Origin of the sequence: Roseococcus suduntuyensis, assembly GCF_014196305.1 — a bacterium.
In the GTDB taxonomy this organism is placed as follows: domain Bacteria; phylum Pseudomonadota; class Alphaproteobacteria; order Acetobacterales; family Acetobacteraceae; genus Roseococcus; species Roseococcus suduntuyensis.
On sequence record NZ_JACIDJ010000001.1, the window covers coordinates 225470 to 275586 of the forward strand.

A 50117-nucleotide genomic window follows, 5' to 3' on the forward strand; every position below is an offset into this window, starting at 1 on the left:
GCCCGCGGGTTCGGGCAGGCGGTGGTCGAAGAAGAGCATGGCGGCGGCCATGACCACCGCGCCCCAGACATCGTTCTGCACCTGCAGGGCGGCGGCATTGCCCACGCGCACCGGCGCATGGCCCATGAAGCCCTTCAGCGCCGTGGCTTCCCATTCGTCAATCGAATCATTGGGCACCAGCGGATAGACGGGGCGCAGCATGCCCGTCTGCTCCAGCACCGCATTGGTGATGTAGCCGATGTAGTGCTCCATGGTGCGGGTCGCACCCAGGCGGTTCAGCGCCATCACCGTGAAATAGGCGTCGCGCAGCCAGCAGAAGCGGTAGTCCCAGTTGCGCTGGGTGTGCTCGGCCTCGGGGATGGAGGTGGTGAGCGCCGCCAGGATGCCCCCCGTGTCGTCATGGGCGCAGAGCTTCAGCGTGATGGCCGCGCGGATCACCTCGTCCTGCCACTCGAAGGGCAGGGAGAGGCCGCGCACCCAATCCTCCCAATAGGCGGTGGTCTCCTCCTCGAACTCCTGGGCGACGCGGGCGACCATGCCGTTCACCGTCTCGTCCGGGCCGAACATCATGGCGATGGGGCGGTCCAGGGCGAATTCCGTCTCGCTCAGGATGAAGCCCAGCGGCGCGTCGGTGGACAGGCGCATGGCCTCGCCACTGCCCAGATAGCTGATGTGGTTGGACCCCGCCCGGCCGCGCGGGCTTTCATGCCCCCAGCCGAAGCAGGGCCGCACCCTGAGCCGGATGCGCGGGCGGCCGCGCAGCAGCTCGATGCGCCGCACCAGCATGGGCGGGCGGAACATGCGGCCGAAGCGGCGCAGGCGCGGCATGTGGTCGGTGATGAGCAGCGCGTTGCCATGGCTGTCCGTCAGCTCCGTCTCCAGCACGGCGGAGTTTCGGAGGTAACGCTGCCGGCTGTGGGCGAAGCCCGTGACCAGGATGTCGGTGAAGCCGCGCTCCGACTGGTCGCCATCCACCAGGGCGCTGAAGACCGGGTCCCCATCCAGGCGCGGCCAGCACATCCAGTTCACCGCGCCGGCGGGCGAGATCAGCGCCGCCACCGTGCCATTGCCCACGGCGGCCAGGTCCAGCGGTTGGGGGGGCCGGTCGGGCGGCCCCACCACCTCAGGGTGCCGGGGCATGCGCGTGTTCGGCCAGGGTGGCGATCCAGGCGCGCACGCCGGCCGGGGTGCCGAAGCTGTCGGGCACCAGGAAGCCCTCGCCGCCCAGCGCCACGGCGGCGGCGATGCCGTCCTCGTCGGTCACGTCGTCGCCGATGAAGATGGGCCAGCGGCCGGCGAAGGGCGCCTCGGCCATCAGCGCGCGCACGCCCACGCCCTTGTGGACGCCGCCGGGGCGCAACTCCCAGGCATGGTCGGCGCGGAGCAGGTCGAAGCCCTGGCCGGACTCCGCGAAGCCGCGCATCAGCGCATGGGCCTCCGCGCCCCGGTCGGGCGCCAGGCGGTAGTGCAGCACGAAGCCGGCCGACTTCGGCTCCAGCAGCGTGCCGGGGTTGGCGGCGACGAAGGCCTCGGCGGCCGCGCGCCATGCGGCCGGCGCCGGCTTCAGCGGCCCCTGGCGCGGCGGCGCGTCGGGGATGGGGCGCAGGATGGCCCCGTGTTCGGCCGCCGCGGGCAGGCGCAGCGGGTGCAGGATGCGGTCCACGTCGTCGAGCCGCCGCCCCGTCACCACCGCCACCGCGCCGCCCAGCGCGGCGTGCAGCCGCGTCAGGTGGTCGAGCAGCCCTGGCGCCACCACCACCTCATCCGGGCGGGGGGCGAGGTCGAGCAGCGTGCCATCCATGTCCAGGAGGAGAGCCGCGCGCGAGAGAACATCCGTCGGCCCGGGAATGGCCGAAGGGGGGCGCGATGTGGTCGTCATCCGCCACAAAGTAACCAAAATTGGGACGGAGGCAACGCATAACTATCCGGGTTGTAACCCCGGGGCGCCTCCGAACCCCCGGTTCACTTCGTTACGAAGGCCTTTTCCACCACATAGGTGCCGGGTTCGGAGTTGTTGCCCTCGACGAAACCGCGGGCTTCCAGCAGCGTCTTGCAGTCGGCGTTCATGGCCTCGCTGCCGCAGATCATCACGCGGTCATGCGCGGGGTCGAGCCTGGCCACGCCCGCGTCGCGCTCGGCGGTGCCGGCCTCCAGGCGGGTGGTGATGCGGCCCTGGATGGGGAAGGCCTCGCGCGTCACGGCGGGGAGGTAGATCATCTTCTCGCGCACCATCTCGCCCAGGAGTTCGTGCTGGGCCAGTTCGGTGGTCAGGTAGTCGCGGTAGGCCAGCTCGGCCACCTCGCGCACCGTGTGGGCGATGATGACGCGCTCGTAGCGGTCATACACCTCCGGGTCGCGCAGCAGGGACATGAAGGGGGCGAGGCCGGTGCCGGTGGCCAGCATCCAGAGGTTCCGGCCGGGCAGCAGGTTGTCGGTGATCAGCGTGCCCACCGGCTTCTGCCCGATCAGCACATGTTCCCCCACCTTGATATGTTGCAGCCGCGAGGTCAGCGGCCCGTTCGCCACCTTGATGGAGAGGAATTCCAGATGCTCCTCCCAGGCGGGGCTGACCATGGAATAGGCCCGCACCAGCGGCTTGCCCTCCACCACCAGGCCGATCATGGCGAATTGCCCGGAGGTGAAGCGCAGCGCCGGGCTGCGCGTGCAGCGGAAGGAAAAGAGGCTGTCGGTCCAGTGATGGACCCAGGTCACTTCTTCCAGGTTGTAGCCCTTGGGGGCGACCAGCGTGGCGGCGGGGGCGGCGTCATTCATCAGGCGGGCACTCTGTGCGGAGGGATGCGCCTGTATTGGCGGCGCGGGAGGCGTGGCGCAAGTTGCAACCGGGCGATGCATGGCACCCTTGCGCGCCCGTGAACCGGGCGCGACGCCCCCTTGCGCGCCCGTGAACCGGGCGCGACGCCCCCTTGCGCGCCCGTGAACCGGGCGCGACGCCGCCTTGCGCGACCGTGAACCGGGCGCGACGCGGCATTGCGCCCACGCAAGGCCAGGACAACACTGCCACCCATGCCCGATTTCCAACCGCCCGGGTTCATCCCGCCGGCCGACCCCGAATCCACCCCGCCCGTCGGGCCGCGCGTGGACGCCACCCCCCGCACCCTGCCCGCGCGCATCCCGCACAAGGGGCGCAGCGTGGACCTGGAGCCGCTGCATGTCCGCCACGCCGCGGACCTCTGGCGCGCGGCGCAAAGCGACCAGGAGGGCGCCTCCTGGGCCTATATGGGCTATGGCCCCTTCGCCGACGAAGCCGCCATGCGCGCCTTCGTGGGGAACTTCGCCACCACCCATGACCCCATGGCCTTCGCGGTGCGCCCCCACCGCAGCGGCACGGTGGATGGCTGGCTGACCCTGATGGAGATCCATCCGGCCCACGCGCATATCGAGATCGGCCATATCTGGTTCAGCCCTCGCATGCAGCGGACACGCGCCGCCACCGAGGCGGTGTTCCTGCTGATGCGCCACGCGATGGACGACCTCGGCTACCGGCGCCTCACCTGGAAGTGCAACGCGCTGAACGCGCCCTCCCGCGCCGCCGCCGCGCGCTATGGCTTCACCTATGAGGGCACGCTGCGCGCCGTGATGGTGACCAAGGGGCGGCGGCGCGACACCGCCTGGTTCTCCATCCTGGACGAGGAATGGCCCGCCCAGCGCGCCGCCATCGAGGCCTGGCTGGACGATTCCAACTGGGACGCGCAGGGACGGCCGAAGCGGAGCCTGCGGGGGGCATAACCCCCTCCACCGACGCGATAATTCCACGCAAGCGTCACGCAGCCGCAAAGCGGCGCTGCTACCCCCCGCGCCTCACGCCCGAGGGGAATCGCCATGCGCCGCCTGTTGCTCGCCACCGTTTTCAGCCTTGCCGCCGCCCTGCCGGCTAGCGCCGACACCCGCTTCGAGGCGGTGCTGGCCGGCCACGCCGTCCTGCCCGCCGCCACCTTCGTGGCGCCGCCGGAAGACGCGCCGGAGTATTTCCGCATCTCCGGCCGCTTCACCGGCCCGGGCAATGTCCGCAACGAACGCCCGGGCAGCGTGCCCTCCGTCAGCCTGCCCGGCTACGGCGCCCGCCGCACCGGCCTCGCCTTGCCCTTCGAGGGGCAGCCGCTGCAGGGCTGGTCCGGCATCGTGACCCTGGGCGATGGCAGCTACCTCATCACCGGCGACAATGGCTTCGGCAACCGCCGCAACTCGCCCGACGCCATGCTGATGGTCTTCCGCGTCCGCCCCGACTGGACGAGCGGCGCGGTGGCGGTGGAGCGGACCATCTTCCTCTCCGACCCCAACCGCGTGGCGCCCTTCCCCATCCAGGCCGAGACCACCACCACGCGCTACCTGACCGGCGCCGATTTCGACATCGAGAGCATCCAGCCCCTGCCCGACGGCACGATGATGATCGGTGACGAGTTCGGCCCCTATCTGCTGCATGTGGATGCCGAGGGCCGCCTGCTTCGCGTGATCGAGACGGTGCTGGACGGCGAGACCCTGCGCGCGCCCGACAACCAGGCGCTGTCCATCCCCGCCAACCCCACGGCCGGCGTGCCGCACCGCGTCCGCCGCTCTGGCGGGTTCGAGGGCATGGCGCGCACGCCTGATGGCCGCACCCTCTGGGCGCTGCTGGAGCAGCCCCTCTTCGCCGCCGGCACCAACCAGCCCGAGGGCCAGTTCCTCCGCGTGCTGCAATTCGACGTGACGCGCATGGAATGGACCGGCCGCAACCTGCGCTACCGGCTGGAGCCGGGTGCCACCGCCATCGGCGACTTCAACATGATTGACGACCGCCGCGCCCTGGTGATCGAGCGCGACAACGGCGAGGGCGACCCCGGCCGCGCCTGCGCCCAGGGCGTCGAGAGCACGCATGAAGCGCCCTGCTTCGCCCGCCCGGCGCAGTTCAAGCGCATCTATGTGGTGGATCTGGGCGCCGTGGACGCGGAAGGCTTCGTCCGCAAGATCGGCCATGTGGACCTGATGGCCATCCGCGACCCCCAGAACCGCGCCCGCCAGCGCGGTGACCGGGCCGAGGGCGCGCCGGGCGACGTCTTCACCTTCCCCTTCTTCACCATCGAGAACGTGGCGGTGGTGGATGAGGATCACATCATCGTGGGCAACGACAACAACCTGCCCTTCAGCGCCGGTCGCCACCTCTCGCGCGCCGACGACAATGAACTGATCCTGCTGCGCGTGCCGGAACTGCTCCGGGCGCGCTGACGAGGAGGGCATGCTGCCTCCCCGCCGGGCATCCCGGCGCGGGAGGCACGGCCTGGCGAGCGAAGGGCCCCGGTTTCCAGCCCTGGCGGTAGGCTTTACAGTCGGGAAAGCCTGCGAAAGCCAAACGCCATGACCGCGCCAGACCCCGTCCACGCCTTCATCCCAGGCGAGCCCGCCACGGCCGCCCCCACCGGGTCAGGCGTCCTGGATGGGCTGAGCTTCGCCATCAAGGACCTCTTCGACCTGAAGGGGCACCCCACCACCTATGGCAACCCGGACTGGGCGCGCACCCAGCCCGTCGCCGCCGCGACCGCCCCCGTGGTGCTGGCCCTGCTGGAAGCCGGGGCCGCGCTGCTGGGCAAGACCAAGACCGTCGAACTCGCCTATGGGCTGACGGGCGAGAATGTCTGGCACGGCACCCCCCTCAACCCCAACGCGCCGGACCGTTTCCCGGGCGGTTCCTCCTGCGGCTCGGCGGCCGCGGTGGCGGCGGGGCTGGTGGATTTCGCGCTGGGCACCGACACGGGCGGCAGCGTGCGCATCCCGGCCAGCTATTGCGGCGTCTTCGGCCTGCGCCCCTCCTGGGGGGCGGTGGCGCTGACGGGGGCGGCGGGGCTTGGCCCCTCCTTCGACACCTGCGGCTGGTTCGCGCGCGACGCCGCCATCATGGAGAAGGTGGGCGATGTGCTGCTGCCGGCCGACAGCGCGGGCGGCGCGCTCGGCCCCGTGCTGAAGGTGGAGGAGGCCTGGATCAACGCCGACCCCGCCACCGCCGCCGCCATGGCCCCCGCCATGTCCGCGCTGGAGCGCGTGGCCGGAACCGCCCTGAACATCCGCCTTGCCCCCGAAGGGCTGCCGGTGGTGGCCGAGCATTTCCGCTGCATGCAGGCGCAGGAGGCCTGGGCGACGCTCGGCGCCTGGATCGCCGCCAACAGCCCGAAATTCGGCCCCGGCGTGGGCGAGCGCTTCGCCGCCGCCCGCGACATGGACCCGGCCAAGGCGGCCGCCGCCCGCGCCTTCCGCCGCGGCTTCAAGCGCCGCATGGGCGCCCTGCTGGGGGGCGGCGCCGTGCTGGCCTACCCCACCAGCCCCCTGCCCGCGCCAAAGCTGACCGCCGGCCAGCCCGAGCAGAACATGGTGCGCGAAATCACGATGCGCGTCACCGCGATCGCCGGCCTCGCCTCGCTGTGCGAGGTGTCGCTGCCCGCGGGCCAGGTGGAGGGAGCGCCGGTCGGCCTCTCGCTCGTCGCGGCTCCCGGGCGGGACCGTGCGCTGCTGGCGCTGGCCGCCCGCGTTTCCGCCATGATGGGAGAGGCCGCATGAACCTGCGCGACGCAACACCGGCCGACCTGCCCGGCATCACCGCCATCTACGCCCACCATGTCCGCACCGGCACCGGCACCTTCGAGGAGACCCCCCCCAGCGAGGCCGAGATGGCCCAGCGCCTGGAGAAGGTGCAGAAGGGCGGCTGCGCTTGGCTGGTGGCCGAGCAGGATGGCAGCGTGGTGGGCTATGGCTATTTCGCCCCTTTCCGCGACCGCAGCGCCTATCGCTTCACCGCCGAGGACAGCATCTATGTCCGCGACGACCAGCGCGGCATGGGCGTGGGCAAGGCGCTGGTCCAGGCCCTGCTGGCCCGCGCCGAGGCGCTGGGCTTCCGCCAGATGATCGCGGTCATCGGCGACAGCGAGAATGTGGGCTCCATCGGCCTGCACGCGGCCCTGGGCTTCCGCCAGGTGGGGCTGATGCGCGCGGTGGGGCTGAAGTTCGGCCAATGGGTGGACGTGGTCACCATGCAGCGCGCCCTGGGCGAGGGCGACCGCAGCCTTCCCGACTGACCGCGCCGGTTCCGCGTGGAGGCGGGGCGGCCCCGCGCCATTCAGGGTTCCGCCCCCCGCGCCGGAAAGGCTAGACCTTCCCCGCCCGCCAATGTGAGGAAGAGCTTGCAACGCGCCGAGACCCTGGCCGCCACCAGCGTGGCCGTCGCCATCACCGTGCTCGGCCTCAAGACCGTGGCCTGGTGGATGACGGACAGCGTCGCCCTCTTCGCCGATGCGCTGGAGAGCGTGGTGAACGTGGCCGCCGCCTGCGCGGCGCTGGTCGCCATCCGCTACGCGTCCATGCCGGCCGATGCCAACCACCCCTATGGCCACCACAAGGCCGAGTATTTCTCGGCGGTGCTGGAGGGGGCGCTGATCCTGGTCGCGGCCTTCATCATCCTGAACGAGGCGTGGTTGAGCTGGAACAACCCCCGCACACCCGAACTTCCGCTGGCCGCGGTGGCGGTGGCGGTGCTGGCCACCGCCCTCAACGCGGGCTGGAGCTGGGTGCTGTTCCGCCGCGGCCGCGCCCTGCAATCCCCGGCGCTGGTGGCCGATGCGCGGCACCTGCTGGCGGATGTGGTGACCTCGACCGGCGCCATTGCCGGGCTGACGCTGGCCATGGCGACGGGAATGCTCTGGCTCGACCCGCTGCTGGCCGCCGTGACGGCGGTGAACATCCTCTTCAGCGGCGTGCGGCTGATGCGCGAGAGCGTGGGCGGCCTGATGGACGAGGCCATGCCCCCCGAGACCATGACGCGCATCCGCGAGGTGCTGGCCCGCGCCGCCGAGGGCGCCATCGAGGCGCATGACATCCGCGCCCGCCGCGCCGGGCGCATCGCCTTCGTGGAATTCCACCTGGTCGTCCCCGGCGCCATGCCGGTGGAGGACGCGCATGTGATCTGCGACCGCATCGAGGCCGCGCTGCGCGCCGAGCTGGGCGAGGCCACCATCACCATCCATGTCGAGCCCGAGGGCAAGGCCAAGCATCGGGGCGTGGTGGTGCTGTGACCTGGCGGCGGCCCCCCGCCCCGGCGCCGACCGGCTGGGGCCTGCCCGCCAGCCTGGCCGCGCATGGGCTGGCGCTGGCGGTGCTGGGCTGGATGCTGGTGCCCACGCCCCGGCCCGAGCCTGCAGCGCCTTCGGGCATGGAGGTGGTCTGGGCCGAGGCCGCGCCGGGCGAGGCGGGGGATGGCGGGCCGGAGCCGCCCATGCCGGCGCCGCCGGCCATCGTGGCGCCGCCGCCGATGCCCGGCCCGCTGGCACAGCTGCCGCCTTTGCCCTCGGCCGTGCCGCCGCCACCTGCGCCCATGGCCATGGCGGCGCTGCCGGCCCCGCCGCCGCCTGTGGCCGAAACCCCGGTCACGGCCGCCCCGCCGCCGCCCGCCGATTCCCCGGCCGAGATCGCGGCGCCAGCCCCACCGCCTCCCCCGCCGGCCGCCCTGGCCGAGGCGCCGCCCCCCCAGACCGAGCCCGAGCCCGAACCCGCGCCAACCCCTGTCGCCCAGGCACCGGCCCCGCGCCCTGCCCCGCGGCCAGTGCCGCGCCGCGCCGCCGCGCCGAGTGCCGCGCCCCCCACGCCCACGCAGGTCAGCGGCCCCGCCACCGGCGCGCCCGCCGCCACCTCGCTGGGCGCGCCCGCCGGGCCCAGCGCCCCGCCCCGCCCCGATGCCGGCTTCCGCAATGCCGGCCCCGCCTATCCGGAGATGGCCCGCCAGCGCGGCCAGCAGGGCGCCGTGGTGCTGGACCTGCGGGTGGATGCCGAGGGCCGCGTGGTGGGGGCCGAGGTGGCGCAAAGCTCCGGCCATCCCATGTTGGACGCGGCGGCGCGGCGCGCGGTGCTGAACTGGCGCTTCCGCCCGGCCCTCGACGGCGGGCGGCCGGTGGAGGCCCATCTCCGCAGCACGGTGCGGTTCCGACTGGATTAGAGCGGGATGCGTTGAGGTGGCATCACCGAAAGCGTTGAATCCCGCTCTCAACGAAGGCTGGAGCATGCTGCGTGAACGCAGCATGCTCTAGGGGTGGTTCGAATGGTGCGGCTGGACGTGATCACGACCCGGGGCGGCGATGGGGGCGAGACCTCGCTCGGCGATGGCAGCCGGGTGCGGAAGGACGCGCTGCGCGTCGAGACCTATGGCACGGTGGATGAGGTGAACGCGGTGCTGGGCCTGCTGCGCCTGCATCTGGACCCCGAGGCCGATGCGATGGTGGCGCGCATCCAGAACGACCTGTTCGACCTGGGCGCCGATCTCTGCGTGCCGGGCGCCGCGGGTGGGCGGCTGCGCGTGACCGCCGCGCAATGCCTGCGCCTCGAACAGGAGGTGGCGGCAATGAACGCCCATATTCCGCCGCTGCGAAGCTTCGTGCTGCCCGGCGGCAGCGCGGCCGCCGCCCATGCCCACCTGGCCCGCACCGTGGCCCGCCGGGCGGAGCGGCTGGTGGTGGCGCTGGCCGCCGTGGAGGAAGTGAACGCCGAGGCGGTGCGCTACCTCAATCGCCTCTCGGACCACCTTTTCGTGCTGGCGCGGCGCTGCAACGACAATGGCGCGCGCGACGTGACCTGGGTGCCGGGGCGGGGATAACAGGTTTTACAGCAACCCCTCGCGGCGGAAGCTCAGCACCTCGCCATTGCCGATGATCAGGTGGTCATGCACCGCGATGGAGAGAATCTCGCCCGCGGCCTTCACCTCCCGCGTCATCTCGATGTCGGCGCGGGAGGGGGTGGGGTCGCCGCTCGGGTGGTTGTGGACCAGGATCAGGGCGGTGGCGTGCAGTTCCAGCGCACGCTTCACCACCTCGCGCGGATAGACGGGCGTGTGGTTCACCGTGCCGCGCGCCTGGGCCTCGTCCGCGATCAGGCGGTTCTTGCTGTCGAGGAACAGGATGCGGAACTGCTCCGTCTTCTCCCGCGCCATGACCAGCTTCAGGTAATCCATCAGCAGGTCCCATTTGTTCAGCACAGGCGCGTCCATCACCTCGGCCCGCGCCATCCGCAGGGCCGAGGCCTGCACCAGCTTCAGCGCCGCCACGCTGTGCGGGCCCAGGCCGCGCGCGTCCATCAGCGCCTGCTGCGGGGCGGCCAGCACCTGGGCGAAGCTGCCGAAACGGTTGATCAGCGCCTTGGCGAGCGGCTTGGTGTCGCCCTTGGGCATGGCGAGGAAGAGCAGCATCTCCAGCAACTCGTAATCGGCCAGGGCGTCGGGGCCGCGCGTCAGCAGCTTGTCCCGCATGCGGGCGCGGTGGCCGTGCGGGCCGGTGCTGGCGAAGGGGAGCACGGCCGCGTCGGACGGGGTGCCCTCGGGCTGGCGGGGCGCCTCGCGCGAGAGCGCGCCGCTCTCCCGCAGGGCCGGCCCATGGCGGCCGCCCGTGTCACGAAAGCCCCCCGCCTCGGCGCGGCCGCCGCGATAGACCGCATCCGGATAGCGCGGGCCGGCCGAGGCCCGTTCAGGTGCGCCGCGTGCCGCGGGCAGAACGCGCCGCACCAAGGCTTGCCACCACATCATCATCGCCCTTCTGGCCGCAGGGGGCGTGACATACCATCCCAGGTTTCCCTTGAAAGTAATTTTTCATTCACATTTTACTTATTGGTAAAATTTCGGCGGCGGGCAGATCCGCGCCCGCCGCCTCTCCGCCTCAGAAGCCGAAGCGCGTGCCCACCAACAGGCTGCGCCCGGGCGTCTGGAAGCCGTTCACCGGCTCCCATCGGGAATTGCCCAGGTTGCGGCCCTCCACGAAGGCGGTGATGCCCTCGCGCACCACATAGCTGGCGGTGATGTTGAACAGCGTGCCGGTCTTGTTCCGCCGCTCGGTGGTGAAGGAGGTGCCGTCGTCGCGGTAGCTCGCGAAAGGCCCCTCGGGCGAGCGGCCGGTGAATTGCAGCTGCGGCGCGATGACCAGCCCCGGCAGTGGCGTCAGGCGCGCGGTGGCGCTGATCACATGCTCCGGCCGGCGGGGCAGCGGGCGGCGGGTGCGGGCATCGGTGGCGTCCGTGATGGTCCAGCCCAGCTCGGCCGAGAGCCAGGGCGCGGGCCGCACCGCCAGCGTCAGCTCCACGCCCTGAAGGTTCGCCCGGTCCACATTGGCGACGCTCGTTCCCTGGAAGATGATGAGGTCCCGCACACGCGACTGGAACCAGGTGGCGCCCAGCGTGGCGAAATCGGGCCGGCCGAAGAGCGGCAGGTCCAGCTCGCCGCCCAGCTCATAGCCCAGGCTGCGCTCGGGCCGCAGGTTCGGGTTGCCGCGGAAGGCGGTGCCGATGGTGCCGAAGCGCTGGAACAGCGAGGGCGCGTTGAAGCCGCTGCCGCCCGAGGCGCGCAGCCGCGCCCCCAGCTCCGGCACGTGATAGACCACGCCGGCGCGCCAGGTGGTGGCGCCGGTGAAGCTGCCCACCGCGTCGTGGCGCAGCCCGGCCGTCACGTCCATCCGGTTCCACAGCCGGTATTGCAGGGCGATGTGGCCGGCCGTGCTGTCCTGCGCGGCGTTCACGCGCGTCTGGAAGGGGGTGTTGCCGGCCAGGCTGAACACCTCCTCGCGCGCATGGGTCACGCCGAAATTCAGCGCGCCATCGGTGGCGAAGCCCAGCCCCGGCAGGCGCAGCGTGTTGCCCCAGTCGAAGCCCAGCCGCTCGCCCCGGTAATGGTCGCGGGTGGAGGCGGTGCTGCGCGCGTCGGGCAGGTTCACATAGGCGCGGCGGTCCTGGGTGAAGGCCACGCGGAAGCCCGTGGTCCAGAGCCCGTCCAGCAGCCGCGTCTCGGCGCGGAGCTGGCCCATGAGGCGCCGGTCATCGCCCGTGGAGTTCGGGTCGTCGCGCGGCACGCTGTCCAGGTCGAAGCGGTTCTGGCGGTAGCGCAGCGTGCCCTCGACGCGGGTGCCCTCCATGGGCGTCCAGCCCAGGCGCAGCGCCAGCGCGCCCGCCTGCAGCCCGTCGCGCTCGTTCAGCGTGTTGCGGAAGCGGCGGGCGGTGGCGTTGAAGCCATCGGTGCGGAGGCCATTGGCGCTGGCCAGGTAGTCGAAGGCGCCGATCGTGCCGGTGGCGCCCAGCCCCCCGCGCACCGTGCCCTGGGTGCCGCCCGCCAGCTCGCCATAGGGCGCGAAGGGACGGCTGGCGGCGCGGCGGGTGACGAGGTTCACCACGCCGCCCACCGCCGCGCTGCCGTAGAGCGAGGAGGCCGGGCCGCGCAGCACCTCGATGCGCTCCACGTCGAAGAGCAGGTCATTGCCGAAGTTGAAGGCGCCATTGGCTTCGGAGGGGTCGTTCAGCGGCACCCCGTCCAGCAGCACCAGCACGGAGCGGCTGGAATTGCCGCGCAGGAAGACGCTGGCCTGCTGGCCCGGCCCGCCAGACGGCGCGAGGCGCAGCCCCGGCACGGCGGAGAGCGCCTCGGCGAGCGTGGCGTGGCCGCGCTCCTCGATCTGCTGGCGGGTGATGATGGTGATGGAGGCCGGCACGCGCTCCAGCGCCGTGGGCACGCGGGTGGCGGTGACGATGGTCTCGGGCAGGGCCGTGGCCGCCTCCTGGGCAAGCACGGGCAAGGCCGCGGCCAGCAAGGCGGCGGTGGACAGCAACAGATGGCGCATGGGGTTCCCCCGGGTTGCGCGTGACGACATGCCGCGCGGGGGCATCCCCGCACGACGGCTGACGTCGAGCCCGCATCCGGAACACGGTTCCGTGGCACCGGTGCACCCCGCCCGGCACGCGCGAGAACAACTCTGCGACGGCCGGTCTCCTGGCTCGCGGGTCACGGCCTGGGTCCGCCTTCTCACCCCGGGATGGGGGCAATGGCGATATGGACCCAGGCTCGCCGCCTACAGTTGCGGGGGCAGCCGCGGATTGGCGGGGGCTGGCCCCGCGTCGCGCGTTCCCGTTTCACCCCTCATCGGGGCACCGTCGCATGGGGCCATGTAATCCGGCCGGGATTGGGGTGCCAAGGCGGTTCCGCAAGCCATGAACCGGCCCCGCAAAAATTTTTTCTGAATCTATGGTAACCATCTTGAAAGGCTGATGGCCACTTGGCACATGGCTGCCCGGCCCAAGAGGCATGGCTCGCGGGCAAGCGAAGGGACATCACACCAATGAAGCTCACCGCGTTCGCCGCCGCCGCGGCGGCGTTCCTGATGTTCGGCCCGAGCCAGGCGATGGCCGGGCGCGACCTCGACCAGATCCGCGCCCGCGGGCAGCTGCTCTGCGGCGTGCAGGGCCCCTCCAACCCCGGGTTCGGTTTTCCCAATGCCCAGGGCCAGTGGCAGGGCTTCAACGTGGAGGTCTGCCGCTCCGTCGCCATCACCATCTTCGGCGACCCGAACCGCGTGCAGTTCGTGCCCGTGACGACGCAGAGCCGCTTCCCGGCCCTCTCCTCGGGTGAGGTGGACATCCTCTCCAACAACTCGACCTGGACGCTGACGCGCGACAGCAACGTCAACCGCTTCAACTTCCCGGCCATCGTCTTCTATGACGGCCAGTCGATGATGGTGCCCCGCCGCCTGAACGTGACCAGCGCGCGGCAGCTGGACGGCGCCACCGTCTGCGTGCAGCCCGGCACCACGACCGAGCTGAACCTCGCGGACTACTTCCGCCAGCACAACATGCGCTTCACCCCCGTGGTGGTGGCCGACCTGGACGAGCTGCGCCGCGCCTATGACAGCGGCCGCTGCGACGTGTTCACCAACGACTTCGCCGCGCTCGCCGCCCAGCGCACCCTGCTGAGCCGCCCGGCCGACCACGTGATCCTGCCCGAGCGCATCTCGAAGGAGCCTCTCGGCCCCGTGGTGCGCCAGGGTGACGAGGAGCTGACGAACATCGTCGCCTGGACCGTCTTCGCGCTGATCGAGGCCGAGGAACTCGGCATCACCGCCGCGAACGTGGAGCAGATCGCCGGCAGCAGCACCAACCCCATCGTGCGCCGCTTCCTGGGCGTCGAGGGCAACATGGGCGAAAGCATCAACGCCGCCCGCGCCGACTACGCGCGCCAGATGATCCGCACCTTCGGCAACTACGGCGAGATCTACGAGCGCTGGCTGGGCGAGCGCACGCCGCTCGGCCTCGAGCGCGGGCAGAACCGCACCTGGCTGAATGGCGGCCTGCTCTACGCGCCGCCGGCCCGCTGAGACTGAGCTGAACGCGGCCGCCCCGCCAGGCGTCTGATCGGCTTCGGTGGAACCACCGAAGCCGTGAATCAGCCGCCCGCCCCGCGTCTGATCGGCCTCGGTGAACCACCGAGGCCGTGAATCAGCCGCCCAAGCGTGGCGGCCGCATCTCTTTTTCCCCTGTTGGATTCCTCGCGCATGAGCAGCACGGCCCTGGCCCCGCCCAAGCCCCTGATCCCCCTGCCCGGCGGCACCACCATGCGCGGGGTGCTGTGGCAGGCGGGGCTGGCCATCGTGGTCGTGCTGGTGGGCTGGTCGCTCTACAACAACATGCTGGCCAACATGGCCGCGCGCGGCCTGCAATTCGGCTTCGGCTTCCTGAACCGCAGCGCCGGCATCCCCATCGGCGAACACCTGATCCCCTACACACCGGCCGACACCTATCAGCGCGCGCTGACGGTGGGCCTGCTGAACACGCTGCGCGTGGCGCTGCTGGGCGTGGTGCTGGCCACCATCCTGGGCATCCTGCTCGGCCTCGCGCGGCTCTCGGCCAACCCGCTGCTGCGCGGGCTGACGGGCGGCTACATCGAGGTGATCCGCAACACGCCGCTGGTGCTGCAGCTGGTGTTCTGGCACGCCATCGTGCTGCAACTGCCCTCGGTGCGGCAGGCGCTGAACCCGCTGCCGGGCCTCTACCTTTCGCAGCGCGGCCTCAAGACGCCGGCGCTGATGGCCGACACGGCGCTGTTCTGGGCCGCCGTCGCGGTGGTCGTCGCGCTGCTGGCCTGGTGGCTGCTGCTGCGGCGCGAACGCGCGCGGCAGGAAGCGACCGGCGACCGACGGCCCACCTGGGCGCCCGGCCTCGCGCTGCTCTTCGGCCTGCCCATCCTGGCGGGCTATGTCATCGGTGCGCCGACGGTGGAATGGCCGGTGCTGGCGGGCTTCAACTTCCGCGGCGGGCTGACCCTCTCGCCGGAGTTCTTCGCGCTGCTGCTGGGCCTCGTCATCTACACGTCGGCCTTCATCGCCGAGATCGTGCGCGCGGGCATCCAGTCCGTGCAGCGGGGGCAGTGGGAGGCGGCGCGCGCCCTGGGCCTCGCCCCCGGGCGCATCATGCGGCTGGTGATCCTGCCGCAGGCGCTGCGCGTCATCATCCCGCCGCTGACCAGCCAATACCTGAACCTGACGAAGAACTCCTCGCTCGCCGTCGTCATCGGCTATCCGGATCTGGTGTCGGTGGCCAACACCTCCATCAACCAGACGGGGCAGGCGGTGGAGGTGATCGCGATCTTCATGGCGGTCTACCTCATCATCTCGCTCGTCACCTCGCTGCTGATGAACACCTACAACCGCGCCGTCGCGCTGAAGGAGCGGTGAACCATGTCCGCCAGCACCGCCCCCGCCCTTCCCACCTTCACCGAGCGCGCGCGGGACTTCGCGAAGGCCTGCTTCACCGGGCCGCTGAACATCGCCATCAGCCTGGCCTGCATCGCCCTGCTGGCCTGGGTGGTGCCGCCCATGCTGCGCTGGGCGGTGCTGGACGCCACCTGGTCCGGCACGGCGGCGGAATGCCGCGCGGCGGGCGGCGCCTGCTGGGCCTTCGTGCGGGAGAAGTTCTGGTTCTCGATCTTCGGCCTGTATCCGTTCGAGGAGCGCTGGCGGCCGGCGACCATGATGGTGATCCTGGTCACGCTGGTCGTCGCCTCAACCCTCCGCATCTTCTGGACGCGCTGGCTGCTTCTGGCCTGGGCGGTGGCCGCGGTGGTGATGTGGGTGCTGATGCAGGGGGGCGTGCTGGGCCTCTCCTTCGTCGAGACGCGGCAATGGGGTGGGCTGGCCATCACGGGCATCATCGCGGTCTATGGGCTGGCGCTCGGCTATCCGCTGGCCATCGTGCTGGCACTCGGCCGGCGCAGCGAGTTGCCGCTGGTGCGCTGGTTCTGCACCGCCATCATCGAATGCGTGCGCGGCGTGCCGCTGATCTCGCTGCTGTTCATGGCGGCGATCATGCTGCCGCTGTTCATGCCGCAGGGCGTCACGCTGGACCGGCTGGTGCGCGTGCTCTTCGCCTACACCCTGTTCACCGCGGCCTACATGGCGGAGGTGGTGCGTGGCGGGCTGCAGGCCATGCCGCGCGGCCAGTATGAGGCGGCCGATGCGCTGGGCCTGTCCTATTGGAAGAAGATGCGCCTCATCATCCTGCCGCAGGCGCTGACCATCACCATCCCCGCGCAGGTGAACACCTTCATCGGCCTGTTCAAGGACACGACGCTGGTGGTGGTGATCGGCGTGTTCGACTTCTTCACGACGCTGCGCGCCTCGCTGGGCGACCCGAACTGGCTGGGCTTCCCGACCGAGGCCTATGTCTATGCGGCGGCCGTCTACTTCGTGCTGTGCTTCGCCATGTCGAAATACAGCCAGCGCCTGGAACGGGACTTCACGCCAGCCGGGCGCTGACGGGCGCGGTCAGAACACCCACCCCAGCGCCTGAATGCCCATCCAGACCAGCGCCAGCAGGATGATGGCGGCGAAGAGGTTGCCCAGCGTGGTCAGCACCACGCCGATGCCCACCACCCGGCTGTCCTGCTCGACCACGCCGAGCGACATGATGATGGTGCCGAAGGCGGGCGGGGCATTGGTGCCCGGCCCGGGCAGGATGAGCATGACGGCCGTGACGACCGTCAGCCAGCCCACCATCCGGTCACCCCAATTCGACAGGAAGACACCAGGCCGCGGCCGCACGAAGCGCTCCACCCGCTTCAGCGGGCCGGAGGTCACGTCGGCCAGGCGCAGCAGGTCCTCGCGCTTGATGGATTGCCGCGCGATGAAGCGCGGCAGCTTCGGCACCTTCAGCCCCAGCCCCATCTGCGCGCCCAGGATCAGCATGGGAATGCCGAAGACCGAGGCCATGCCCGGCAGCAGCGCGGGCAGGCACAGCAGCAGGATCAGCAGGCCGAAGGCGCGTTCGCCGAAGAACTCGGCCATTTCGCCGAGCGTGATGCGCGCGCCGGGGAATTGCGCCGCCACCTCGCGCACGATGCGCGAGATGGGAGCGGAGGGGTGGGCCTCCGGCAGCGGGTCCAGCGGGTGCCCCCCTTCGGTCATCAGGCGCCGGTGAAGACCGGCGTCCGCTTCTCCATGAAGGCGCGGCGGCCTTCGCGGTAGTCGGCGCTGTCGAAACACGCGTCCGCGGCTGCGGCGATGGCCGCCATGTCACGGTCGGCCGCATCGGCCAGCACGGCGCGCACCGTGCGCTTGTTGGCGCGCAGCGAGAGCGGCGCGTTGCGCGCGATCTGCGAGGTGATCTTCGCCACCTCGGCATCCAGGCTTTCCGCCGGGTGCAGCTTGTTGATGAGGCCCATGCGCTCGGCCTCCTCGGCCGGCAGCCGGCCACCCGTCATCAGGATGAAGTGCGCCTGGGCGGGCCCGACCAGCGACACCAGGTTCTTCACCATGTCGAAGCCATAGGCGATGCCGAGGCGGGCGGCCGGGATGCCGAACTCGCTGCCCACGCCCGCGATCCGCATGTCGCAGGACATGGCGATGCCAAGCCCGCCGCCCATGCAGAAGCCCTGGATCTTCGCGATCACGGGCTTGGAGAATTCCAGCAGCTTCCGCCGACCCAGGCTGGTCTTGGCGTTGTACTGCCGCTGCGCATCGGCGTCCGAGCGGTTCTGCTCGAACTGGCTGATGTCCGCGCCCGAGACGAAGGCCTTGCCGCCCGCGCCTTCCAGCACGACGCAGCGGACGGCGTCATCCGCCTCGAAGGCATCAAGTGCGGCCGCCATGCCGTCCCACATCGCGATGCTCATGGCATTGCGCTTCTCGGGCTGGTTGAAGACCACCGTGCCCACACCGTCCTGCGCGCGGGCGAGGATCTTGCCCTCCGCGAACACCATTTCCGACATGCTTCTCTCTAGCCTCCAATGACCTTGTTCGCGCGGAGCTTCGCGATCTCCTCCGCGCCGAGCCCGGCTTCCGCCAGGATTTCGTCCGAATGTTCGCCCAGGCCCGGCACGCCACGGCGAATGCCCGGCGTGTGGCCCTGGATGTTGATGGGCGTGCGCACCACGCCCGCCTGCCCCAGCGTCTCGTGCGGGATCTGCCAGACCATGCCGAGGTGCTGCACCTGCGGGTCCTCGAAGACCTCGCGGATGTCGTTGATGGGGCCGCAGGGGATGCCGGCCTCCTCCAGCTTCAGGATCCAGTATTCGCTGGGCTGCTGGCGCGTGACCTCGGCGATGGCGGCATTGACGGCGGAGCGGTCCTTCGTGCGGCCCTCCACCGTCTTCCACTCGGGCTTCGTGAGCCAATCCTCGCGTCCGGCCACGCGGCAGAACACCTCCCACAGCTTGGGCGAGGAGGCGGCGATGTTGATGGGCTTGTCGGCACTCGGGAACACACCCATCGGCGTGTTCACCGGGTGGTCATTGCCCGCCTGGCCCGCGACCTCGCCCTTCTGCAGGAAGCGCGTGGCCTGGAAGTCCAGCATGAAGACCTGCGCCTCCAGCAGCGAGGTCGAGACATAGCGGCCGCGCCCGGTCTTCTCCCGCTCATACAGCGCCATCATGATGGCCAGCGCCAGCAGGTTGCCCGCCGTCAGGTCGTTGATGGGAATCCCCACCCGCATGGGGCCGCGCCCCTTCTCGCCGGTGATGGTCATCAGCCCGCCCATCCCCTGCGCGATCTGGTCCACGCCGCCGCGCGTGGAATAGGGGCCGGTCTGACCGAAGCCCGAGATGCTGGCATAGATCAGGCGCGGGTTGCGGGCGGAGAGCGTGTCGTAGTCGATCTTGAGGCGGTGCTTCACCTGCATCCGCATGTTCTCGACCACGATGTCGGCGGTTTCGGCCAGCTTGAGGAAGGCGGCATGGCCGTCCGGGTGCTTCAGGTCGAGGACGATGCCGCGCTTGTTGCGGTGCAGGTTCGTGAAGTCGAACCCGTCGCGCGCGCCGCCCAGCGCGTCGCTCGCCCCCGGCGGTTCCACGCGGATGATCTCGGCGCCCCAGTCGGCCAGATGCCGCACGCAGGTGGGGCCGGCGCGGGCCAGCGTCAGGTCCAGGACGCGCAGGCCGGCGAGCGGAAGGGCGGAACCTGCGGCCTCCGCGCTGGCGGCGCTGCTGTGGCGGCTGTCATCCGGCATGGCTCTCTCCCGTTTCCCGGCGCGAGGTTAACCCCAAGCGCGCCGGCCCGGAACCCGGCCAGGCTACTTCCAGCCCAGCCGGCTCGTCAGGGTCCAGACCGGGCCGATGAGGAAGTTGCACATCAGCGTGCGCGCCAGGTGGAAGCCCAGCACCAGCGGCACGGCCAGTTCCAGCGTCTTGGCGGTGATGCCCATCTCCGGCATGCCGCCCGGCGCCATGCCCAGCATGACCGCGCCCACCGGCAGCCCGCTGGCCCAGCCGAGTGCCGCGCCCAGCGTGAGGCACAGGACACAGAGCGCGAAGGCGGAAATGATGGAGGCCCAGAGCAGCCGGCGCGAGGAGAGCAGGAATTCCCGCGTCAGTCTCTGCCCCAGCGTGGCGCCCATCGCCACCTGCGCCGCATCAACCAGCACCGTCGGCACCGAGGAGGGCAGATGGCCCACGGCGGCGGCCGTGATGGCCAGCGCGCAGGGGCCGATCATCCAGGGATTCGCGATGCCCGTGCGCCGCAGCGCGAAGGCCGCCAGCAGCCCCACCACCAGCATCAGCCCGAGCCCGCCGAGGTCGAAGGGCAGGCGCGGCGCCAGGAAGGCGGCGCTGTCACCCACCGGCGCGAAGGCCGTCAGCAGCGGCGGAATGGCCAGCACCACGATCACCACACGGATGGTCTGCGCCAGCGTCACCGGCGCGATGGGCGCGCCCGCCCGCTGCGCCAGCACCACCATGACGATGACGCCGCCCGGCACCGCCGCGAAATAGCCCGTGCGCGGGTCCACACCGGCCAGCCGCGTGAAGATCGGCACCGCCGCCACGCCGGCCGCGATGGAGAGCAGCCCCGCGATGAGAATGACCGGCATGGCCCCCAGCAGAGCGCCCAGCACCGGGCCCGAGAAGGTCTGCCCGAAGGCGAGCCCCAGCACGATCAGCGCCCCCGGCCGCGCGTAGGGGTGCACCGCCACCGGCCGGAACCAGGCCAATGCCGCTGTGCCCGCCATCGCCCCGATCATCCACGCGAGCGGCACCGAAAGCAGGTGGCAGATGGTGCCCCCCGTGAGCGCGGCGGCCAGGGTGAGCAGATGGGGGACGAGGCGCGGAGGAATGGACACTGGCGCGCAGGATCGGCCCTCGGCGCCGCCCGGTCAAACCCCGGGTCGTGATTCAGGCAGTGATTCAGGATGCGTTAAGGCTGCGCATGGTTTCTGGGATGCGGTCCCCATGAAACCGGAAGGATCGCCATGACCTCCCCCGTCGGGCTTGCCCGCCCCATGCTGGCCAGCCCCCCGCCCTTCCTCGAGCGCCCCTTGCAGGCGCCGACCGAGACGCCACCCGGCGCGCGGCAGGATATCTCGCCGCCCATCGCGCCAAATCCCAGCCTGCGCATCGAGCCGACGCTCGGCGTCGTGGTGTTCGAGGTGCGCGATGGCGCCGGCGAGGTGACGCGCAGCGTGCCCACCGAGCGCGAGTTGCGCGCTTACCGCACCGCCGCCCTGCGAGGGGAAGGCGTACGCGGGGAGGATGTTCGTGCGGAAGATGCGCCCGACGCCGCTTCCCGCGCGACGGGCGCGCCCGATCAGACCCGCAGCCCGCCCGGCGGCAGCCCCAGCAGCGCCAGCGCATTGGACGTGCCGGCCGAGGGCGCGCCGAAGGCGCCCGTGGATTCCGAAGCCCGGCTGATCAAGTAGCGTTCCGCCAGACGCTGAACCACCTTCGGGTCGTTCAGCGAGTCGAGCTTCAACCGCGCCTCCAGCGCGCGCGCCTGCGTCTCCACCGACTGAACGGCGATGGATTTCGGCAGGCCCACCGCCCCCAGCACCACACGGCGCAGCACCGGGTCACCCAGCACGGCGAAGGCGCCCTCGGCGCCCTTGGCGGCCCTTTCGCGGAACAGCAGCGCATCGCCCAGGCCCGGCTGGCTTTCTTCCAGCTCATCGCGCCAGCGCGCGCGGCGCAGCCCATCGGTCAGGCGCGCCTGGATGTCGGGGTCACGCAGCGCATCGAGGCCGCGTTCATCGAGGCGCAACGCCTCCGCCGCCGCCTTCCAGCGCTTGTCGGCCAGCCGGTTGACCAGGGATTTCGGGTCCGTCGGGTCGGAGGTCAGGGCGCGCATGGCCAGCCCCGCCTGCTGCGCGCCGTCGGGAATGCCCATGGCCACCGTCACCACCTGCAGCACGCGCGGGTCACGCAGGGCCGTCTGGATGTCCGGCGCCCGGTCCAGGGCGCGGCGGAACTGGTCCAGCGCGCGGGTCTGCATCGGGTCCTTCGCGATGCGTTCCAGCGCGCGCGTCTCCTCGAACTGCTTCTGGAAGCGACGGAAGGCGGTGATGGCGCTGCCCGCGTCCGACATGGCTCAGCCCGGCGCCGGGTTGGGAAGCGGGTCGCGCCGGGGCGCGGGCAGCGGCGGAATGCCCAGCACCTCCTCCTCATGGCGCATGACCCGGCGGGCGATGCGCAGCGCGGAATAGCAGTCATCGCCCTCGGCGGCCTCCCGCGCGCGGTCGAGCATCTCGCGCACGGTGGGGGAGGTGGTGGCGTCCATGAAGTCACGGATCAGGTCGCGCGCGGCGGCGAGGCCGGGCCCACGCTCCTCATCGGCGCCGATATAGGCCGTCTGCAAGGCGAAATAGATGCGCCGCGCCGGCGTGTTGGCGGCATCGGGCGCCATGATCTGCTTGCCGAAGAGAAAGCGCGCCTTGGCGGCGAGCTCGATCCGCGTGCGGTTGCGGAAGCGGATGGGCGCCCCGTTCACCACCATCAGATCACCCTGCCGCAACTCCAGAACGAGCGTGGACATCTTGTTCCCTTCCGACTGCTGCACGAAGGCGCCTCATGCGCCCCCGCGGAATTCCACCCTTCTGGTGCGAGGCCCTGCCGCGGTGGAGAGACCCTCTCCGGAACCGCGCGCGCCATACTCGCCGCAGCAGGTTAATGGCGCTTGAAGATCAGGCCTCGCGCGCTCACCGCAGGAAGCGCGCAAGCGTGAGTTCGGACAGCGAGCCGATGGCGCGGTAGCTCGCCTCCAGCGAGGTCCGGGTGGCCTGGAGGCGTTCCAGCGTGCTGGCCAGGTCCACCTCCTCGATGTCGGCGATCTGGCTGCGCAGCAGGTCCATGGTGGCGCGCTGGCGGCGCTGCGTGTCCTCCAGCCGCGCCGTCACCTGGCCAAGGCCGCCCGCCTCCTCGGTCAGCGCCTGCTCGGCGGCGGCGAAGCCGTCGCGCAGCCCGGCCAGCAGGTCCGTGTAGTTGGGCAGGTCATCCATCTGGGCGGGGTCGAGGGCGGCGAGGCTCATCAGGTTGCGCATCAGGTCGCGCGCCCAGCTTCCCGTCGTCTCGCCCGAACTGACGCTGACGGCGTTGCGGTCGGCGAAGATGCCATAGGCCACGAACTGCCCGTCGGCGGCGGGTGCCGCGCGGCGCGGCTCCTGGTCCGCGGGGGCGAGGGCGGCCTCGTCCTGCAGGAAGTCGGAAAAGGGCGAGACGCCCGCCACATTGCTCTGCGCGGCGGTGCGCGTGTCATTCAGCACGCTGGCCGCCCCCGCCGCACCCAGCGTGGCCACGGCCGTCGCCACATCCTGCGCCATCTGCCCGGTGGCCAACCCCTCTGGGTCTGGAATGGGCGGGCGGCCGATGTCGGAGCCGGAGAAGAGGTATTCCCCCGCATGGCGCACGTTCAGCAGATGCCCCATCTCGGTCAGCGCCGTGCGCGCCTGCACCTTCAGCGCCTCCAGCGCCACCGGGTCGCGCGTGTAGAGGCGCGGCAGGGCGGTGCTGCGGAAGTCCCGCGCGATCTCGGTGAGACGGCTGAGCGAGGCCTGCATCACCTCGGTGCGGCCGATGGATTGCGTCAGCACGCGGTCATAGGCGTCGAGCCGCCCCGATTGCGCGCGCAGCGAGACGGCGCGCGGCACGTCCGGCGCCAGGTCCCCCAGGCGGGAGGAGCGCTGCCCCGATGCGGTCTGGCGCGTCAGGATTTCCATCTGCGTGCGCAGCCGCGCGGTCTCGGCGGCCAGGCGGCCGGTGATCTCAAGGCTCAAGGGGGGTCTCCCTCATCACCGCACCATGTTGAGCAGCGTGTCCCACATCTGCTGGGCCGTGCTCATCACGCGGGCATTGGCGGCATAGGCGTTCTGCAACTGCACCATGGCGGCCATCTCCGCATCGGAATCCACGCCGGATTCCCGCTGGAAGCGGGCGTCGAGGCCACGCCGCAGCCCCTCCGCGCGCTCCCGCGACGCGGTCGCGGCCGCGCGGTCGGCGGTGTGGGCGCCGGTGACGACGGCGGCGTAATCCTCCAGCGTGCGCGGCGGCAGGAAGGGCGAGGCGAGGCTGCCATCCGGCCCCAACCCGCCCGAAGGCAGCGCCGCCCAGGCCGTGCCCGTGCGCACCGTGTCACCCAGCGCGTGGTTCAGCACGCGGTCCAGCATCAGGGTGAAGCCCGCGGGGCCGGTGGCGGGGTTGGGCGTGAAGGCGGTGGGGCCGCCCGGCGTATCGGCCACCGCATGGGTGCCGTCGCGCAGCAGCGTGGGGTCGGCCGCCACGGCGGGGTTCACGCGGATGCTGTTGGCGAAGCCCATCAGCCCCGCGGCGGGGTCGCTGTAGGGCAGGGTGATGTCGGGCACGGTGCCGGAGGGGGTGGTGAAGAGCCTGAGGCCCTGCCCCTCCATCCGGCTGGCCAGATGCCCGGCCGCGAGGTCGAGCTCGGCCTGGTAGCGCGGCAGGGTGGTGTCGCGCAGCGCGACATATTCGCCGAGCCGCCCGCCGCCCAATTGCCGCGTCACGTCCACGCCGCCCAGCATCACGCCCGGCAGGGTGCCGCCCGCGCCGAAAAAGGCCTCGGGCCCCAGCGCGGCCGGGGCGGTGGAAAAGGCGTCCTTGTCGGGGTCGAGCGGCAGGCCAAGGCCGCCCCGCGTCACCAGGATCAGCCCGCCATCGGATTGCGGCAGGGTTCGCAGCGGCAGGCTTTCGGACAGCCGCCCCAAGGCGAGGTCGCGCTTGTCCTCGAGGTCGCCGGTGGCGATGCCCAGCACGCGGTCGCGCTGGATGGCGGTGGTGAGCTGCGCCACCTCGCGCAGCCCGGCATTGATGCGCGCCACCTCCTCCTGGATGCCGTCCTGCGCCTGCTGCCGCGCCTCGCCGATCGCGCCCGCGATGTCGTTGAAGCTGAGCGCGAGATCATGCGCGGCCTGGAGGAACTCGCGTTGAAGCCCGGGTTCGCCGGGGCTGGCGCGCAGGCCGATGACGCTGGCGCGCAGCGCACCCAGGCGGTCGCCGATGGACTGACCGTCCCCGGGTTGGCCATGCGCGGCCTCGATGCCCGAAAGCAGTCGTTCGCGCACCGCGGCCCCCGCGGCCTCGCCCGCGCGGGCATGGCGCTCCGCGACCAGGGCCGCGTCCACGCTGCGCTGCGCGGCCCCCATGCGGACACCCATGGGCGAGTTGGCGTGCGAGACCGAGATGGTGTCGCCCGCCTTGCGCGTATAGCCCTCGGTGGAGGCGTTCGCGAGGTTCTGCGCCACCTGCGCCAGGCTGCGCTGGGTGGTGAGCAGGCCGCTGCGGGCGGCTCCGAAGGCGAGGTCCAGGCTCATGCGGGTTCCAGTGTGGTGAGACCGTGGTTAACCAAACCTTGACGGGCGATGCCGGCCGCGCCGCATCAGTGGCGCATGTTGCCCGCCGCGGAGCGGCACAAGTACCCCGCCGCGGAGCGGCACAAGTACCCCGCCGCGGAGCGGCACAAGCACGCCGCCGCGGAGCGGCACGGATGCGCCGCATCAGCGGCGCATATTGATCGTCTCCTGCATCATCTCGTCGCTGGTCGTGACCACGCGCGTGTTCGCCGTATAGGCGCGCTGCGCCACGATCAGCTTCGTGAACTCGGTGGCGATGTCCACGTTCGAGCGTTCCAGCGCGCCCACCACCAGCTTGCCCACGCCGTTGGAATTGGCGTCCGTCACCTGCGCCTCGCCGCTCTCGATGGTCCGCATGAAGGCGGCGCCGTCCAGGCGTTGCAGGCGGTCGGGGTCGCTGAAGCCCACGATCGGCACGCGGTAGATCATGCGCGACTGGCCATTGTCGTAGTTCACCATCACGTCGCCATTGTCGCGGATGGCCAGGCCCGCATAGGCGCCGGGCGGCACGCCGTTCTGCTGGAGGTTGCGCAGCGAGAAGTCGGTGCCCGCATATTGCGTGAGCCCCTGCGCCACCCCGAACCGGCCGAGGTTCAGCGCGATGTTCTGGTTGCCCAGCCCGAAATCCATCAGGAAGGGAAACTCGACGGGCGTGCCGGGCACGCCGGTGACGCCGTCGAAGCTCTCCACCGTGCCGTTGACACCAAAGACGATGGGGATGGTGACGGCGCCGCCCACCGGATCGGGCGAGATGGTCATGTCCCAGCTGCGCGGCGGCCCCGGCGTGCCGGGCGTCTGCGAGAAGGTGAGCGTCATGGCGCGCCGCGTGCCCAGCGTGTCATAGACCTGGACCTGGGTGCTGAAGGTCCGCGCATCGGCGGGCGTGGCCGGCGGGTCCACGCCGGGCAGGTTGGCCGCGATCTCGATGGTGCTGGTGGCGATGGGGTTGAACACCTGCTGGCTGACGCGGACGGGTTCCAGCGTCGTGCGGTCCACCAGGCCGCTATCCCCCACCGGCCAGCCTTGCAGGAAGTAGTTGGCGCCGTTCACCAGGAAGCCGTCGCGGTCCATGCGGAAATCGCCGGCGCGGGTGAAGAATTGCCGGTCGTCGAAGGTGGGCAGCCCGTCCACGAAGCCGCGCGCCTGGGCCACGCTGAAGAAGCCCTGCCCGCCGATGGCCATGCCCAGCGGGTTCTGGCTCTGCTCGATGGTGCCCTGCACCGAATGGGTGAAGGTGGGCCGTGCCAGCACGGAGCCAGGCGCGTGCAGGTTCGGCCCCGACTGGGTGACGAGGTCCTGGAAATTCGTGTCGATGCGCTTGAAGCCCACCGTCTGGCTGTTCGCCAGGTTGTCGGAGACATGGCCGAGCGAACGCGCCTGCGCGTTGAGCCCAGCGATAGCGGTGGTCATGGAGCCGAACAGGGACATGGGCATCCTTCCGGAAGAGGGCGGTGGCCCCGTGCCCCTCGCATCCCGCGTGCCAGCCCGGGGCGGGGTCCGGACGGCATTTCCTGCCGGGGAGCGGGCAGGCCCTGCCGGGGGCGGGGCGCGGCTTGCCGGCCCTGCGCGGCGCCGCGCTGGCCCCCGGCTTGCAATGGCGGGGCGCGGCCATGGCATGGGGCCAGGCCGCCGGAGACCCGCCCATGGAGGCGCAACTTCTGCCTGCCCTCGCCGCGCCGCCCGGTGCAGCCTTGGGGGCCACACCAGGGCTGGGCCCCACCGGGGATGCGCCGGCCGCCGGCTTCGGGCAGGTGCTGGCCGCGGCGCTGGCGCCCGCCATCGCGCTGGCTCCGGCGCCAGGCGAGGCGGGGCCGGCCGCGATCGTGACACCGCCGCCCACGCCCGGCGCCGCACCCGCACCCGCACCGGCCGCCATGCCCACGCCGCCGCAGGCGGGGGCGCCCTTGCCCGTGACCGAGGGTCCCATGCCGCAGCCGCCCATGCCGGTACCGGTGCCGCTGCCGCAGCCCGATACCGCCGCCGCACCCGTGCCAGCCGGCCCACCAGCCATCCTGGCCGCCGGGGAGGAGGAAACGCCCCCCGCCACGCCCGAGGAGGCCCCGCGCCCCGCGCCAGCAACGACGGCGCGCCAGGGCGCGGCCCCGACCCCCACAACCCGGCCTGGCCCCATTTCCACCACGCCGGAGGCGGCATCCCCTGTCGCCGAGGCGCCGCCCGCCAGCCCCGACGCCGCCGAAGCCGCGCCACCCGCCGCGCCCGCCCCGGATATGGAAAGCCCGGAACCGGACGCAGCGGCACCCGACTCCCCCGCGCCGGAAACAAGGACGACCGACCAGGCCGCGCCCGCCGGGCTTGCCCCGCCAGCCCCCGCCACCACGCCCCAGCCCCAGCCCCTGCTGGTCGCGGCCCTGGCCGTCGCATCCCGCCCCCCCATGCCCATGGCTCCCCAGCCGGCCGAGGACAGTGCGGCCGCGTCGGACGCCGCCGAGCTCGCACCTCGGGTGGCGCCCGCTCCGGCCGGGGTGCCCACGCCGCCGGAAGGCCCTGTCGCCGCGGCCACGCCGCAACGTCCCGAGGCCGCCGCCCGCCCGGCACCGCACCCCGAGGTGCCAGAGGCCGAAACCTCCGCACCCGAGGCCCCGCCGCGCACCGGCGCCACGCCCCCGGCGGAGACCGCCACCCCGTCGCCGCCCGCCGTCATCGCCCTCGCGCCCCGCGCGGCACCACCACCGCCCGCCCCCATGCCGGAACCCCGGCCCATGGAGGGCGTGGCCGGGCTTGGCCCGCTGGCCGCCCTCACGCCCACGACCGAAAGCCCGGCGGCGAGCGCCGCGCCGCCGCCCAGCCCCCCGCCGCCCATGCGCCAGGTGGCGCAGATGGCCGTGGCGCTGGCCTTCTCCCCCGCCACCGGCAGCTTCCGCCTGGCGCTGGAACCGGTGGAGCTGGGCCGCGTCGAGATCACGGTGCGGCGCGAGGGCGAGGCGCACCGCGTGCTGGTCATGGCCGAACGGCCCGAGACCCTCGCCCTGCTCCAGCGCGACCGGCAGGAGCTGGACCGCGCCCTGGCCCAGTCCGGCCTGGTGGTGGAGGAGGCGGGCATCGGCTTCTCCCTCGCCTCCGGCCAGGGCTCGGGCGGGGGCGAATGGGGCGGCCAGGGATGGGAAAGGGAGGGCTGGAGCGGCGGCGGCGGGCGCCCCGCGCCAGCCGAACCCGCCCTGCCCGAACCCCGCCGCGCCGCGCGCGGCCTGCTCGACCTGAACATCTGAACCCCGCCCCGAGGAAGGAGGCCCCATGTCCGGTTCCATCACCGCCGCAGCCGCCGCCGAGACCCAGACCGGCGCCCGCGCGGGCGCCCGCATCAACGCGGACTTCAACACCTTCCTGGCGCTGCTGACGACGCAGCTGCGCAACCAGGACCCCACCAACGCCATGGACGCCCAGCAGATGACGGCGCAGCTGGTGCAGTTCGCGAGCGTGGAGCAGCAACTCGCCGTCAACCAGAACCTGGAACGGCTGATCACGCTGCAACAGGGCAGCCAGCTGGTCTCCGCCGCGCCGCTGACCGGGCGCGTGGTGGAGGTGGAGAGCGAATACCTGGCCCTGCAAAGCGGCCAGGCCGTGATGCGCCTGCCGCCCGCCACGACCGGCGCCACCGCCGCGCGGGTGGACATTCTGGATCGCACCGGCCGCGTGCTGCGGAGCGAGGAGGTGGTGCTGTCCGCTGCCACGCAGGATTGGCGCTGGGATGGCCGCGATGCCTCCGGGCGCCAGCTGGCCGATGGCGCCTATCAGGCGCGGCTGAGCGCGGGCGGGGCGGCCCTGCCCTTCACCGTGGTGGGCCGCGCCACGGGGGCCGAGCGGGTGGAGGGCGATGTGCGCCTGAAGCTCGGCACGGTGGCGGTGAACTTCGACCGGCTGCGCGGCGTGGTGGAATAAGCCACCCGCTTAACCTTTCGGTGACATGCGCCCGGCAAACTCTGCCCAGGCCCCAGGATGGGGAGCCGGGAGCCATCAGGTGTTGCGGGACCACATTTCCCTGTTCTTGAGCCGTCCTTCCCGCCCGGGGGCGCCGCCATGCAGGCGCTGATCGAACAGATCAAGGCGCTGGGCCGCCTGCGCCTGGCCGCCCTGGCGGGGCTCGCATTGCTGACGCTGGGCGGCCTCGGCTTCCTGCTGCTGCGCTCAGGCACGCCGCCCATGGCGCTGCTCTACGGTGACCTGGAGGCGCGGGACGCCGGTGCCGTCGTGGCCGCGCTGGAACGCAGCCGCACGCCCTACCGGCTGGCGGCCGGCGGCACGCAGATCCTGGTGCCGGTGGAGGATGTGCCGCGCCTGCGCCTGAACCTCGCGCGGGAGGGGCTGCCGGCGGGCGGGTCCATCGGCAATGAGCTGTTCGACCGTGGCGAGGGGCTGACCACCACGCCCTTCCAGCAGGAAATGAACCGGCTGCGCGCGCTGGAGGGCGAGTTGGCGCGCTCCATCCGCGCGCTGCACGGCGTGCGGGGCGCGCGGGTGCATCTGGTGCTGCCGCGGCGCGAGGCCTTCTCGCGCGAGCGCGCCGAAGCACAGGCGAGCGTGCTGCTGACCATGCAGGGCTCGCAGCGGCTGGACCGCGAGGGCGTGCAGGCCGTGCTGCACCTGGTCGTGGCGGCCGTGCCCGGCCTGCGCCCGGCCAGCGTCTCCATCGTGGACAGCCGGGGTGAGCTGCTGGCGCGCGCAGGCCAGGCGCTGGGCGGCGCGGCGGGTGTCGCCACCGCCGATGAATTGCGGCGGGGGCAGGAGGCGCGCCTCGCCCGCGCCGTCGAGGAGATGCTGGAGCGCGTGCTGGGCCCCGGCCGCGTGCGCGCCGAGGCCGCCATCGAGATGGATTCCGACCGGGTGGAAACGCGCGAGGAGCGCTTCGACCCCGAGAACCAGGTGCCGCGCAGCCAGCAATCCGTCACCGAGAACAACCGCACCAGCGAACCCGCCAATGTCACCGTGGGCAACAACCTGCCCGGCGCCGACCCGGGCGCGGCCGGTGGCGGCACCCAGGAAAACCGCCAGGAGGAGACGACCAACTTCGAGATCGGCCGCACCATCCGCAACGTGCTGCGCGAACAGCCGGTGATGCGCCGCCTCTCGGTGGGCGTGCTGGTGGATGGCGTGATGGAACCGCGCGAGGGCGGCGGCACCCAGTGGCGGGAGCGCAGCGAGGCCGAACTTGCGCGCATCGCCACCCTGGTGCGCAGCGCGGTGGGCTTCAACGAACAGCGCGGCGACCGCGTGGAGGTCGTCTCCATGCGCTTCGCCGAGGCCGAGGTTCAGGCGCCGCCGCAGCACCCCTTCGGCATCGAGATCACGGGCGCCATGGTCACGCGCCTGATCGAGACGGCGGTGATCGGCGTGCTGGCGCTGCTGGCGCTGCTGCTGGTGGCGCGGCCGGTGGCGCGGCGCCTGGCGCTGACGCTGGCACCGCCGGCGGCGCTGGCGGGTGGCCAGGGCGGCGCGGCGGCGCTGGCGGGCGGCGGTGTGCCGGGCCTGCCGGGACAGGAAAATGCCGGGCTGCTGCCGGCAGGCATGGAAGTGGGAGAGGATGGCATGGTGAATCTGGCACAGGTGCAGGGGCAGATGCGGGCTTCCTCCATCACCCGCGTGATCACCCTCGTGGAGCAGCACCCCGACGAGACGCTGGTGGTGCTGCGCCGCTGGCTCACCCCGGATGACAACCAGTGAGCGAGACCCTCATTCGCCTGCGCGGCCCGCAGAAGGCCGCCATCCTGATGCTGACACTGGGCGAGGAACTCTCGGCCCAGATGTTCTCCCGCATGCAGGAGGACGAGATCCGCGACCTGTCGCACGCCATGGCGCAGCTGGGCAGCGTCTCGGCCGCCATGGTCGAGGCGGTGTGCGACGAGTTCTCCGGCCAGCTCGGCCAGGCGGGGCAGATCGTCGGCTCCTTCGAGACCACGGAACGCCTGCTGCTCAAGACGATGCCGCAGGAACGCGTGAACCAGATCATGGAGGAAATCCGCGGCCCCGCGGGTCGCACCATGTGGGACAAGCTGGGCAACGTGAACGAGACGGTGCTCGCGAACTACCTGAAGAACGAATACCCGCAGACGGTGGCGGTGGTGCTGAGCAAGGTGAAGCCCGACCACGCCGCGCGCGTGCTGTCCATGCTGCCCGATGGCTTCGCCATGGAGGTGGTGATGCGCATGCTCCGCATGGAGAACGTCCAGAAGGAGGCGCTGGAGGGCGTGGAGCGCACGCTGAAGATGGAGTTCATGTCGAACCTGGCACGCACCCAGCGCCGCGACCCGCACGAGATGATGGCGGAAATCTTCAATGGCCTCGACCGCCAGGCCGAGGGCCGCATCCTCGCCGCCCTGGAGGAGCGCAACCGCGAGGCGGCCGAGCGCATCCGCAGCCTGATGTTCACCTTCGAGGATTTGAAGCGCCTGGACAACACCGGCCTGCAGACGCTGCTGCGCGGCGTCGAGAAGGACCGGCTGACGCTGGCGCTGAAGGGCGCCGGCGAGGAAATGCGGGAGATGTTCTTCCGCAACATGACCGAGCGCGCGGCCAAGCTGCTGCGCGACGACATCGCGGCCTTGGGCCCCGTGCGGCTGAAGGATGTGGACGAGGCGCAGGCCGCCGTCGTCATCGCCGCGAAGGAACTCGCGGCCCAGGGCCAGATCCAGCTTTCGGAGGGCAAGAATGACCAGTTCGTCGAATGAGGCCGAGGGCGGCAACGAAGCCCCCTTCGAGCCCGCGCCCCCAGGCAGCACCCTGCCCACGGACGCCAACATCCCCACCACCCCGCGCGAGCTGGAGGCCGTCTATGACATCCCCGTGCAGGTCAGCGCCGTGCTGGGCCGCGCCACCATGCAAGTGTCGCAGCTGCTGAAGCTAGGGCGTGGCGCGGTGGTGGAACTCGACCGCAAGCTCGGCGAGGCGGTGGACATCTACGTCAACAACCGCCTCGTCGCGCGCGGCGAGGTGGTGATGGTGGAGGACAACCGCCTGGGTGTGACCATGACGGAAATCGTCAAGGCGGATCGCGGGCTGTGACGCGGCTGCTCATCCTCGGCTCGCTTTCGGGTGAGCTGGGCCAGGCGGCGCGGCTGGCCTCGGCCCGCGGCGCGGCGCTGGTGCAGGCCGAGGGTGTCACGGGCGCGCTGGCGCAACTGCGCGGCACGGGCGCGGACCTCGTCCTGGCCGATGTGACGCATGACCTGCCCTGGCTGCTAGAACGCCTGACGGAGGAGCGCATCGCCACCCCCGTCATCGCCTGCGGGCGCAACGCCGACGCCGATGCGGTGCTGCGCGCCATCCGTGCCGGCGCGCGCGAATTCCTGCCGCTGCCCCCCGATGCGGACCTCATCGCGGCCATGCTCTCGGCCGTGGCGGAAGGCCCGGATGCGCCTGTCTACCGTGACCCCGCCATGGCCGCGCTGATGGCGCGCGCGGAGCAACTGGCGCGCGCCGAAGCCTCGGTGCTGGTCACCGGCGAGAGCGGCACGGGCAAGGAGGTGCTGGCGCGGCACATCCACACCCATTCGCGTCGCCAGCGCGGCCCCTTCGTGGCGCTCAACTGCGCCGCCCTGCCCGAGACGCTGCTGGAGAGCGAACTCTTCGGCCATGAGAAGGGCGCCTTCAGCGGCGCCGTCGCCGCCCGCCGCGGCCGCTTCGAACAGGCCGAGGGCGGCACGCTGCTGCTGGACGAGATCGGCGAGATGGATCTGCGCCTCCAGGCCAAGCTTCTGCGCGTGATCCAGGAGCGCGAGGTGGACCGCCTGGGCGGCACCGGCCCCGTGCGCGTGGATGTCCGCATCCTCGCCGCCACCAACCGCGACCTGCCCAGCGAGGTGCGCGCCGGCCGCTTCCGCGAGGACCTGTATTTCCGCCTGAACGTGGTGGCGCTGCACATCCCGCCGCTGCGCGCCCGCCCCGGCGACATCCTGCCGCTGGCCGAGCATTTCGCGCTGCGCTACGCGGACGCCAACGGGCTGCCGCGCCGGCCGCTCGCGCAACTGGCGGCCTCGCGCCTGCTCGCGCATTCCTGGCCGGGCAATGTGCGGGAGCTGGAGAACACGCTGCACCGCGCCGTGCTGCTGGCGCATGGCCCCGAGATCACGCCCGACGCCATCGAGCTCATGGCGCCGCCGCCGGAAGCGGCGCCCACCGTCACCATCGCCGCCACCGCGCCCGCCAGCCCCGCCGAGCCCATCGCCGCCCTGGTGGGCCGGCGCATGGACGAGGTGGAGCGGGATCTGATCCTCGAAACCCTGGGCCGGTGCCTCGGCAACCGCACGCGGGCCGCGGAAATCCTGGGCATCTCCATCCGCACGCTGCGGAACAAGCTGGCCGAGTATCGCGGCCAGGGCCTGCCCGTGCCGCCCGCGCCGGGCCAGATGCCGGATAGCTGGAAGGTCGCGTGAAGGCACTTCCCCTCCCGCCCTGGCTCACCGGGCTGCGCATATCCTCCGAGGTCGCGCTGGTCCTGGCGGTGGCGCTGGTGCTCAGCATCCTCGTCATCCCGCTGCCGGCCTTCCTGCTGGACGCGGCGCTGGCGCTGAACATCACCATCTCGGTGCTGGTGCTGATGGTGGCGCTGCTGCTGACGAAGCCGCTGGAGTTCCAGTCCTTCCCGCAGATCCTGCTCATCACCACGCTGTTCCGGCTGGGGCTGAACGTGGCCACCACCCGCGCCATCCTGGCCAATGGGCATGAGGGGCCGCAGGCGGCGGGCAACATCATCGCGGTCTTCGGCCAGTCGCTCATGGGCGGCGACGTGCTGGTGGGCCTCATCATCTTCGCCATCCTGCTGCTGGTGAACCAGACGGTGGTGGCCAAGGGCGCGGGGCGCATCGCGGAAGTGTCCGCGCGCTTCCACCTGGACGCCATGCCGGGCAAGCAGATGGCGATTGACGCCGATCTCTCGGCCGGCACGATTGACGAGGCCGAGGCCAAGCGCCGCCGCCGCGACCTGGAGGAGGAGAGCAGCTTCAACGGCTCCATGGACGGTGCCGCGAAGTTCGTGAAGGGCGATGCGATCGTCGCCATCGTCTCGGTCTTCATCAACCTGCTGGGCGGGCTGGCCATCGGCATCGGCCGTCACGGCATGCCCTTCATGGAGGCGGTGCAGACCTATTCCATCCTGACGGTGGGCGACGGGCTGGTGGGGCAGATTCCCGCACTGCTCGTCTCGGTCGGCGCGGCCATCGTCGTCACCAAGGCCGCGCGCGAAGGCCAGGCCGATGCGCTGATGGCGAAGGAGCTGGGCACCTGGAAGCCGCTGGCCGTGGCCTCGGGCAGTTCGCTCGTGCTGGGGCTGGTGCCGGGCATGCCGCTGCTGCCCTTCCTGGCGCTGGCGGGGCTGACGGGCGGGGCCGCCTGGTATCAGCGCCGCAACCCCACGGCGGCACTTCCCCCGCCCGAGGAGGCGCCACCGCCCAGCAACGCCGAACCTCCGGTGGCCGAGGCGTTGCGGATGGACCTGCTACGGCTGGAACTGGGCTACGGGCTGCTTTCGCTGGCCGCCGGCGATGCGCCGCGCCTGTCGGAGCAAATCCGCGGGCTGCGCCGTTCCATCGCGCAGGAGATGGGCTTCGTCCTGCCCAGCGTCCGCATCCAGGACAACCTCGAACTGCCGGCCGATTCCTACGTGATCCGCGTGAAGGAGATCGAGGCCGCGCGCGGCAGCCTGCGCCCGCCCATGAACCTCGCCATAGACCCCTCCGGCAACATGCCGGACCTGCCGGGCGAGCGCACGCAGGAACCCGCCTTCGGCCTGCCCGCCCTCTGGATCGAGGAGCGTCTGCGCGAGGAGGCACTCGCCCGCGGCTGCACGGTGGTGGACTGCGCGGGCGTCCTCGCCACCCACCTGACGGAGGTGGTGCGCGAAAACATGAACGAGTTGCTCTCCTACGCCGAAACCCAGAAGCTTCTCGAGGAACTCCCGCGCGAACAGCAGAAGCTGGTGCAGGACTTGATCCCGGCCCAGGCCAGCGTGGGCACCCTGCAACGCCTGCTGCAATCCCTGCTGGCGGAGCGCGTTTCCATCCGCGACCTGCCCACCATCCTGGAAGGGCTGCAGGAAGCGGTGTCGGCGAATTTGCGCGCCCTGCCGCACATCCAGGCCGTGGTGCGGATGCGCCTGGCGCGGCAATTGTCGGAAGCCGCGCGCGGGCCGCAGGGCTATGTGGGCCTCGTCACCCTCTCGCCCGAATGGGAGGTGGCCTTCACCGAGGCGCTGACCGGCCCGCCCGAGGACCGGCAGCTGGCCATGGAGCCAGCGAAGCTCCAGCAATTCATCACCCGCATGCGCGACGTGCTGGACGCCCAGGCGGCGCAGGAGGAGGCGCCGGTGCTGCTGTGTTCCGGCGCGCTGCGGGCGCATATCCGCGCCATCGTGGAGCGCATCCGCCCCAGCACCACCGTGCTCGCCCAGGCCGAACTGCACCCGCGCATCCGCGTGCGCGCCCTGGCCAGCATCTGATCCATGCAGCTGCGGGTGTTCCATGGCCGCAATGCCTCGCTGGCGCTGGCCGCCGCGCGTGACGCGCTGGGGGATGAGGCCATCATCCTCGACACGCGGCGCGTGGGCGGCGGCGTGGAGGTGACGGCCGCGCTCGACGTGGCCGAACCCCTGCTGATCCCGCCCGAGGGCGCCACGGCACCGCTGGACCTTCCACCCGCGCTCGCGCGCCACAACCTGCCCGCACCACTGGCCATGCGGCTGGGCCAGGGGCGGCTCGCGCCCGCGCTGGCCGCGCACCTGGCCTTCGCGCCCCTGCCCCTGGAACGGCCCCTGCTGCTGGTGGGCCCGCCCGGCGCGGGCAAGACGCTGACCTGCGCGAAGCTGGCCGCGCGCGCCACCATGGCCGGGCAGACCCCGCTGGTGGTGACGGCCGATGGCGCGCGGGCGGGTGCCGTGGAGCAGCTCGCCGCCTTCACGCGGCTGTTGCGGCTGACGCTCGCCGTCGCCGCGCAGCCGGAGGTGCTGGCCAAATCCGTGCAGCGGCGCGAACCCGGCCAGCCCGCCTTCCTCGACGGCTTCGGCTGCGACCCCTTCGACGCGGCCCAGGCCGAACGCCTGCACCGGCTGATCGAGGCCGCGGGCGCCACCCCCGTGCTGGTGCTGCCCGGCGGGCTGGACGCCGAGGAAAGCGCCGACCTCGCCCGCGCCTTCCACCTGCTGGGCGCGCGCCACATGATCGCGACGCGGCTCGACAGCGCGCGGCGGCTGGGCGGCGTGCTGGCCGCCGCCGCCGCGGGCCTGGCACTGACCGAGGCCGGCATCGGCCCGCAGGTGGCGCGCGGCCTGCACCCCCTTTCCGCCGAATGGCTGGCCGGGCGCCTCAGCGCCGCCCCCGGCACACCCCTGGAGTGCGCGCCATGACGCGACTGACGGTCATCGCCTCCGGCAAGGGGGGTGTGGGGAAGACCTGCCTCGCCATCGGCCTCGCCCAGGCGCTGGCGGAGGGGGGCGCCAGCACGGCGCTGGTGGACGGCGACCTCGGGCTCGCCAATGTGGATGTGCAGCTTGGCATCACACCCACGCGCGACCTCGGCCATGTGCTCACCGGCGCCTGCACGGCCGCGGAGGCGCTGACGCCCCACCCCGCCGGCTTCGCCCTTCTGCCGGGCCGCTCGGGCGCCGCGGGGCTGGCTTCGCTGGGGGCCGAGGGGCTGGACCGCATGGTGGGCCTGCTGCGCGCCCTGCCGATGGAGGAGGTGGTGCTGGACCTCGGCGCAGGCCTCTCCCTCGCGCAGCGCCGCCTGGCCGCCGCCGCCGACATGCTGCTGGTCATCGTCACCGAGGAACCCACCGCCCTGACCGACGCCTATGCCGTGCTGAAGCTGCACCGCCAGGACAGCCGGGGGGCGGATGGCGGGGGGCGGTCCGCGCTGGTCGCCAACATGGTGCAGGGCCCGGCCCAGGCGACGCGGGTGCATGGCGCGCTGGACCAGGCGTGCCGGCATTTCCTGGGCCAGGGGGTGAAGCTGCTGGGCCATGTCCGGCGCGACCCCAAGGTGCCCGCCGCCATCCGCGCCCAGGCCCCGCTGCTGACGCGCCACCCGGACAGCCCCGCCGCGCAGGATTTGCGGATCCTGGCGGCGGCGTTGCGCGCCACCCCCCTCGGAAAGGCAGCGTGACACCCCATCTCACCTTGCGATGTCATCGCTTGCCACACGCCAGGCCCGCAGGGTTGCCCGCTATTATCGTTGGCTGGACGGGTTGTCCTTCTTCGAGGAACGCCGCGCGGAGGGCGAGGCCGCCCACCCCATCCATCGCGCCCTGACCGACCCAGACGGCGGCCCGGCCTCGCCCTATGTGCTGCACCGGCTGATGCTGGAGGGGCTGGCGCTGCCCGAGGCGCCGCGCGTGCTCGATGCCGGCTGCGGCTATGGCGCGACCATGCTGGACCTGGCACCGCGCCTGGGCGGGGACTGGACGGGGCTGACCCTGTCGGAGGCGCAGCGCCAGCGCGGCGGGGCGGCCCTCGCGGCGGCGGGGCTGGCCGACCGGGTGCGCATCCGCGTGCAATCCTATGACATGCCGCCGCCCGGGCCCTTCGACCTGATCATCGGCATCGAGAGCCTGATCCATTCGGCAGCCCCGGAAGCGACCATCGCGGTTCTGGCCTCGGTGCTGGCGCCGGGCGGGCACCTGGTCATGGTGGATGATATGCCGGAGGAGGGCATGCCGCCCGAGGCCGCCCGCCGCTTCGACGTCTTCCGCCGCTACTGGCGCGCCCCCGTGGCGCCCACGCGCGCGGGCTGGGTGCGGGCCATGGAGGGGGCGGGGTTGACCCTGGTGGGCGAGCGCGACCTCTCGCCCCTGCTGTGTGTGCGTGACATGGCGCAGGCGACGCCCCGCCTGCGCGAGTTGCGGCGCTGGCCCCTGCGGCTGCGGCGCGCGTTGGGCTTCGGCGTGCGCGCCGAGGCGGAGATCGGCGGGATCATGCTGGAAACCCTCCAGACGGAGGGCTTCGTGCGGTATCGGCTGCTGGTGGCGAAGAGAGTTTAGGCGTCCGATCCGCTCCGGCGTGCCGCCGGGGCGGTGAATCGGCCGCGCAAAAGCCTCACGCCCCCGCCAGCGTCATCCCATCCACCCGCAGCGTCGGCGCGTCGGTGCCGCGCTTGAATTCCAGGTCATCGGCGGCGGTGAGTGCCTGGAACATCTCGGGCAGCTTGCCGGCTATGGTGATCTCGCCCACCGGCTCAGCCAGTTGGCCGTCGCGGATCATGAAGCCCGCCGCCCCGCGCGAATAATCGCCCGTCAGGCCGTTCACCCCCATGCCGATGAGTTCGGTGACATAGAGACCCAGCTTGATGTCCGCCATCAGCGCGGCGGGCGAGACGCGGCCCGCCTCCAGCCAGAGATTGGTGGGCGAGGGCGAGGGCGGGCCGCCCGTGCCGCGCGCCGCGTGCCCGGTGGAGGCGAGGCCCAGCTGCGCGGCACTCCGGCTGTCCAGCAGCCAGGTGGTCAGCATGCCGTCCTCGACCAGGGCGCGGCGCTGCGCGGCCTGGCCCTCGCCGTCGAAGGGGCGCGAGCGGGGGCCGCGCGGGCGCAGCGGGTCGTCCCACACATTCATACCGCGCGGCAGGATCTGCGTGCCCATCGCGTCCTTCAGGAAGGAGGTGCCGCGGGCGATGGAAGCACCATTGATCGCCCCCACCAGATGCCCCAGCAGCGAGGCCGAGACACGCGGGTGATAGATCACCGGCAGCACGGCGGATTTGGGCCGCGTGGGGTTCAGCCGCGCCACCGCCTGTTCGCCGGCGCGCCGGCCGATGGCGACGGCATCCTCCAACTCGGAGAGATAGACGGCGCTGGCATAGTCGTAGTCGCGCTGCATGCCGGTGCCCTTGCCGGCCAGCGCCGTGGCGGAGACGCTGTGCGAACCGCGCCCATACTCCCCGAAGAAGCCGCGCGAGGTGGCGAGGCTGCGCGTGCCGCGCGACCAGCCGGCGGAGGCGCCCTCGCTGTTCGTCACACCCGTCACGGCCAGCGCCGCTTCCTCGGCGAGCGCGGCGCGGGCCAGCAGGGCGTCGGCATCGGGCGCCTTGCCATCATCGAGGTCCAGCGCGGCCATGCTGGGTGCCGGCGCGTCCAGGATTTGCGCGAAGCGATCCTCGGGCACGATGCGCGCCATGGCCACGGCGCGTTCGGCCAGGGCGGCGAAACCTTCAGGGCGTGCCTCGGTGGCGCTGACGATGGCGACGCGCTGGCCGACAAACACGCGCAGGCCGAGGTCCACGCCCTCGCTGCGCTCCAGCTGTTCGATGGCGCCAAGGCGGCGCTGCACGGCGAGCGAGGCGGAGCGCACCAGCAGCGCATCCGCCTGCTCGGCCCCCGCGCGCTTCGCGGCGTCGAGCAGGGCGCCGAGAAGGTCCTGGCTGTTCATGCCGCGAGCTTCCCCGCGATCTCGTCCAGCATGGGCACGCGCCCGATCGGCCCCATGGCGGCCAGCGTCGGCCGCGCGCGGAAGAGGCGGTGGGCGGCGCGCTGGATGTCCTCCACCGTCACGGCGGCGATACGGGCCTTGGTCTCCTCGATGGGGATCACGCGGCCATGGATCTGGATGTGCCGCGCGATCTGCTCGCAGCGGCTGCCGGTGGATTCCAGCGACATCAGCAGCGAGGCGCGGAGCTGCGCCTTGGCGCGGTCCAATTCGTCCTGCGTCACGTCGAGCTGGACGCGGCGCAGTTCCTCCACCGCCACGGGCACCAGCTCCGCCGCCTGTTCCTCGCCCGTGCCGGCGTAGAGGGCGAAGATGCCGCTGTCCTGGTAAGGATGCGCGAAGGAGTAGATGGAATAGACGAGCCCGCGCCGTTCCCGGATTTCCTGGAACAGGCGCGAGGACATGCCGCCGCCCAGCAGCGTGGAGAGCAGCAGCACCGGGTAATGGTCGCGGTCGGTGTAGTGGGCCGAGGGGAAGCCCAGCACCAGGTGCACCTGGTCGAGGTCGCGTTCCTCACGGTATTCGCCGCCCAGATAGCGCGCGGCCTCGGGGGCCGGGGGCGCCACCTGGGGCAGGTCCGCGAAATGCGCCTGCACCAGTTCCAGCACCGCCTCGTGCGAGACGGCGCCGGCCGCGGCCACCACGGTGCGCGAAGGGCCGTAGTGCCGCGCCATGTAGCCGGTCAGCGCCTCGCGCTTCATGGTCTCGATGGTCTGCTCGGTGCCCAACGTGGGGCGGCCCATGGCCTGTTCCGGGAAGCAGGCGTGCTGGAAATGGTCGAAGATGATGTCGTCCGGCGTGTCGTTCGCCTGGCCGATCTCCTGCAGGATCACGCCGCGCTCCCGCTCCAGCTCCTCGGGTGTCAGCGTGGAGTGGCAGAGGATGTCGCCGATGATGTCGGCGGCCAGGCCCACATCCTCCTTCAGCACCTTGCAGTAGTAGGCGGTCTGCTCGCGCGCCGTGTAGGCGTTGATGTGGCCGCCGACATTCTCGATCTCGCGCGCGATGGCCGCCGCGTCGCGCCGCGCCGTACCCTTGAAGGCCATGTGTTCGAGGAAGTGGGAGGCGCCGTTCTCCGGCGCGCTCTCATGCCGCGTGCCGGCATGGACATAGGCGCCGATGGAGACGGTCTCGACGCGCGGCATGTGGTCGGTGACGACGACGAGGCCGGAGGGCAGGGTGGTCAGGCGGAGGGATTCGGACATGGGGGATATGTGGTCCTTCACGCCGCGTTGCGGAGGGTGTGCGCGCGCACGAAGCCCTGCGCCGCGGCGAGGTCATTGGGCAGCACCGAAAAGCGCTCCGGCCGGTCGTAGAGGTCGGCCAGCGCCGGCGGCAAGGGCGGGCGGAAGCCCGTGGCCTGCTGCACCGCGTCGGGGAACTTCGCGGGGTGGGCCGTGGCGGCGGTGATGACGGGGATGGAGGCATCCGCCGGCGCATGGGCGCGGGCGGCGGCGAGGCCGATGGCCGTGTGCGGGTCCGCCAGGTAGTCCGCGCGTTCGTGCCAGTGGCGGATTTCCGCCAGCGTGTCCTCGTCCGACAGCGCGAAGCCGGTGAAGGCGGCGCTGGCCTGGCGCCAGGCGGCGTCGGGCACCGGCATCCGGCCCGTGGCGCGGAAATCCTGCATCATGCGGGCGGTGGCGCGCGGGTCACGGCCCAGCAGCTCGAACAGCAGGCGCTCGAAGTTGGAACTCACCTGGATGTCCATGGAGGGCGAAAGCGAAGGCTCCACAGGCCGCGCCGACATGTCGTTGGCCGTGAGGAAGCGCGTCAGGATGTCGTTGCGGTTGGACGCCACGATGAAGTGGCTGATCGGCAGGCCCATCCGCTTCGCCGCCCAGGCCGCCAGCACATTGCCGAAATTGCCGGTGGGGACGGAGACGGCCACCTCGCGCTCCGGCGCGCCGAGCGCCAGGGCGGCGGCAACATAGTAGGGGATCTGCGCCGCGATGCGCGCCCAGTTGATGGAGTTCACCGCCGCCAGCCGCATGTCGGTGCGGAAGGGCGCGTCCACGAACATGGCCTTCACCATGTCCTGGCAGTCGTCGAACGACCCCTGGATGGCGAGGTTCGCCACGTTGGGCGACATGACGGTGGTCATCTGCCGGCGCTGCACCTCGCTGGTGCGGCCCTCGGGGTGGAGGATGACGATGTCCACCGAAGCGCGGTCACGGCAGGCCTCGATGGCGGCCGAGCCCGTGTCGCCGGAGGTGGCGCCGACGATGGTGATGCGCTCGCCGCGCTTGGCCAGCACATGGTCGAAGAGGCGGCCCAGCAGTTGCAGCGCCACGTCCTTGAAGGCGAGCGTGGGGCCGTGGAACAGTTCCAGCGCGAAGTCGCGGGGACCCAGTTGCACCAGCGGCACCACGGCGGGGTGGCGGAAGCTGGCATAGGCGTCGCGCGTCATGGCATGGAGCTCATCGAAGCCCAGCGCATCGCCCGTGAAGCGGTGGAGGATGCGCGCCGACAGTTCCGCGAAGGGCAGGCCGCGCAGGGCGTGCCATTCGGATGGCGTCAGCGTCGGCCAGGTCTCGGGCACGAACAGCCCGCCATCCTCGGCCAGGCCAGCGAGCAGGACATCCTCGAAGCCGCGGGGCGCGGCCTCGCCTCGGGTGGAGATATAGCGCATGGGGCAGGAAATAGCGCCTCCTGCCCCGACTTGCTACTCCGCCGCCTGGAGCGTCACCGTGGCGGCATATTCCTCCAGCGGCGCGCAGGTGCAGACCAGGTTGCGGTCGCCATAGACATTGTCCACCCGCTTCACCGGGGGCCAATACTTGGCGGCGCGCACCCAGGGCAGCGGGAAGGCGGCCTGTTCGCGGCTGTAGGGGTGGGTCCAGCTGGTGCCCGTGACCTCGGCCGCCGTGTGGGGGGCGTTCTTCAGCGGGTTGTCGGCACGGTCCATGCGGCCCTGCTCCACCGCGCGGATTTCGGCGCGGATGGAGATCATGGCTTCGATGAAGCGGTCCAGTTCCGCCTTGGTCTCGCTCTCGGTGGGTTCCACCATCAGCGTGCCGGAGACGGGCCAGGACATGGTGGGCGCGTGGAAGCCGTAATCCTGCAGGCGCTTGGCGATGTCCTCGACCATCACGCCACCGCCCTGCTGGAAGCCGCGGCAGTCCAGGATGCACTCATGCGCCACCATCCCCTGCCCGCCCCGGTAGAGGATGGGGAAGTGGTCGCGCAGCCGGGCCGCCATGTAGTTGGCGTTGAGGATGGCGACCTCGGTGGCGCGCGTCAGCCCCTCGCCGCCCATCATGCGGATATAGGCGTAGCTGATGGGCAGGATGGCCGCGCTGCCGAAGGGTGCCGCGCTGACCGGGCCGAAGCCCGTGGCGGGGCCGGCTTCCGCCACCAGCGGGTGGTTGGGCAGATGTGGGGCGAGATGCGCCGCGACGCCGATCGGCCCGACGCCCGGGCCGCCGCCGCCATGCGGGATGCAGAAGGTCTTGTGCAGGTTCAGGTGGCACACATCGGCGCCGATCGCGGCCGGCGAGGTCAGCCCCACCTGCGCGTTCATGTTGGCGCCGTCCATGTAGACCTGCCCGCCCTGGTCGTGGATGACGGCGCAGATCTCGCGGATCTGTTCCTCATAGACGCCATGGGTGGAGGGGTAGGTCACCATCAGCGCGGCCAGGTTCGGCCCGTGCTGGGCGGCCTTGGCCCGCAGGTCGTCCACATCCACGTTGCCATCGCGGTCGCAGGCCGTCACCACCACCTTCATGCCCGCCATCACGGCGCTGGCCGGGTTGGTGCCATGCGCGCTGGAGGGGATGAGGCAGATGTTCCGGTGCCCCTCGCCCCGCGCCTGGTGATAGGCGCGGATGGCCAGCAGCCCCGCATATTCGCCCTGGCTGCCGGCATTGGGCTGGAGCGACACGGCCGCGAAGCCCGTCACGCCGCACAGCCAGGCTTCGAGCTGCCGGATCATGGCGAGATAGCCGCGCGCCTGGTCCACCGGCGCGAAGGGGTGGATGTCCGCGAAGCCCGGGAAGGTGACGGGGATCATCTCCGCCGTCGCGTTCAGCTTCATGGTGCAGGAGCCGAGCGGGATCATGGAGCGGTTCAGCGCCACGTCCTTGTCCTCCAGCCGCTTCATGTAGCGCAGCATGGCGTGCTCGGCGTGGTGGGTATTGAACACCTCGGCGGTGAGGAAGGCGCTGGCGCGGTTCAGGCCGTCCGGAATGCCGCCCGCGGTGGCGCCCAGTTCCGCCGCCCCCAGCAGCTTGGCGAGCGTGGCGAGTTCGGCGCGCGTCACCGTCTCGTCGAGCGAAATGGCGATGGCATTGTCACCCACGCGGCGCAGGTTGAAGCCGGCGGTCAGGGCCGCCTCCATCAGCGCATCCGTGCGCGCGCCGGTCTCGACGACGATGGTGTCGAAGAAACTGTCATGGCGCAGGGTGAAGCCACCCTCCCGCGCCGCGCCGGCCAGCATGCGCGCTTGCAGCGCCACGCGGCGCGCGATGCGCTTCAGCCCCTCCGGCCCGTGCCACACCGCATACATAGAGGCCATCACCGCCAGCAGCACCTGGGCGGTGCAGATGTTCGACGTGGCCTTCTCGCGGCGGATGTGCTGCTCGCGCGTTTGCAGCGCGAGGCGCATGGCGGGTGCGCCGGCCGCATCCACCGAGACACCCACGAGGCGGCCCGGCAGGCTGCGCTTCAGCGCCTCCTTCACCGCGATGAAGCCCGCATGCGGCCCGCCATAGCCGAGCGGCACGCCGAAGCGCTGGGACGAGCCCACGACGATATCGGCGCCCATCTCGCCGGGCGGCGTCACCAGCGTCAGCGCCAGCAGGTCCGCCGCCACGATGGCCAACGCACCCGCCGCATGCGCGGCCTGGATTTCGGGCGCGATGTCGCGCAGCGCGCCGGTCGTGCCGGGGTATTGCGTGACGACGGCGAAGGGTTTTTGGGCCGCGATGACCTCGGCCAGCTTCGCGGGTGCCGCCAGCACCAGCTTGATCCCCACCGGCTCCGCGCGGACGCGCAGCACGGCGATGGTCTGCGGGTGGCAGTCCTCGGCCACCACCAGCACATCGCCCTTCCCCTTGTGGGTGGAGTGGGCGAGCGTCACCGCCTCCGCCGCCGCCGTGCCCTCGTCGAGCAGCGAGGCGCCGGCCACGGGCAGGCCCGTCAGGTCGCAGATCATGGTCTGGAAATTGACCAGCGCCTCCAGCCGCCCCTGGGCGATCTCGGCCTGGTAGGGGGTGTAGGCGGTGTACCAGCCCGGGTTTTCCAGGATGTTCCGCAAGATCACGGGCGGGGTGTGCGTGCCGTGATAGCCCATGCCGATGAGGCTGCGCTTGCGGATGTTGCGCTCGCTCAGCGCGCGCAGTTCCGCGATGGCGGCGGCCTCGTTCATGGGCGCGGGCAGCGCCGAGAAATCCACGCCGCGGATGCCGGCAGGCACGGTGCGGCCCACCATCTGCTCCAGGCTGGTGCAGCCCACCACGGTCAGCATCTGCTGGATCTCGGCCTCGGTGGGGCCGATGTGGCGGCGGATGAATTCGCCCTGGTCCTCCAGGGCGCGCAATTCGTCGAGCGTGCTCATGCGAGACTGTCCACGAAGGCGTTGTAGGCGTCGGCGTCCAGCAGGTCGTCCGGCAGGGCGCCGCTGGCCTCGATCTTGAAGAACCAGCCGGCGCCGGTCGGCTCGGCGTTCACCTTGGAGGGGTCGTCGGTCAGGGCCTCGTTCACCTCGACCACGCGGCCGGTGATGGGGGCATAGACGTCGGAGGCGGCCTTCACGCTTTCCACCACGGCGATGGCCTCACCGGCCGTGACCTCGCGGCCGACCTCGGGCAGGTCCACGAACACCACATCGCCCAGCGCGGTCTGCGCGTGGTCGGTGATGCCGATGACGGCCACCTGGCCCTCCATCCGCAGCCACTCATGGTCCTTGGTGAATTTCAGCTCGGTCATGGCGGTGCGTCCTTCAGCGGGCGTAGCGATGGGGTTGGAAAGGCATGGCGGCGACACGGGCGGGCAGCGCCTTGTCGCGCACGATGAGGTCAAGCGCGGTGCCATCGGCGGCGTGCGGGCGGGCGACATAGCCCATGGCGACGGGCGCGCCGACCGAGGGGCCGAAGCCGCCGGAGGTGATTTCGCCCACCACCTCGCCGCCGGCCTTGATGGCCGTGTGGGCACGCGCGGGCTGGCGGCCTTCGGGGCGCAGGCCCACGCGCAGCCGCGGCGCACCATTGTCGAGCTGTTCGCGCACGCGCTCGGCGCCGCGGAAATCCCAGGCCATGCGGCGGCGCTTGCCCATGGACCAGACGAGGTTCGCCTCGACGGGCGTCGTCGTCTCGTCGAGGTCATTGCCGTAGAGGCAGAGTCCCGCCTCCAGCCGCAGCGAATCCCGCGCCCCCAGGCCGGCGGGCATCACGCCCGGCATGGCCAGCAGGGCACGCGCCAGCGCCTCGGCCTGGTCGGCGGGGACGGAGATTTCCAAGCCATCCTCGCCCGTGTAGCCGGAGCGCGAGGCGATGACCTCGATGCCCGCGATGGTGATGGGCGCGATGCCCATGAAGGTGAGGTCCGTCGGCACCAGCGACGCCACGGCCGGGCCTTGCAGCGCCAGCAGCGCGCGGTCCGGCAGGGGGCGGAGCTTCACACCGGAGGGCAGCACGCTCTCGATCAGCGGCAGGTCCACCTGCTTGCGGCTGGCGTTCACCACCAGGAACAGCCGGTCGCCCAAATTGGCCACCATGAAGTCGTCCACGATGCCGCCCGCCTCGTTCAGCAGCAGCCCATAGCGCTGGCGGCCGGGCTTGAGCGCCTGGACATCGGCGGGGGTGAGGGCTTCCAGCGCGGCGGCGGCACCCTCTCCCACCAGTTCGGCCTGCCCCATGTGGGACACGTCGAACAAGGCGGCAGCGGCGCGGGTGTGCAGGTGCTCGGCCATGATGCCGGCGGGGTATTGCACGGGCATGGAATAGCCCGCGAAGGGGACCATGCGCCCGCCCAGCTCCTTGTGGAGCGCGGCCAGAGGCGTTTCGAGAAGCGTATCAGAATCGGCCACGTATCCCCCTGCCGCATCCGCGGCGGTTGCGATCGTGACCCCCCTCTGTCGGAAGACCTGAGAGATTCAGCGCCGGGGTTCCACCCCGAAGCCTTACTCCGTCGGTGCCGGACCCCTGGCGGGGCGCGGGCTTTCCAGAGTGCCCTGTCGCGTGCGGCCCTTTTGCCTGAGCGTTTCCGGGGGCCGGTTGCGCCTTCGGCGACCACCAGGGCATGGCCCCGGCGATTCTCTCCCGCACGCGATATGCAGGCCCCGCGGATATGATCCGCTTCGAAGGCGAAAGCAAGGCGGCCCCGCGTCGCACCCGGCCGCGCCACCCGCCGCGCGCCCGCGAAACCGGCAGGCGGGGGCGGCGCTGCCCGCGCTTACGGCAGGAAGGAGAACATCACGAAGGCCGCGAAGATGCTGAGGTGCACCATGCCCTCCAGCACCGTCGTCCGCCCGGTGTTCAGCGTGATGGCCAGCATCAGGAAGGTGGTGGCCAGCAGCACGGTCATCGCCGCGTCCAGCCCCAGGTGCAGCGGCTGGCCGGTGGCCAGCGCCACCACGGCCACGGCCGGGATGGTCAGCCCCACGCAGGCCAGCACCGAGCCCAGCGTCAGGTTCAGCGCGGCCTGGAGGTTGTTGCGGGCGGCCGCGCGCAGCGCCGTCAGCCCCTCGGGCATCAGCACCAGCAGCGCGATGGCGACACCGACCAGCGAAAGCGGCAAATCCGCCGCCCGCACCCCCGCCTCCAGCACCGGCGCCAGCGCCTTGGCCAGCAGCACCACGCAGATGAGCGACAGCAGCAACAACCCGCCCGCCACCAGCGCCGCCATCGCGCCTGGCCGGTCTGCGCCGGCCGCGATGTCGTGGTCCGCCACGAATTCCGCCCGGTGCCGCACCAGCTGCACATAGAGGAAGGCCACGTAGAGGCCGAGCGACACCACCGCCACGAAGAGAAGTTGCGGCGGCGAATAGACCGGCCCCGCCGCGCTGATGGTGTGGCTGGGCAGCACCAGCGTCAGCACCGCCAGCGGGATCAGCACCGCCAGGAAGGCATTGCAGGCCGAGGTGCGGAAGCTCTGCTCGAACCAGCGGCGCCCGCCCAGCAGCAGGCTCAGCCCCAGCACGCCGTTCAGCGCGATCATCAGCGCGGCGAAGATGGAATCGCGCGCCACGGTGGGTTCCGCGCCCCCCAGCATCATGGAGACGATCAGCCCCGCCTCGATCACGGTGATGGAGACGGCCAGCACCAGCGCGCCCAGCAGGTTGCCCAGGCGCTGCGCCACCGTCTCGGCATGGCGGACGGCGGCGAAGATGACGCCGATGAGGGTCACGGCCACCAGCGGCATGGGCACCAGCCCCGGTGCCAGCAGCTCCGCGAGGCCGATGGCCGGGAAGGCCAGGGACCACCAGGGAAACCGCCTCACCGCCGCCGCCCGATCATGACCCCCAGCACCAAGAGCCCCAGCGCCGCCACCACCAGCCCCGCCTCCAGCCCCACCGTGGCGCGCGCGAGGCCCATCAGCGGCGGGCCGGCTGCCTGGCCCAGGAAGAAGTGGAAGGCGTGCAGCGCGGTGGCCGAGCCGCGCGCCTGGGGGGCGATCTCGGTCACGCGGGTCTGAAGGGAGTTGTGCAGCATGAAGAAGCCGGTGCCGAGCACCAGCCCGCCGCTGATGAAGGCCCAGTCCACCCGCGCGCCGGCGAAGCAGAGCGTGCCCAGCGCGGCCAGCGCGCCGCCCAGCATCATCATGCGCGCGGGGCCAAGGCGCCGCACCAGCCAGGGCGCCGCCGCCGTGTAGAGGAAGCCGCCGCAGCCGAAGGCGGCGAGCGTGAACCCGGCCTCACGCGTGCCGCCCATGCCGTTTTCCAGCAGATGGTTGGCGAAATAGGGGAAGGCGCCGAAGACCAGCATGCCCTCGATGCCCACGGCCCAGAACAGGGCGCGGGCGGCGGGGTTGCCCAGCAGCGAACGGTAGCGGGCGATGGCCTCGTGCAGGCTGAGGCGCCCGCGCGGCTCGGGCACCTGGTCGCGCCAGAGGGGGATGACGGCGCCGGCCGCCAGCAGCGCCGTCAGCAGCATCAGCCCGCGCCAACCCAGGATGGGCTCCAGCAGCCCCGCCAGCACGCCGCCGGCCATCTGCCCGGCGATGGCGCAGGCGAGGAAGCGGCTGATGGCCACCTGGCGTTCCGCCATGGGCACGCGGTCGCCGAACAGGGCCAGGGTCACGGGGAAGATGCCGCCGCCAGCCCCGCCGGTCAGCACCCGCATCACCATCAGGAAGAGCAGCGTGGGCGCCAGCGCCGAGGCCGCCAGGAACACCGCCTGGAAGGCCAGCGCGAAGATGATGACGCGCTGCTTGCCCAGCGCATCGGCCACCGGCCCCAGCACGGGCTGCACCAGAGCGAAGGGCAAAGCGAAGGCGGTGGCCAGCAGGGCCACGCGCGCCGGGTCCTCCGCGAAGTCGAAGGCCAGCACGGCCACCAGCGGGTCCGTGATGCGGGTGGCCACCGCGGAGGCGAAGCCCGCCAGCGCGAAGGTGAGAACCAGGCGGTTGTGCTGCGCGCGGGACATCGGGCTTATGCCGGCGGCGGCTCGCCCTGGATGGGGGTGGCGCCCATGGATTCCAGCATCTCGGTGATGGCGGCGGCGGCGGCCTCGACCTGTTCCTGCGAAACGCCCTTGGCCACCAGCGCGACGCCGCCGCCGGTGAAGCCCTGCGGGCCATGGCTGCGGTAGAAGGGGTAGCTGCCGACATCCAGCGCCGGGAAGCGCGCCTGCACGGCGGCCAGCGCCTCGGCGATGTTGCCCTCATAGACCCCCAGCGCATGCACCGTGGCCGAGACCACCGGCACGCCGCCGGCCAGGCTGGGCGCCAGCGCCTCGAACATGGACTGCATGATGCGCGGCACGCCCGCCATCACATGCACATTGCCCATGGAGAAGCCGGGTGCCGTGGTCATGGCGCAGCGGATGGGCGTGGCGCCCTGCGGCAGGGTGGCCATGCGCAGGCGCGCGGCGTTGAACTCCACCGGCGGGTCGCGCCGCGCGTAGTCCTCGGCCATCAGGGCGCGGGTTTCCTCATGCACCATCCAGGGCACGCCGAAGGCGGCCGCCACGCATTCGCTGGTGATGTCGTCATGGGTGGGCCCGATGCCGCCCGTGGTGAAGACGTGGTCGAACTTGGCGCGGACCTCGTTCACGGTGCCGATGATGGTTTCGGGCACGTCGGGGATGACGCGGACCTCGCGGAGCGGAATGCCCATATCGCCCAGGCGCGTGGCCAGGAATTGCAGGTTCGCGTCGCGGGTGCGGCCGGAGAGCACCTCATTGCCGATGATGAGCAGGCAGGCGGTGGGGTTGGGCATGGCTCTCTCCTAGAGGAAATCGCGCAGCAGGGCGACGAGGGGAATATCGGCGGGAGGCATGGGGTAGTCGGCCAGCTTCTGCGGGCGCACCCAGGCGAGCTGCTGGCCCTCGCGCGGGGAAACCCGCCCTTCCCATTTGCGGCAGATGTAGAGGGGCATCAGCAGATGGAACTTCTCATAGGCGTGGCTGGCGAAGAACAGCGGCGAGAGGCAGGCCTCGCGCGTCTCGATGCCCAGCTCCTCGCGCAACTCGCGGATGAGGGCGGCCTCGGGGGTCTCGCCCTCGGCCAGCTTGCCGCCGGGGAATTCCCAGAGGCCGGCCATGGACTTGCCCTCGGGCCGCTGGGCCAGCAGCACGCGGCCCTCCACATCCACCAGCGCGCAGGCGACGACCAGCAGGATGGGCTTGGCCGCGGGCGGCGCGAAATCCTTGGCCGCTG

General features: G+C 71.7%; 45 protein-coding genes and 3 riboswitches (1 of these 48 cut by a window edge). Of the genes, 21 read left to right on the forward strand and 24 right to left on the reverse strand.

Annotated elements, in window-relative coordinates; all coding sequences use genetic code 11:
• From GGQ83_RS01045 to GGQ83_RS01055, 3 genes are all read right to left on the reverse strand, one after another.
• Positions 1-1140, reverse strand: partial view of a glycoside hydrolase family 15 protein gene (locus tag GGQ83_RS01045; RefSeq protein WP_184381740.1) — the 5' portion only. Its footprint begins 693 nt before the window's first position; only the first 1140 of its 1833 coding nucleotides appear in the window; its start codon is at positions 1138-1140; its stop codon lies beyond the left edge, outside the window.
• Complete coding sequence (gene otsB, locus GGQ83_RS01050; RefSeq protein ID WP_184381741.1) at positions 1124-1879, reverse strand: trehalose-phosphatase; 756 nt, start codon at positions 1877-1879, stop codon at positions 1124-1126. The genes GGQ83_RS01045 and otsB overlap by 17 nt, the downstream gene beginning before the upstream one ends.
• A gap of 83 nt (positions 1880-1962) precedes the next feature.
• Positions 1963-2772: a ferredoxin--NADP reductase gene (locus GGQ83_RS01055; protein WP_184381742.1), complete on the reverse strand. Its 810-nt coding sequence runs from the start codon at positions 2770-2772 to the stop codon at positions 1963-1965.
• Between the two features lie 252 nt (positions 2773-3024).
• Between GGQ83_RS01055 and GGQ83_RS01060 the strand changes: the two genes are divergently transcribed.
• From GGQ83_RS01060 to GGQ83_RS01090, 7 genes are all read left to right on the forward strand, one after another.
• Positions 3025-3747 carry a GNAT family N-acetyltransferase gene (locus GGQ83_RS01060; RefSeq protein ID WP_184381743.1) on the forward strand — a complete coding sequence of 241 codons (723 nt, stop codon included), beginning with the start codon at positions 3025-3027 and terminating at the stop codon, positions 3745-3747.
• Positions 3748-3840: 93 nt separating this feature from the next.
• Positions 3841-5220, forward strand: a complete 1380-nt coding sequence (locus tag GGQ83_RS01065; RefSeq protein WP_184381744.1) for an esterase-like activity of phytase family protein — start codon at positions 3841-3843, stop codon at positions 5218-5220.
• Positions 5221-5349: 129 nt separating this feature from the next.
• Positions 5350-6543 carry an amidase gene (locus tag GGQ83_RS01070; protein WP_184381745.1) on the forward strand — a complete coding sequence of 398 codons (1194 nt, stop codon included), beginning with the start codon at positions 5350-5352 and terminating at the stop codon, positions 6541-6543.
• Positions 6540-7058, forward strand: a complete 519-nt coding sequence (locus GGQ83_RS01075; protein WP_184381746.1) for a GNAT family N-acetyltransferase — start codon at positions 6540-6542, stop codon at positions 7056-7058. The genes GGQ83_RS01070 and GGQ83_RS01075 overlap by 4 nt, the downstream gene beginning before the upstream one ends.
• Positions 7059-7163: 105 nt before the next feature.
• Positions 7164-8051: a cation diffusion facilitator family transporter gene (locus tag GGQ83_RS01080; protein ID WP_184381747.1), complete on the forward strand. Its 888-nt coding sequence runs from the start codon at positions 7164-7166 to the stop codon at positions 8049-8051.
• Entirely contained in the window at positions 8048-8968 is a 921-nt protein-coding gene (locus tag GGQ83_RS19985; protein ID WP_184381748.1) for an energy transducer TonB, read from the forward strand. The genes GGQ83_RS01080 and GGQ83_RS19985 overlap by 4 nt, the downstream gene beginning before the upstream one ends.
• Positions 8969-9070: 102 nt before the next feature.
• A complete protein-coding gene (locus GGQ83_RS01090) occupies positions 9071-9622 on the forward strand; it encodes a cob(I)yrinic acid a,c-diamide adenosyltransferase (RefSeq protein WP_184381749.1) in 552 nt (183 codons plus the stop codon).
• A gap of 6 nt (positions 9623-9628) precedes the next feature.
• Here GGQ83_RS01090 and radC read toward each other — a convergent pair whose 3' ends face one another.
• Entirely contained in the window at positions 9629-10543 is a 915-nt protein-coding gene (gene radC, locus GGQ83_RS01095) for a RadC family protein (RefSeq protein WP_260170354.1), read from the reverse strand.
• Positions 10544-10673: 130 nt separating this feature from the next.
• A complete protein-coding gene (locus tag GGQ83_RS01100) occupies positions 10674-12617 on the reverse strand; it encodes a TonB-dependent receptor plug domain-containing protein (protein WP_184381750.1) in 1944 nt (647 codons plus the stop codon).
• A 122-nt stretch (positions 12618-12739) separates the two neighbouring features.
• Positions 12740-12944: riboswitch (cobalamin riboswitch) on the reverse strand.
• A gap of 168 nt (positions 12945-13112) precedes the next feature.
• Here GGQ83_RS01100 and GGQ83_RS01105 point away from each other — a divergent pair.
• The 3 genes from GGQ83_RS01105 to GGQ83_RS01115 all read left to right on the forward strand — a co-directional run bounded on the left by GGQ83_RS01105 (position 13113) and on the right by GGQ83_RS01115 (position 16580).
• On the forward strand, positions 13113-14144 hold the full coding sequence (locus tag GGQ83_RS01105; RefSeq protein ID WP_184381751.1) for an amino acid ABC transporter substrate-binding protein: 1032 nt from the start codon (positions 13113-13115) through the stop codon (positions 14142-14144).
• Positions 14145-14321: 177 nt separating this feature from the next.
• Entirely contained in the window at positions 14322-15500 is a 1179-nt protein-coding gene (locus GGQ83_RS01110; protein WP_207017856.1) for an amino acid ABC transporter permease, read from the forward strand.
• 3 nt (positions 15501-15503) lie between these two features.
• Positions 15504-16580: an amino acid ABC transporter permease gene (locus GGQ83_RS01115; protein WP_184381752.1), complete on the forward strand. Its 1077-nt coding sequence runs from the start codon at positions 15504-15506 to the stop codon at positions 16578-16580.
• A 9-nt stretch (positions 16581-16589) separates the two neighbouring features.
• On the opposite strand, the gene GGQ83_RS01120 is transcribed toward GGQ83_RS01115, so the two are convergent.
• The 4 genes from GGQ83_RS01120 to GGQ83_RS01135 all read right to left on the reverse strand — a co-directional run bounded on the left by GGQ83_RS01120 (position 16590) and on the right by GGQ83_RS01135 (position 20373).
• Complete coding sequence (locus GGQ83_RS01120; protein WP_184381753.1) at positions 16590-17228, reverse strand: exopolysaccharide biosynthesis protein; 639 nt, start codon at positions 17226-17228, stop codon at positions 16590-16592.
• On the reverse strand, positions 17228-18031 hold the full coding sequence (locus GGQ83_RS01125) for an enoyl-CoA hydratase (protein WP_184381754.1): 804 nt from the start codon (positions 18029-18031) through the stop codon (positions 17228-17230). The genes GGQ83_RS01120 and GGQ83_RS01125 overlap by 1 nt, the downstream gene beginning before the upstream one ends.
• Positions 18032-18039: 8 nt before the next feature.
• Positions 18040-19266 (reverse strand): CaiB/BaiF CoA transferase family protein, encoded by a 1227-nt coding sequence (locus GGQ83_RS01130; RefSeq protein WP_184381755.1) that lies wholly within the window; start codon positions 19264-19266, stop codon positions 18040-18042.
• Positions 19267-19329: 63 nt separating this feature from the next.
• Positions 19330-20373: an AbrB family transcriptional regulator gene (locus tag GGQ83_RS01135; RefSeq protein ID WP_184381756.1), complete on the reverse strand. Its 1044-nt coding sequence runs from the start codon at positions 20371-20373 to the stop codon at positions 19330-19332.
• A gap of 129 nt (positions 20374-20502) precedes the next feature.
• Between GGQ83_RS01135 and GGQ83_RS01140 the strand changes: the two genes are divergently transcribed.
• The gene (locus GGQ83_RS01140) at positions 20503-20949 is read left to right on the forward strand and encodes a hypothetical protein (RefSeq protein WP_184381757.1); all 447 of its coding nucleotides are present in this window, start codon (positions 20503-20505) and stop codon (positions 20947-20949) included.
• Here the strand turns inward: GGQ83_RS01140 and GGQ83_RS01145 are convergent.
• From GGQ83_RS01145 to flgE, 5 genes are all read right to left on the reverse strand, one after another.
• Complete coding sequence (locus tag GGQ83_RS01145; RefSeq protein ID WP_184381758.1) at positions 20838-21611, reverse strand: DUF1217 domain-containing protein; 774 nt, start codon at positions 21609-21611, stop codon at positions 20838-20840. The two genes, GGQ83_RS01140 and GGQ83_RS01145, sit on opposite strands and share 112 nt — an antisense overlap.
• 3 nt (positions 21612-21614) lie before the next feature.
• The gene (locus tag GGQ83_RS01150) at positions 21615-22058 is read right to left on the reverse strand and encodes a flagellar biosynthesis repressor FlbT (protein ID WP_184381759.1); all 444 of its coding nucleotides are present in this window, start codon (positions 22056-22058) and stop codon (positions 21615-21617) included.
• A gap of 163 nt (positions 22059-22221) precedes the next feature.
• Positions 22222-23295 (reverse strand): flagellin, encoded by a 1074-nt coding sequence (locus GGQ83_RS01155; RefSeq protein ID WP_184381760.1) that lies wholly within the window; start codon positions 23293-23295, stop codon positions 22222-22224.
• Between the two features lie 15 nt (positions 23296-23310).
• Positions 23311-24846: a flagellar hook-associated protein FlgK gene (locus GGQ83_RS01160; protein ID WP_184381761.1), complete on the reverse strand. Its 1536-nt coding sequence runs from the start codon at positions 24844-24846 to the stop codon at positions 23311-23313.
• Positions 24847-25029: 183 nt separating this feature from the next.
• Positions 25030-26502 (reverse strand): flagellar hook protein FlgE, encoded by a 1473-nt coding sequence (gene flgE / locus GGQ83_RS01165; protein ID WP_311726879.1) that lies wholly within the window; start codon positions 26500-26502, stop codon positions 25030-25032.
• A 26-nt stretch (positions 26503-26528) separates the two neighbouring features.
• On the opposite strand from flgE, the gene GGQ83_RS01170 reads away from it, so the two are divergent.
• The 10 genes from GGQ83_RS01170 to GGQ83_RS01215 all read left to right on the forward strand — a co-directional run bounded on the left by GGQ83_RS01170 (position 26529) and on the right by GGQ83_RS01215 (position 37864).
• Entirely contained in the window at positions 26529-28112 is a 1584-nt protein-coding gene (locus GGQ83_RS01170) for a flagellar hook-length control protein FliK (protein WP_184381763.1), read from the forward strand.
• Between the two features lie 25 nt (positions 28113-28137).
• Positions 28138-28782 (forward strand): flagellar hook assembly protein FlgD, encoded by a 645-nt coding sequence (locus GGQ83_RS01175; RefSeq protein ID WP_184381764.1) that lies wholly within the window; start codon positions 28138-28140, stop codon positions 28780-28782.
• Between the two features lie 138 nt (positions 28783-28920).
• Positions 28921-30561, forward strand: coding sequence for a flagellar basal-body MS-ring/collar protein FliF (gene fliF, locus GGQ83_RS01180; protein ID WP_184381765.1), 1641 nt, complete (start codon positions 28921-28923; stop codon positions 30559-30561).
• Entirely contained in the window at positions 30558-31565 is a 1008-nt protein-coding gene (gene fliG / locus GGQ83_RS01185; protein WP_311726882.1) for a flagellar motor switch protein FliG, read from the forward strand. Before fliF ends, fliG begins: the two co-directional genes overlap by 4 nt.
• A complete protein-coding gene (gene fliN / locus GGQ83_RS01190; RefSeq protein WP_242534824.1) occupies positions 31546-31899 on the forward strand; it encodes a flagellar motor switch protein FliN in 354 nt (117 codons plus the stop codon). Before fliG ends, fliN begins: the two co-directional genes overlap by 20 nt.
• Positions 31896-33269: a sigma-54-dependent transcriptional regulator gene (locus tag GGQ83_RS01195; RefSeq protein WP_184381766.1), complete on the forward strand. Its 1374-nt coding sequence runs from the start codon at positions 31896-31898 to the stop codon at positions 33267-33269. The genes fliN and GGQ83_RS01195 overlap by 4 nt, the downstream gene beginning before the upstream one ends.
• Entirely contained in the window at positions 33266-35329 is a 2064-nt protein-coding gene (flhA, locus tag GGQ83_RS01200) for a flagellar biosynthesis protein FlhA (RefSeq protein ID WP_184381767.1), read from the forward strand. The genes GGQ83_RS01195 and flhA overlap by 4 nt, the downstream gene beginning before the upstream one ends.
• A 3-nt stretch (positions 35330-35332) precedes the next feature.
• Positions 35333-36232: a P-loop NTPase family protein gene (locus GGQ83_RS01205; RefSeq protein ID WP_184381768.1), complete on the forward strand. Its 900-nt coding sequence runs from the start codon at positions 35333-35335 to the stop codon at positions 36230-36232.
• The gene (locus GGQ83_RS01210) at positions 36229-36990 is read left to right on the forward strand and encodes a nucleotide-binding protein (RefSeq protein WP_242534825.1); all 762 of its coding nucleotides are present in this window, start codon (positions 36229-36231) and stop codon (positions 36988-36990) included. The genes GGQ83_RS01205 and GGQ83_RS01210 overlap by 4 nt, the downstream gene beginning before the upstream one ends.
• 19 nt (positions 36991-37009) lie before the next feature.
• Positions 37010-37864, forward strand: coding sequence for an SAM-dependent methyltransferase (locus tag GGQ83_RS01215; protein ID WP_184381770.1), 855 nt, complete (start codon positions 37010-37012; stop codon positions 37862-37864).
• A 55-nt stretch (positions 37865-37919) separates the two neighbouring features.
• On the opposite strand, the gene GGQ83_RS01220 is transcribed toward GGQ83_RS01215, so the two are convergent.
• The 10 genes from GGQ83_RS01220 to GGQ83_RS01265 all read right to left on the reverse strand — a co-directional run.
• The gene (locus tag GGQ83_RS01220; protein ID WP_184381771.1) at positions 37920-39245 is read right to left on the reverse strand and encodes a TldD/PmbA family protein; all 1326 of its coding nucleotides are present in this window, start codon (positions 39243-39245) and stop codon (positions 37920-37922) included.
• Complete coding sequence (locus GGQ83_RS01225) at positions 39242-40507, reverse strand: M16 family metallopeptidase (protein ID WP_184381772.1); 1266 nt, start codon at positions 40505-40507, stop codon at positions 39242-39244. The genes GGQ83_RS01220 and GGQ83_RS01225 overlap by 4 nt, the downstream gene beginning before the upstream one ends.
• Positions 40508-40524: 17 nt before the next feature.
• Positions 40525-41931 (reverse strand): threonine synthase, encoded by a 1407-nt coding sequence (gene thrC, locus GGQ83_RS01230; protein WP_184381773.1) that lies wholly within the window; start codon positions 41929-41931, stop codon positions 40525-40527.
• Between the two features lie 33 nt (positions 41932-41964).
• Positions 41965-44856 (reverse strand): aminomethyl-transferring glycine dehydrogenase, encoded by a 2892-nt coding sequence (gcvP, locus tag GGQ83_RS01235; protein WP_184381774.1) that lies wholly within the window; start codon positions 44854-44856, stop codon positions 41965-41967.
• Positions 44853-45227, reverse strand: a complete 375-nt coding sequence (gene gcvH / locus GGQ83_RS01240; RefSeq protein WP_184381775.1) for a glycine cleavage system protein GcvH — start codon at positions 45225-45227, stop codon at positions 44853-44855. The genes gcvP and gcvH overlap by 4 nt, the downstream gene beginning before the upstream one ends.
• A gap of 13 nt (positions 45228-45240) precedes the next feature.
• The gene (gene gcvT / locus GGQ83_RS01245; RefSeq protein ID WP_184381776.1) at positions 45241-46326 is read right to left on the reverse strand and encodes a glycine cleavage system aminomethyltransferase GcvT; all 1086 of its coding nucleotides are present in this window, start codon (positions 46324-46326) and stop codon (positions 45241-45243) included.
• A 35-nt stretch (positions 46327-46361) separates the two neighbouring features.
• Positions 46362-46470, reverse strand: a riboswitch (glycine riboswitch).
• Positions 46471-46571: riboswitch (glycine riboswitch) on the reverse strand. It abuts the riboswitch before it with no gap.
• Positions 46572-46691: 120 nt separating this feature from the next.
• Positions 46692-47738: a calcium:proton antiporter gene (locus GGQ83_RS01250; protein WP_184381777.1), complete on the reverse strand. Its 1047-nt coding sequence runs from the start codon at positions 47736-47738 to the stop codon at positions 46692-46694.
• Positions 47735-48883 (reverse strand): MFS transporter, encoded by a 1149-nt coding sequence (locus GGQ83_RS01255; protein ID WP_184381778.1) that lies wholly within the window; start codon positions 48881-48883, stop codon positions 47735-47737. The genes GGQ83_RS01250 and GGQ83_RS01255 overlap by 4 nt, the downstream gene beginning before the upstream one ends.
• A gap of 5 nt (positions 48884-48888) precedes the next feature.
• Positions 48889-49677 (reverse strand): competence/damage-inducible protein A, encoded by a 789-nt coding sequence (locus tag GGQ83_RS01260; RefSeq protein ID WP_184381779.1) that lies wholly within the window; start codon positions 49675-49677, stop codon positions 48889-48891.
• 9 nt (positions 49678-49686) lie between these two features.
• Positions 49687-50117 (reverse strand): (deoxy)nucleoside triphosphate pyrophosphohydrolase (locus GGQ83_RS01265; RefSeq protein ID WP_260170356.1); only part of this gene is annotated, 431 nt, incomplete at its 5' end.

Coding starts and splice junctions, on each gene's coding strand:
- GGQ83_RS01145 (WP_184381758.1), bottom strand. CDS start 21,611: ATGTCGGACGCGGGCAGCGCCATCACCGCCTTCCGTCGCTTCCAGAAG.
- GGQ83_RS01130 (WP_184381755.1), bottom strand. CDS start 19,266: ATGCCGGATGACAGCCGCCACAGCAGCGCCGCCAGCGCGGAGGCCGCA.
- GGQ83_RS01090 (WP_184381749.1), top strand. CDS start 9,071: ATGGTGCGGCTGGACGTGATCACGACCCGGGGCGGCGATGGGGGCGAG.
- GGQ83_RS01215 (WP_184381770.1), top strand. CDS start 37,010: ATGTCATCGCTTGCCACACGCCAGGCCCGCAGGGTTGCCCGCTATTAT.
- thrC (WP_184381773.1), bottom strand. CDS start 41,931: ATGCGCTATATCTCCACCCGAGGCGAGGCCGCGCCCCGCGGCTTCGAG.
- GGQ83_RS01160 (WP_184381761.1), bottom strand. CDS start 24,846: ATGAGCCTGGACCTCGCCTTCGGAGCCGCCCGCAGCGGCCTGCTCACC.
- flgE (WP_311726879.1), bottom strand. CDS start 26,502: ATGCCATGGCCGCGCCCCGCCATTGCAAGCCGGGGGCCAGCGCGGCGC.
- GGQ83_RS01150 (WP_184381759.1), bottom strand. CDS start 22,058: ATGTCCACGCTCGTTCTGGAGTTGCGGCAGGGTGATCTGATGGTGGTG.
- GGQ83_RS01065 (WP_184381744.1), top strand. CDS start 3,841: ATGCGCCGCCTGTTGCTCGCCACCGTTTTCAGCCTTGCCGCCGCCCTG.
- GGQ83_RS01105 (WP_184381751.1), top strand. CDS start 13,113: ATGAAGCTCACCGCGTTCGCCGCCGCCGCGGCGGCGTTCCTGATGTTC.
- GGQ83_RS01255 (WP_184381778.1), bottom strand. CDS start 48,883: ATGTCCCGCGCGCAGCACAACCGCCTGGTTCTCACCTTCGCGCTGGCG.
- otsB (WP_184381741.1), bottom strand. CDS start 1,879: ATGACGACCACATCGCGCCCCCCTTCGGCCATTCCCGGGCCGACGGAT.
- fliF (WP_184381765.1), top strand. CDS start 28,921: ATGCAGGCGCTGATCGAACAGATCAAGGCGCTGGGCCGCCTGCGCCTG.
- GGQ83_RS01210 (WP_242534825.1), top strand. CDS start 36,229: ATGACGCGACTGACGGTCATCGCCTCCGGCAAGGGGGGTGTGGGGAAG.
- GGQ83_RS01100 (WP_184381750.1), bottom strand. CDS start 12,617: ATGCGCCATCTGTTGCTGTCCACCGCCGCCTTGCTGGCCGCGGCCTTG.
- GGQ83_RS01075 (WP_184381746.1), top strand. CDS start 6,540: ATGAACCTGCGCGACGCAACACCGGCCGACCTGCCCGGCATCACCGCC.
- GGQ83_RS01220 (WP_184381771.1), bottom strand. CDS start 39,245: ATGAACAGCCAGGACCTTCTCGGCGCCCTGCTCGACGCCGCGAAGCGC.
- GGQ83_RS01205 (WP_184381768.1), top strand. CDS start 35,333: ATGCAGCTGCGGGTGTTCCATGGCCGCAATGCCTCGCTGGCGCTGGCC.
- GGQ83_RS01260 (WP_184381779.1), bottom strand. CDS start 49,677: ATGCCCAACCCCACCGCCTGCCTGCTCATCATCGGCAATGAGGTGCTC.
- GGQ83_RS01055 (WP_184381742.1), bottom strand. CDS start 2,772: ATGAATGACGCCGCCCCCGCCGCCACGCTGGTCGCCCCCAAGGGCTAC.
- fliN (WP_242534824.1), top strand. CDS start 31,546: ATGACCAGTTCGTCGAATGAGGCCGAGGGCGGCAACGAAGCCCCCTTC.
- GGQ83_RS01175 (WP_184381764.1), top strand. CDS start 28,138: ATGTCCGGTTCCATCACCGCCGCAGCCGCCGCCGAGACCCAGACCGGC.
- GGQ83_RS01060 (WP_184381743.1), top strand. CDS start 3,025: ATGCCCGATTTCCAACCGCCCGGGTTCATCCCGCCGGCCGACCCCGAA.
- GGQ83_RS01110 (WP_207017856.1), top strand. CDS start 14,322: ATGAGCAGCACGGCCCTGGCCCCGCCCAAGCCCCTGATCCCCCTGCCC.
- radC (WP_260170354.1), bottom strand. CDS start 10,543: ATGATGTGGTGGCAAGCCTTGGTGCGGCGCGTTCTGCCCGCGGCACGC.
- gcvH (WP_184381775.1), bottom strand. CDS start 45,227: ATGACCGAGCTGAAATTCACCAAGGACCATGAGTGGCTGCGGATGGAG.
- gcvP (WP_184381774.1), bottom strand. CDS start 44,856: ATGAGCACGCTCGACGAATTGCGCGCCCTGGAGGACCAGGGCGAATTC.
- GGQ83_RS01115 (WP_184381752.1), top strand. CDS start 15,504: ATGTCCGCCAGCACCGCCCCCGCCCTTCCCACCTTCACCGAGCGCGCG.
- GGQ83_RS01125 (WP_184381754.1), bottom strand. CDS start 18,031: ATGTCGGAAATGGTGTTCGCGGAGGGCAAGATCCTCGCCCGCGCGCAG.
- GGQ83_RS01070 (WP_184381745.1), top strand. CDS start 5,350: ATGACCGCGCCAGACCCCGTCCACGCCTTCATCCCAGGCGAGCCCGCC.
- GGQ83_RS01140 (WP_184381757.1), top strand. CDS start 20,503: ATGACCTCCCCCGTCGGGCTTGCCCGCCCCATGCTGGCCAGCCCCCCG.
- GGQ83_RS01170 (WP_184381763.1), top strand. CDS start 26,529: ATGGAGGCGCAACTTCTGCCTGCCCTCGCCGCGCCGCCCGGTGCAGCC.
- GGQ83_RS01120 (WP_184381753.1), bottom strand. CDS start 17,228: ATGACCGAAGGGGGGCACCCGCTGGACCCGCTGCCGGAGGCCCACCCC.
- GGQ83_RS01225 (WP_184381772.1), bottom strand. CDS start 40,507: ATGTCCGAATCCCTCCGCCTGACCACCCTGCCCTCCGGCCTCGTCGTC.